Raw genomic sequence first — 57671 nt, 5'->3', positions numbered from 1 at the left:
ACCTTATTACAAACAGCTGTTAATCCTTATGTTGTTCGCCTTGGACCTGAAGAATCAGCTGCAGCACGTATTTCTGTTATGGGCATCTTAAATAAAGGCGCAGGTGTTGTTGCTCCTATTGTTTTTACCGCGCTTATTTTAAGTGGTTTTGGTGATACGGCTAATACTGAATTAACCGCAATAGAAATTGATGGTATGGCTGATGCGCTAGTCACGCCGTATTTGGGCATGGCTTTATTTATTGGTTTATTAGGATTTGCTGTTAAAAAATCGCCATTACCTGAGCTAGAAAGAGAAGTAGATGAAGGTGATAACAAAGGACAGCTAAAAGAAGCGTTGTCTCATCCTAACTTAGCGCTAGGTGTATTAGCATTATTTTTCTATGTGGCTGTTGAGGTCATTGCAGGTGATACCATTGGAACGTTTGCGTTATCGTTAGGTGTTAAAAATTATAGTGTGATGACGTCATATACTATGGGGTGCATGGTTGTTGGTTACATTTTAGGTATTATTTTAATACCTCGTTTTATTTCGCAACAAACAGCATTAACTATTTCTGCGCTACTTGGTGTATTACTGAGCTTAGGTGTTGTTTTTGGTGATAATAATTCATTTGTTATCGCTAATGGGCTTTCATTTATTTTAGGTGAAGCACAATTCCCAGATACACTGATCCTAATAGCATTTCTTGGTCTAGCTAATGCGATTGTTTGGCCAGCAGTATTTCCTTTAGCTTTATCTGGCATGGGTAAGCTAACTAGTATTGGTTCAGCACTATTAGTTATGGGGATTTCAGGTGGCGCATTTGGTCCTTTATTTTGGGGACTGGCAAGCGGCACTTCTATGGGGCAACAAGGCGGGTATATTGTGATGTTACCTTGTTATTTATTTATTCTATTTTATGCCGTAAAAGGCTGCAAAATGAAAAGTTGGAAGTAGTTAGATACATAATTACGACTAACGAAAGAATTACGAATATTGGTACTTCCTTCTAGCCAGTATTTGTAAAAAATCTCTGCGGTCAAAATTAATAATTTCAATTATTTATTTTGAAAGTTGAGGGTGCGTTAAACGGTCATTTGATCGACCCTGGGCCTTTATGGTTCAGGGTTTTTTTATGCGCAAAGTAAATAGCTTTACTAATAAGTTATTCGTGTATAATCTATCACCATATTTATTATTAAAGTTGTCAATACTATGTCGGAGCTTCAACGTAAAGTGACCATTATTTATTATCAAGATAATGGTTTAGAACTGCATCATACGGTGGAAATATTTGATCAGAACTTATCTGGAAGAGTTATTATTCCAAAAGAATTTAAAGATGGTAAATCTATTATTGCTGTTTGTGACGGGGAAGTTGAGATTCTCAACAAGATTGGAGATCGTATACTTTCGGTTAATTACGTTACTTCAAACTAAATTAACTTAAGTGATTTTAAGGACGGTAGTGTATTAATTCAGTGGCTGTGAGGTAAGGAGAACAACAAATAGTGTGTTCTCCTAATCGACTTCGCTACTTGAGAGTGGTTAATTTTTATTCTCTAACTGTTTATTGGTATATTCTAGCTTTTTATAATCTTTACCAGCAGCATCGGCAAGCTCTGTCGGCATATAGTTTTCATCATGCTTAGCTAGCACTTCACTTGCTTCAATATGTAATTCTCCAGAGCTTCCTAATACTAATGTTCCATTGGCAACAATTCCTTGCCCTTCACGGAATAAGTCTGGCAGAATTCCTTCGTAATAAACTGAGATCATTAAATCATTTTCATCAAAGGTAATTGGCATTTTCATATCTGAAAGCTTAAAAGTAACTTTCAGGTTATCTGGATCACGTTTAACTGAACCAGGTACAACCAAACCACCAATACGAATACGCTGACCAATTTCTGGAGTAGCACCAGAGCCGTCTTTACCCAGAGTTATTTCTGATGGTGTATAAAATAAATCAATATTTTGACTTAAAGCATAAAGTACCAGTCCGGCGACAAAGGAAATACCGATTAATATTGAGGCAACTATTGTTAAACGTTTTTTACGGCGGGGGTGCATTATATAACCTCTTTAGGTGTGTTAGTTTGAGTTTTATTACGTTGTGAACGTAATTCGCGTAATTTATTTTCTCTTTGCTGGCGAATAGCAATATTTTTAATAACTTGTTTATGGGCGTAAATGGAGTTAAAAATAAGTGCTAAGATGAGGGCCGTTGAGATACCAAAAGATAACCACACATAAAAGCCATAGCCACCCATATCTAAAAAAGCACTAAAACTGTCAAATTGCATTATTTATTCTCCAAAGCGTTATTGGAAAGGCTCTTTTCTAAAGCTAATGCTTTTACCCAAGGCCTTATACTATTACGAATTAAAATTTCACTACGAAAACGTATACAAACAATTGTCCCAACTAGTAAAGCGAAACCTAGGAAGCAGAATACAAAAGGCCAAAGCATTTCAACAGACATCGATGGTTTGCCCAAATTGCTGACTGTTGAGCCTTGATGTAAAGTATTCCACCATTCTACTGAGTACTTTATGATAGGTAAGTTGATCACACCGACAAGCGTTAAAATACCAGCCGCTTTTCCTGCTAAAGCTTTATCTTCAAAAGCATTATGTAGCGCAATAACACCTAAATATAGAAACAACAAAATAAGTTCAGAGGTCAATCGAGCATCCCATATCCACCAAGTTCCCCACATAGGTTTCCCCCAAGCTGAGCCGGTAATTAACGCAATAGCCGTGAATATAGCACCAACAGGAGCCATGGCCGCAGCCGATGCATCGGCTAATTTAAATTGCCATACTAAAGAGGTGAAAGCTGCTATTGCCATGCCTAAATAAATGCCCATTGACAATGAAGCAGCAGGTACATGTATATAAAAAATACGAAAACTGTCACCTTGTTGATAATCAGCGGGCGCAAAAGCTAATGCCCAAATAAGACCAATAGATAAAAACAAGATTGTTAATGCGCTAAACCAAGGAATAATCCTTCCAGTTAAGTGATAACTCACTTCTGGGTTAGCGTAGGGATGTAACCATTTCCACATAAGTATGCTCTTCTCTTTTTACTAAAACTATTATAGTTATTTACTCTTATGAATAAGCATTCGGTTATTAGGACAAATACCGTTATCCTGAATTTTTATCAGGGACTTAATCAATCGAGCTTTATGTTAATTAGTACTTACTTTTAATGCAGCGCTAACAGCAAAAGGCGCCAGTGTTAGAGAGCCAAAAAATAATGCTGCAATTATAGCAAGTTGTCCGCTGTAAGGTAAGCCAAGCGCTGCGGTATCAATAGCGCTTGTTGCAAATATTAAAACGGGAATATACAAGGGCAGTACGAGTAAACTCAGTAGTACGCCACCTTTTTTAATGCCGACAGTTAAGGCTACGCCTATTGCGCCAAGCAAACTTAATACCGGTGTTCCTAATAATAACGTTAGCATTAACGCGCTATAACTTTGTTCATTTAAATGTAAAAGTATAGCAAGCAAAGGTGCAATTAAAATCAATGGAAGCCCCGTTATTAGCCAGTGAGCTACAATTTTTGCAAGTACTAAAACAAAGATAGGTTGAGGGCTCAATAACATTTGCTCTAGTGAACCATCTTCATAATCCGATTTAAATAATCTATCGAGTGATAATAAAGTTGATAATAGCGCGGCTACCCAAATAATGCCTGGCGCTATACGACTTAAAGTTTGCGCTTCTGGCCCAATCCCTAATGGAAATAAGGTGATGACAATAACAAAAAATAAAAGTGGATTAATAATGTCATCTTTATGGCGCATAGCAATAGTTAGATCACGTTTAAGTACGAGCGAAAAAACAGCACGATATGACAAATTAGCTGCAGCCATGCTGTCCTCTATTTTTATCTTGATTTATTTGGCTTTGAGTGCGGTACATTTATTATTACTCAACTATGTAGTCTAAGGTTATTTTTTTTATTGAGGATGGCTCGAATGTCAGTAAATCCTGATGTGTCGTCAAAACAATACAACCACCTTGATTAATATGAGCTTTAAATAATTGTTCTAAATCGTACACACCTTGCTTATCTATCGCTGTGAAAGGCTCATCTAAAATCCAAATGCGAGCGGTTGATTGATATAAGCGAGCTAATGATATTCTTCTGTGTTGTCCTGCACTTAAATGAGCAGCTAAACTATCTTCAAAACCTGTTAAGTTTACCTTAGCTAATGTTTGCTTTATCGATGTGTCATCACAGTGTAAACCATGCAAGTTAAGGTTGAATGCTAAGTTTTCTTGTGCATTCATTTCACCTTTCACACCTGGCAGATGGCCTAAGTAAAGTAACGCTTGATGAAATTCTTCGTTTGAGTGATTTATTAATTTATTTTTAAAATAAATATCGCCTTCATAAGGTTGGGATAAGCCAGCTAAAATACGGAGTAAGCTGGTTTTTCCTGAGCCATTAGGCCCCTCAACTTGTACTATGTCACCAGCGTTTATTTTAATATTTAGTTGATCAAACAACAAACGATCTTCGCGAATACAAGTTAAACTTATTGCGCTAAGTAAAGAGGTATTGCTGGTGTTAGTTTGATGTTCTGACAAAGTGAGGTTTCTCTATTATTTAATAAATTAATTTAATAACTTAGTTTAGCAATTTACAGTACTACTTCATTTACTTGCAAAGTTTACTTGATGATTGCTGTTTCGTAGTTCATTTTGAATTAGATTATTATTATGTCCATTGGATATATCATACCATAGCAATAGTTAGAATTAGCAAACATAGTTACTTGATAATTTGTAACATTAAGAAACAATTATCAAATCATTTTGGGTAAAGCATTTGATCTTTTCCTTGATAAAAGTGTGCTAGAATTGCGCAACTATTATGAGTTAGTACTTTTTTATTATTTATGCTTGAGCCCAAATAATAATAATTATGTGTATACGGAGAAATAAATGAATCCCCAAATTTTACCTGAGCTGATACCTGAATTAGGTCATATCGCTTTGGTTATAGCCTTTGCTTTTTCATTATGCTTAAGTATTGTTCCATTGATTGGTGTCTACAGTACCCAACATAAGTTAATGAATTATGCTAAACCACTTACCTTTGGTATGTTTATTTTTACCGCAATTAGTATTGTGATTTTAGCTTATAGCTTTGTTGTTGATGACTTTTCTATTAAATATATTGCAAACCACTCAAATACGCATTTGCCCTATTACTTTAAAATAAGTGCAGTGTGGGGCGGACATGAAGGTTCATTACTTCTTTGGGTTTTTTCTTTAACCGCATGGACTATGGCAGTAGCTCAATTTTCAAAAAATGTTGAACAAGAATTTATTGCCCGTGTACTTTCTGTAATGGGCATGGTCTCCGTCGGTTTTATTGCATTCACATTACTAACTTCTAACCCTTTTGAACGTCTTTGGCCAAATGTCCCACTTGAAGGTCGCGATTTAAACCCATTACTACAAGATGTTGGTTTAATTGTTCATCCACCCTTGCTGTATTTAGGTTATGTGGGATTTGCTGTTGCTTTTGCTTTTGCCGTCGCGGCACTAATGTCGGGTAAAATGGATGCCGCTTGGGCTCGGTGGTCGCGTCCTTGGACTATTGGTGCTTGGGTATTCTTAACATTAGGTATTGCATTAGGTAGTTGGTGGGCATATTACGAGCTTGGCTGGGGAGGTTGGTGGTTTTGGGATCCTGTTGAAAATGCTTCTTTCATGCCATGGTTAGTGGGGACGGCGTTGATTCATTCCTTAGCAGTAACTGAAAAACGAGGTACCTTCAGAAATTGGACTATTTTGCTGGCAATTTTTACTTTTAGTTTAAGTTTATTAGGAACGTTTTTAGTACGTTCAGGTGTTATAACTTCGGTACATTCTTTTGCTGCTGATCCATCTCGTGGTGTGTTTATTTTAGTGCTATTAGCTATTGCTGTTGGTGGCTCATTAACTTTATATGCATTCCGTGCAAGCAATGTTGCAAGTTTTAGTCGTTTTGCACTTTACTCACGTGAAACCGCATTATTGTTATGTAATGTTATTTTAGTTGTTTCTGCCACAACGGTATTATTAGGTACATTATACCCTTTGCTAGTTGATGCCTTGGGTTACGGAAAAATTTCGGTAGGGCCTCCGTATTTTAATGCGGTTTTTGTGCCAATTATGAGCTTATTATTTATCATTATGGGAATTGGTCCCCTCATTCGATGGAAGAAGGCTAAAAAAGGAGAATTACGTAAGCAGCTAATTAAACCTTCAGTATTTAGTATTGCATTTGGTTTATTATTCCCTGTTATTTATGGCGGTGAATTTGATGCATTGGTTGCTATGGGCATGACATTAGCTGCATGGGTTTTCCTTGTGGTAGTTAAGGATTTAATCAATCAATATAAACTTAGAGCAAAGTTAAGTTTAGGGCAATGGGGCATGACAGTAGCACATGCAGGAATTGCGGTAACTATTGTTGGTGTTACGTTAGTATCGAGTTATGAAAGTGAAACCAATGTTAAAATGCAATTACATGAAAAAGTAGAGATAGCAGGTTATCATATTGAATTTAATGGTATTAAGCATGTAGAAGGACCAAATTATATTGCTGAGCAAGGTCAAATTAATGTTTATGATGGTGATAACTTTGTTGCTTTATTGAAACCTGAACGTCGAACTTATCGAGTACAAACAATGGGGATGACAGAAGCTGGTATTGATGGTGGTTTATTTAGAGATATTTATGTCGCTTTAGGTGACCCTCTAGATGCTGGAGCATGGGCTATTCGAGTTCATTATAAACCATTTGTTCGCTGGATTTGGCTAGGCGCGATATTTATGGCGATTGGTGGTATTTTAGCCATGATGGATAAACGCTACAGAGTGAAAAGCCAGGTAAGAAAAAATGCTTTGAATAATAGCCGTGATAACCCAAAAAATGCAGCGGCTGATGTAAAGCCAAGTATTAAAGCTGCATCGGAGAATGCTTAAATGAATAAAATTATCCGCTTTCTACCACTTATATTAGTAATTGCATTGGGTGTCGTACTTTATCGAGGCTTATCCTTAAACCCTGCTGAAATGCCATCAGCATTAGTGGGTAATCCCATGCCTAATTTTGCGTTACCGACCTTGGCTAACCCTAATGGCACCGTTACTAAGGCAGACTTAAAAGGTGATATTGTTTTATTAAATGTGTGGGCAACTTGGTGTCCAACCTGTAAATATGAACACCCTTATTTATTTGAGCTGTCTAAAGATCCGCAATTCAAGCTTTATGGCATAAATTATAAAGATGAATTGGTAGCGGCTAATGAGTGGTTAACGCATTACGAAGACCCTTATGTTTTTTCTATTTTTGATAAAGATGGATTACTTGGTGTAAAGCTAGGTGTTTTTGGCGCACCAGAGACCTTTGTGATTGATCATCATGGCATTATTCGAAAACGTTTTGCCGGTGCTTTAGATCTTCGCGTCTGGCGTAAAGAATTTGAGCCATTAATTAATCAAATTATTGCTGAAAAGCAAGCGGGTAAATAATGATGTTAAGTAGATTTTTATTTTTTCTTGCAATGTTAGCTACTAGTACTTTTATGGTTAGTACTGTACATGCTGCACCAGTAGAAACCTTTCAATTTAAAGATGAAGTAACCAAAGTTCGTTTTCAGGCATTGAGTCGAGAATTACGTTGCCCTAAATGTCAAAATCAAAACCTAGCTGATTCTAACTCTACTGTTGCTTCGGCAATGCGATTAGAGCTTTATAATTTACTTGTTGAAGGCAAGGCGGATATTGAAATTGTTAATATTATGGTGAGTAGTTATGGAGAATTTGTATTATATAGACCTCGCGTAACAAGCCTTACTTATATTCTTTGGTTTGGTCCTGCATTATTAATTTTAATAGGTATTATCGTTGTTATTATTATTGTTAGAAAAAAACCAGCGACAAAAGAAAGTTTAGCATTAGATAACAAACAACAAGAAAAGCTAAATCAATTATTACAACGCGACAGTAATGTAGCAGCCTCTAATAAGGCTAGCCCAAACGAAACTAAACAAGAGAAAGAGTAGTCAACCGTTATGGAAATAGTATTAATAGCCTTTATCTTTATTGCCTTACTTTTATTAATTGTTTGGGTGCCATTCTTTAAAAAGGCAAAAGAAAATAATCAAAGCAAGCAAGGTTTACGTGATGAAACTAACGTTGTGCTTTATAAAGAACATAAAACTGAAATTGAAAAAGATTATAGCGATGGTGCTATTGATGAAGAAAGCTACCAATATTTGTTAGCAGAATTAGATAATAGTTTATTGCAAGATGTAACAACGACAGAAAAGGAAAAAAACAAGGTGAAAAACACTAATCATTTTAGTGTTTTATGGCCGATTTTTTTGTCTTTATTTGTTGTTTCTTTTTCTGTTGCTATCTATTTAAAGCAAGGCACGTTGGATACGATTATTGCTACTCCAATGGCATCAACTACTAATCAAGAAGGGCTACAATCTTCAGAAGCACAACAAGAAGAAATGTTGGCTTACATAAAAGGTTTACAGCAAAAAATAGATACTAATTCAGATGATAGCAAGGCTTGGTATGATTTAGGTCAAGCTTTCGTTGGTGTCGGTGAGTTTGATCTTGCTATACATGCATTTGAAGAAGTCATTCGAATTGAAGGTGAGCATGCCGACTTATTTGGCGCAATTGCCCAGGCAACCTATTATCGCAATAACCAGCAAATAGATGGACAAGTACAAACCCTAATTGATAAAGCTTTAGCGTTAGATAATAATGATCCGTCAACCAACATTTTATTAGGTATGCATAATTTTATTTCGCAAGAATATGCTAAAGCGATTGAATACTGGCAACGAATTATTGATGACAATAGACAAAGCGTGAATATTGAAGCTTTAAAAGAAGCGGTAAACGAAGCGAAAAGACGCCTTGGAAGCGAAGTAAATCAAACACCATCAACGGCAGCTATTGATGGTCCACAGCTTAACCTTAGTGTGAGTTTATCTGACGACATTATGGCGCAATTAGCAAACGGTGAAGATAAGGTTGTATTTGTTTATGCGATCCCAACTGATGGCCAACGTATGCCATTAGCGGCAATAAAATTAATGGCCAGTGACCTGCCTAAAAACGTAGTATTAAATAATAGCACTGCAATGTCTCCACAGAGCAATTTAAGTAGTGTGAGCACAGTGAATATATACGCTATCGTTTCTAAAGATGGTGGCGCAGGTATTAAACCAGGCGACTTTAAAGCTGAAGTTCAGAATATACCGGTTGATAAAACGGAGACTATCGATATTGTTATTGATAGCCTTGTTGAATAGCAAAATTAAATAAGATTAAAATGAAATCACGTTTTACAGCTCATAAGAATAACGTTGCTAACAATAATGACAAGAGTGAAAAGGTTTTTAAAACAGGAGTTTTACTAACTAATTTAGGATCACCAGCTGCACCAACTACGGGTGCAGTGCGTAAATATTTACGTGAATTTCTGTCTGATCCCAGAGTTGTTGAAATTCCGCGTCTTATTTGGTTGATAATACTGCATGGTATTATCTTACGTATACGCCCAAAAAAATCTGCAAAGCTCTATCAAACTGTATGGACAGAGCAGGGCGCACCTTTACTTGTTATTAGTAGAGCTCAGCAACAAAAAGTAGCAATACAACTGCAAGAAAAGTACGGACAGGATGTTATTGTCGATATTGCCATGCGTTATGGCGAACCTTCAATACCCAGTGTATTACAAAAATTTCAGCAGGCAGATGTCGATAATATTGTTGTGTTACCGCTTTATCCACAATATGCAGGACCAACGACAGCTTCTACTTTTGATGCGGTTAGTAAAGAGCTAAGAAAATGGCGTTATGTGCCTAACATTAGCTTTATTAATAGTTATCATAATAATAAATTTTATATTAATGCACTAGCCAATACGGTAATAGAGCACTTAAATGAACATGGTACACCCGATAAATTAGTACTTTCCTATCACGGTATGCCTGAGTTATTTTACCAATGGGGCGACCCTTATTATGATTTTTGTAAAATAACAACAGACCTACTAATGAAAGAATTATTAAGTCGCTCAGACAATAACTTATTAAGCGAAAAGTTAAACTTAACAGATGATTCTTTCGTGATGACTTTTCAATCACGTTTTGGTAAAGCACAATGGTTACAGCCATATACCGACGAAACACTCGAAAGTTTAGCTCAAGCAGGTCATAAACATGTTGCTATTATTAGTCCTGCGTTTAGCGCTGATTGTTTAGAAACACTAGAAGAGCTTGAGCATGAAAATCGAGACATTTTTATCGAGGCTGGTGGTGAGGAATACCATTATATAGCAGCGCTAAATGATCGAGATGATCATATTCAAGCTATTGTAAATATTTTAGCACCGAAGCTTAATGCTTCAAAGCTAACTGAATAATTGACACTGTATAAAAACTCAGTAATATATCTGTATGAGAAAAATAATTCATATAGACATGGACTGTTTCTATGCAGCCGTAGAAATGCGAGACTTTCCCAAATACCGTGATATACCATTAGCGGTTGGTGGTGATGGGCCTCGTAGTGTTCTTTGCACTTGTAATTATCAAGCACGAAAATATGGTGTACGTTCTGCTATGCCAGCGAGTAAAGCAAAATTACTCTGTCCTGAATTAACTATTGTGCATGGGCGCATGTCTGTTTATAAAGAAGTTTCTGCTCATATAAGAGAGATTTTTTCTCGTTATACCCATCTGATTGAACCCTTATCACTTGATGAAGCCTTTCTCGATGTAACTGATTCAGTACAATGTCATGGCAGTGCAACGCTTATTGCGGAAAAAATTCGCAGTGATATATATAATGAGCTAAACCTTACAGCTTCAGCAGGTGTCGCGCCTAATAAGTTTATCGCGAAAATAGCGAGCGATGAAAATAAGCCAAATGGTCAGTGCGTTGTTCCACCTGATCAAGTTAGTCAATTTGTTGAGCAATTATCTCTGAAAAAAATTCCAGGGATAGGGCCTAAAACTTTTCAAAAATTACAATCATTTGGTTTTACTACTTGTGCCGACGTTAGAGCTTCTTCTATCAACCATCTCGCGACTATAGTCGGTAAATTTGCAACTAGCTTGTATCAAAAATCGCACGGTATCGATAACAGAGAATTAGAAGTAAGTCGGCAGCGAAAATCGTTAGCAATAGAAACAACCTTAATGACAGATGTTTATAGTGAAGCCGAATGTTTACGGGTGATTGAAAAACTATACCCCAAATTAGTAGAGCGATTAGCAAAAGTTGAAGGCAGACAAATTGTGCGCCAAGGTATTAAGTTAAAGTTCAATGACTTTAATCAAACTACAGTTGAGCAACAAAGCTTAGCTGCAGAAGAAAATACTTTTCATCGTTTATTACTTAAAGCACATGAGCGTTCAAAAGGACGAGGTATACGTCTTGTCGGCTTAACTTTAGGTTTTGCTGAGCCAAGCATTGAAAAGAATACTCAATGTAAACAATTATCTTTGCTTTAACCAATAAAACTAAAAATAATATTAGATTACTGAACTGAGCTTACTTTGCCGAACGCATTTAGTATTTCAATTAAAATAAGTTAAACGAGTGTTATATCCATATTCTATAAAAGGCTATTAAACACGTAAGTGGAAATTGTCGTTATCAATATACGATCTTAAGGGAATACTTAATCTGAACTCGATTTAAAATATTTTAAATCAATTGAAATAATTAATTATATTAATTTTTACTATAGCCTAGCTTGATAACCTTTTACTTTAGTTCGAAAATAAATTTCGTGTTAATAGTTACTCTATTACAATTGAATTTAACGATGAAGTCAGGAAAAATAATGGCTAGAGAAACATTTATTAAATCTTGTCTAGCCTATTTATAGCGCTTTCTGAATAGTGATTATGATTAGCTACATATGGTCAATGAGTTAGAACAAAAAGGTGTTTGTTCAACAATTATTCAACAATTGCAGAATAATTGCGAAATTGATTGGTATCTTCAAGCCGAGCTTGCGTATAATAAACGCTTTGGTGAAAGTAAGAGAGTAGATCTTCTATTAACTTAAGAAGAGCAAACCAAAAAATACGATTTTACAATATCGCAGATTTTCTATTAATGAAATTTTTGCGCTAGTTAACGATAATTGAACACACAGATTGATTAAGGTCCCCATGATTAAAAGTACCGCCGAAGTTCGTCAAGCATTCTTGGATTTTTTTGCCACAAAACAACATCAAATAGTTAAAAGTAGCTCACTAGTGCCAGGTAATGATGCAACATTACTTTTTACAAATGCAGGTATGGTACCTTTTAAAGATGTATTTTTAGGTGCTGAAAAGCGTAGTTACACACGAGCCACTTCAGCACAACGCTGTGTTCGAGCTGGTGGTAAGCATAATGATTTAGAAAATGTCGGCTACACAGCCCGTCATCATACTTTCTTTGAAATGTTAGGTAACTTTAGTTTTGGTGATTACTTTAAAGAAGACGCAATAAGCTATGCTTGGGAATTCTTAACAGGTGTTCTGGGTTTACCAAAAGAAAAGCTACTAGTTACCATTTATGAAACCGATGAAGAAGCTTTCTTATATTGGAAAGATGTTATAGGTATACCTGAAGATAAAATTATTCGTATTGGTGATAAATCTGCTGGTAAAAAGTATGAATCAGATAATTTTTGGTCAATGGGTGATACAGGTCCATGTGGCCCATGTTCAGAAATATTTTATGATCATGGCGCTGATATTTGGGGTGGTCCTCCAGGATCGCCTGAAGAAGACGGTGACCGTTTTATTGAAATTTGGAATATAGTTTTCATGCAGTTTAATCGCCAAGCAAATGGCGATATGGATAAACTACCTAACCCATCAATTGATACTGGCATGGGGCTAGAACGTATTTCTGCGATTATGCAAGATGTACACAGCAACTATGAAATTGATCTTTTTCAAGCTTTAATTAAAGATACTGCTAGTTTATTGTCGTGTAATGATTTAGATAATAAATCATTACGTGTTATTAGCGATCATATCCGCTCATGCTGCTTTTTGATTGTTGATGGTGTTGTACCATCGAATGAAGGTCGTGGTTACGTATTAAGGCGCATTATTCGTCGTGCGATTCGTCACGGACATAAACTTGAAGCAAAAGAGCACTTCTTCCATAAATTAGTAAAATCACTTATTGAACAAATGGGTGACGCTTATCCTGAATTAGTTCAACAACAAGCCATTATTGAAAAATTATTACGTATTGAAGAAGAGCAGTTTGGTCGTACTTTAGATCGTGGTATGGTTTTGCTTGAAGAGATGTTAGACAATTTAGATGGCGACACAATTTCTGGTGATGATGTATTTAAACTTTACGATACATATGGTTTTCCAGCAGACTTAACTGCCGATATCGCTCGTGAACGCCAACTCAATATTGATCATAATGGTTTTGATATAGCGATGGGTTTGCAACGGGAGCGAGCACAACAAGCAAGTCAATTTGGAACTGATTACAACCAACAATTAAAATCAGATCATAAAACTAATTTTAAAGGTTATAGTAGTCATACATCTTCTGCCACTGTAGTCGAACTGTTTAATTCGAGCGAGCAAGAGCCGGTGAATCAATTGAATGCAGGTGAGCAGGGCTTAGTCATCTTAGATCATACCCCGTTTTATGCTGAATCAGGCGGACAAGTTGGTGATAGTGGTTTATTACATCTAGATGATGGTGTTTTTGAAGTAGAAGATACCATAAAGCTAGGTGATGCTTTTGCTCACAAAGGTATTGCTCGTACTGATATTGGTATGAACCGTCGTGTTAAAGCTGAAATCAATAGTGAACGTCGTGCTGCTATTATTAAAAATCATACTGCTACGCATCTGTTACATGCTGCTTTACGCAAAGTGCTAGGTAATCATGTTACCCAAAAAGGTTCATTGTGCGATAGCGAAAAACTTCGCTTTGATTTCTCTCATTTTGAAGGAATGACGACACAAGAATTACAAGCTGTTGAGCTACTGGTTAACGATGAAATACGTCGTAACCACGAAAGAAAAACAGAATTAATGGACATTGAAGAAGCTAAAGAAAAAGGTGCAATGGCACTCTTTGGTGAGAAATATGACGATGAAGTACGTGTAGTTACTTTAGGTGGTTTCTCTACCGAGCTGTGTGGTGGTGTTCATGTAGATCGTACCGGCGATATCGGTTTATTAAAAATAGTGTCAGAATCTGGCATTGCGGCAGGTGTACGACGTATAGAAGCTGTTACCGGCACAGGAGCATTAGAATTTATTAATCAACAAGGCGCTTGTTTAGCTAAAGTAGCAAGTTTAGTAAAAGCTGATGTTGCAAGTGTAGATACTAAGATTGAACAATTAATTAACCGCTCTAAAGCGTTAGAAAAAGAAGTGAGTCAGTTAAAACAAGAGTTAGCAGCGCAAGCAGGCTCAGATTTAGTAAGCAGTGCCATTGATATTAATGGTGTGAAGGTATTAATTGCAGATCTTGATGGCGTTGAAACCAAAGCATTACGCGGTATGGTTGACGAACTAAAAAATAAAATGCAATCGGGTATTATCATGCTGGCAACAGCCAATGACGGTAAGGTTGGGTTAATTGCAGGTGTTACTAAAGATCTTATCGGCCAAGTAAAGGCTGGTGAGTTAGTTAATATGGTTGCTTTACAGGTTGGCGGTAAAGGTGGTGGACGTCCTGATATGGCACAGGCCGGTGGTAGTCAACCTGAGAATATAACCACTGCTTTAGCATCAGTTCAACCTTGGTTGGTTGAAAAGCTTAGCTAAATTAATATATAAATGTATCGTCCTGCAATGTGATTACACACTTCAGGGCGGTCAATTTGTACCAAAGAGCCAATCATGTAATTGAATTGGCTTTTTTTATATCAAAAATTGCCTAATACAAGATATTTATTTCAATAATTAGTTGTGCTAATTATGAAATAAATAATGATGAAGTCAGTAAAATGGCTGCTAGAGGAGTATTTATTAAGTCGAGTTTCAGATTAACGAATATAGTCCCCTTAATAAAGATATTAGAACTACTTAGCTAGCGCCTGTAAGCATATATACAGATAAACCTCTTTCTCTCCTTTTAATTGCTTATTTACTTAATATAGATACATAGCAGCTCATTTAAACACGGGGAATTATTATGTGAAGGTTTATATGATTTCTCAGCCTACAATACTGTTTAAAATTTGTGGATATTGACTGCATCACAACCGATTATGTTATAGAAGTGTTAATATTAGCAAAAAAAAACTGAAATACATTGAAAAATAGCTTTTAGCTATATTCAAAGTAAATATAAGCTTGTTAGAATGACGTACGTTTTAATAAGTGATAAACATAGGAGTTTAATACTTATTAAAAGTGGATTTTTTCATAATATTGTCTATTACTTAATTGTGTTATGAAAAAATATACTATTTACATATATTACTAGCTTATATATTTATTTAGTGATTCTCAATTTTAATGAAAGGAATATATAAATGTTAATTTTAACACGCCGAGTTGGCGAGACGCTTATGATTGGTGACGAAGTCACAGTTACAGTATTAGGCGTAAAAGGTAATCAAGTCAGAATAGGTGTTAATGCGCCAAAAGAAATCTCAGTACACCGTGAAGAAATTTACATGCGTATACAAGCAGAAAAAGATGATGGAGAAAATACCGGCAACGTTTAATTTTATGGACATTATGAACGTTCGAAAAAGCACTATTTTTATAGTGCTTTTTTTGTGGTTATTATTTTTTTATTCTAAAAAATTGACTGAAAAATAGCATTATTGGCTGAATTCTCAGCAAACAGTAAAAAAACATAAATAAATTCACAAAAATGTTTGACTTATTCTTAAGATCCATTAGTATTCGCATCCATTGGAGAGGTGGCCGAGTGGCCGAAGGCGCTCCCCTGCTAAGGGAGTATCTGGTTTATCCCGGATCGAGGGTTCGAATCCCTCCCTCTCCGCCATTATTTACCTTTTGTAATGTATGGTTGTGAATCTTTAAACTAAGATATAAAAGAAAGTTTTATCGGTTAAGTACGATATTAAAAACATCTTAATTGCGGACGCGTAGCTCAGCTGGATAGAGTACCTGGCTACGAACCAGGCGGTCGCAGGTTCGACTCCTGCCGCGTCCGCCACTTTTCTTTTTTGATAAAGTAAAGTGGTATAATGTTAGAAACAGCAACTATTAATGCTGTATAAAAAATTTTTAGATAGTGTAACTATCATTAGTTGAATAATTTATTAATCATACTCTTGTTTTAGTATTCACTTATCGGATAAGCACGATATTAAATACATCTTAATTGCGGACGCGTAGCTCAGCTGGATAGAGTACCTGGCTACGAACCAGGCGGTCGCAGGTTCGACTCCTGCCGCGTCCGCCACATTTCTCTCTTAAAGAGAAACTAAAAAACCAATCTTATGATTGGTTTTTTTTCGTCTAAAATTTAACAAATGAATGAGTGTTGAAAGAAGTGACACGTAGCTCAGCTGGACAGCGTACAAAGGGACTTGGCGACGAACCAAGCGCTGATGTACGTAAAGGGTTCGACTCCTGTAGCAATCGCCACATTTCTCTCTTAAAGAGAAACTAAAAAACCAATCTTATGATTGTTTTTTTTTCGCCTAAAATTTAACAAATGAATGAGTGTTGAAAGAAGTGACACGTAGCTCAGCTGGACAGCGTACAAAGGGACTTGGCGACGAACCAAGCGCTGATGTACGTAAAGGGTTCGACTCCTGCAGTAATCGCCACATTTCTCTCTTAAAGAGAAACTAAAAACCAATCTTATGATTGGTTTTTTTTCGTCTAAAATTTAACAAATGAATGAGTGTTGAAAGAAGTGACACGTAGCTGAGCTGGACAGCGTACAAAGGGACTTGGCGACGAACCAAGCGCTGATGTACGTAAAGGGTTCGACTCCTGCAGCAATCGCCACATTTCTCTCTTAAAGAGAAACTAAAAAACCAATCTTATGATTGTTTTTTTTCGCCTGTAATTTGATAAACAATAAAATATATATCTGCTCAATATGAATATTCTTACCACCCCTCAATTACATTAATGATAGTGACTCTTTATGATTTTTATTTTATACATAGTATTTGTCATGAAATTTTACACTTTTATAAATGTTTTACATTACTAAAACCTAAAAAATAAATATTCACATTAAAAACAATTGTGTACAGCACCACTTTAAAGGTTGGCGTAATAAATGCTTTAATTTTATCCATAATATGAAATGTTGAGTTAATTGCACTGATGGATAGTCGTGTTTTCATTTGTGTTGTTATTAATTGTTAATGAGGATGTCGTATGAAAAATTGTTTATTAAATAGATTTATTTCTATTTTAGCTTTTTGTTTTGTTGCCAACACTTCACAAGCAGCTTTAATAACTGAAATTACTAATAATTATGGTAATATTAGTTCTTTAGTTACACCTGCTGGTGGATTGAATCATTTTGGCGGGACTAACTGTAATTCATTACAGTCGGACTCAATTAAGATAACAGACACAAAAAGTTCTGATGGTTGTAATCGTTTTTATGATTACTTTGATTTAGAAACTGTGAACTATGATTCAATTGATAGCTTTACGCTATCATTAACCTTTTCTGCTACTAATGATGTATTACCCTTCCTCTTCTTCTCCATTCGTGAAGATTGGAAAGTTATGGCTGCTTCCGGCGGTAATAATGCTGATACGGTTAATAAAAGAGATATCGCTTCCGTGGACGGTAAAACATCACAAGACTTTATTTTTAATGCGAGCAACACCTCTGTTTTTAGTGATATTTTAGCTAAGAACGAATTTGGCTTTTGGCTTGGTGACGAAGCTTTTGGCGCTAATAACTTTAATTTGTTTAGTGCTACTTTAAAAATAGAGGGTACTGCAACGGCTGTTCCAGAGCCAAGCATGTTAGCCTTGTTTGGTTTAGCTTTACTGTGTATGACTAGAATAAAACCCCGTAAAAAGTAGCTTTATGATTTTTATTAATTGAAAGGCAGCACAATTAGTGCTGCTTTTTTTTTCTGAACTGGTGATAGTGTTTAGTGCTTGATATGCTCAGGCTATCGTTGAAAATCATGCTCTCTGTTGTGACCTGGTTCTATTCATAATTTCAAAAAATATAAAGAAGAGAATGTGTCTGTGGCGAAGTCTTATTTCTACCTGTTGAAGATTTTAAACTTGTGAGGCTTTTATGAAAAAGTGGTTAGTTATACTTTTCTCATTGGTTAGTGCTATGGTTGCCATAAGCTGTCAGTCAATTTCAAAAAGTGAAAACCTGTGCACCGATTCATGGGAGCGTTTTATTCATGAGAACATTCCAACAGGTGATGGTAAAGGACATGGCCCTGATCTTGGATCTGATGAGTGGAAGTCTGTCATTGAATTTAAACTTGGTATTCGCGGTAATACCAATATTCCCCAACGAAATACTAAGGCTTGGTGTGCTCATATTGATAAATTACTACGTAGTAAGCTAGCAGTTTAAAGCTTAAGTTAAACGATAAACGCTTTCTTTTATACTTACGTTATAAATAATAAGATTAAGTAAAGTTAATTAGCTAGCGCTATCTCAACTATTAATAAAGTTATTGAACGAGTCGCTTACATTTTTAATTGTTTAATATTTTTTCAGAAGCACACTTGAAAAATGAGTGGACTTTCAAAGTAGCTTTTAGGTAACAAGCGAGTTACGTTCTCACTATTTATGTATTCTTATACGATAAAACATCAAAACTAAAGCATTGGCTAAATCTTTATTCATCGCATAAGTGCTCGTTAGACGGCTCAGTGTTGTTATCGTTTTTTATTTGTAAATGTTTTAGCTGATAAATAATTATGTTTTTCATAAATGTAAACGAGCACACTTATTGACATAGGCAGGTCGGGAAGGCTTGAAGCAATGGTTAATCAACACTTAAGTATGAAAATTAATTAAATTGATAAGGACAAGTTAAAAGCTATACAGGTTATGTTTTAACCGGTAAGAATTTTTTTATTAAAAGCCGCTTTTTATGCCATTAGTCGAATGAAAAATACTTTGCTTTTATTAGATTAAATAAATAATAGTCATGGCTTTATATTCACTATGCATATTATGCATTCATTATGAATAATTTTACCACTTATGTATATTGTATATTATAAATTAAAATCACTCTATATCTCAGGTATTTATGTGTTTCATATTGTATACAATATCTTATTATGCAAATTTACCTGAATATTTAGTAAAAAAGACTGAATATCCATCCTTTTGCCTATTGACGAAGTGTTATTTTTCTGAAACTGCAAAATAATGTTTGTTTTTCATAAATGGAGTGATTATTCTAATTTCACTAACTTACGAGTGAGAACAAAAAATGAACAGTATGGAGCATCAATTTATAGAAGCAGGTACACTTATGCTTGCTGGAATGGTATTTGTGTTTGCTTTTTTAAGCTTATTAATTATTTTTATTAATACCGTGTTAGCTAGATTAGCAGTGAAGTTTCCGGATGCTATTACACCTAGCAGAAGTCATTCTAGTACAAAAAATAAAAAGGCAGTAAGCGGTGAAATTTCACCTGCAATAGTTGCTGCAATTAGTGGCTCTATAAGCCAATATCGTCACAAACATTCTACACAGTATAAGTCAAAGAGATAAGGGTACAATCATGAGCAAACCATTAGGTATTACCGAAGTTGTCTTAAGAGATGGTCATCAGTCAATTCTTGCTACCCGTCTGCGTTTAGCAGATATGTTGCCAATAGCGTCAACATTAGATGAAGTTGGCTATTGGTCAATTGAGTCATGGGGTGGTGCAACATTTGATTCTTGTATTCGTTATTTAGGTGAAGATCCTTGGGAACGTATTCGTGCTTTAAAAAAGGCGATGCCAAATACAAAACAGCAAATGTTATTTCGTGGTCAAAATATTTTAGGCTACCGTCATTATGCTGACGATGTTGTAGAAAAGTTTGTTGAACGTGCTCACCTTAACGGTGTTGATGTTTTCCGTATTTTTGATGCGATGAATGATGTTCGTAACCTTAAAACATCTATTAAAGCTGCAGTTAAAGTTGGTGCACATGCTCAAGGTACATTAAGTTATACCGAAAGCCCTGTACATACACTTGAAGGTTGGTTAACTATGGCTAAGCAACTTGAAGATATGGGTGCACACTCTTTATGTATTAAAGATATGTCAGGGTTGTTAAAACCATACAATGCCGCAGAATTAATTACTCGTCTTAAAGAAACGGTTGCTTTACCTATTGCGTTGCACTGTCATGCAACAACAGGGTTAAGTGTAGCAACTCAAATGAAAGCAATTGACAGTGATATTGATGTAATCGATACCTCTATTTCTTCTATGAGTATGACTTACGGCCATTCACCAACAGAAACAATTGCTTCTATTGTTGAGGGTAGCGCACGTGATACTGGTTTAAACATTGAAAAAATGGCTGAAGTTGCAGCTTATTTCCGTGATGTTCGTGAAAAATATGCTGAATTTGAAGGTAGTTTGAAAGGGGTAGATGCAAGAATATTGACGGCGCAAGTACCTGGTGGCATGTTAACTAACATGGAAAACCAACTTAAAGAGCAAGGTGCTGCAGATAAATTCGATGAAGTGTTAACTGAGATTCCTAAAGTACGTAAAGATTTAGGTTATATTCCACTCGTTACTCCAACATCTCAGATTGTTGGTACACAAGCAGTACTTAATATACTTACAGGTGAGCGTTACAAGTCTATTACAAAAGAAACTGCAGGCGTACTTAAAGGTGAGTATGGTGCAACTGCTGCTCCTGTTAATGCGGAATTACAAGCACGTGTGTTAGATGGTGATGAAGTCATTACTTGTCGTCCTGCTGACTTAATTGATCCAGAGTTAGATAAGTTATCAACAGAATTACAGCTGTTAGCTAAAGAGAAGAATATTGATTTAGCTAATGACGTTATTGACGATGTATTAACTTATGCTTTATTTCCACAAATAGGTTTGAAGTTTTTAGAGAACAGAAATAACCCGTCAGCATTTGAACCAATCCCAACAAAAGCAAGTGCTAAGACAGTTGAATCATCTGAGCCAAAAGATACAACAGCACCAGAAAGTTACGATGTTAGCGTTGATGGTAAAGTTTATAATGTTGTTGTCGCTCCAGGTGGCTCTATCGACTCGATTACATTACCAGCGGGTGATGATGCGATTAAACAGTCAACCTCTATTTCTGCTGAAGAAACGCTGAATGCACCACTTTCAGGTAATATATTTAAAGTACTTGTTAATGAAGGTGATTCTGTTGAAGCCGGTGATGTTGTCATCATTATGGAAGCCATGAAAATGGAAACAGAAATTCGTGCAGTTCATGCCGGTGTTATTACTAGTTTGCATACCAAAGAAGGTGACTCTGTTGCTGTTGGTGATGCTTTACTTAGCTTTTCGTAGAGGATCTTATGGATTCATTAACTAAATTATGGCTATCAACAGGCTTAGCTAACTTTGAGCTAGGGCAAGTCATCATGATGTTGGTTGGCTGTGGCTTGTTGTATCTTGCTATTGCAAGAAATTTCGAACCGTTATTACTCCTTCCTATGGGCTTTGGGGCTATATTAACGAATATTCCAGTTGCTGGGTTTTCTGAAGTAGGTGGCTTACTACACTATATTTATTATGCAGGGATAGATACAGGCATATTCCCATTAATAATCTTTATGGGAGTCGGTGCTATGACCGACTTTGGCGCCTTGATTGCGAACCCTAAAACTTTATTGTTAGGAGCGTCAGCGCAATTTGGTATTTTTGCTACGTTATTTGGTGCTATTGCTTTAAATGGTATACCAGGAATTGAGTTTAGTTTAAAAGATGCTTCAGCGATTGCTATTATTGGTGGTGCTGATGGACCTACAGCAATATTTTTGGCTTCAAAATTAGCACCTGAATTACTTGGCGCAATTGCGGTTGCAGCATATTCATACATGGCATTAGTACCTATTATTCAACCGCCTATTATGAAAGCTTTAACAACAGAAGATGAACGTAAAATTGAAATGGCGCAACTTCGTCCAGTAACGAAAGTAGAAAAAATTATTTTCCCACTGGGTGTGTTGTTAATGACTATTTTCTTTTTACCATCAGCAACGCCTTTAGTCGGGATGTTCTGTTTAGGTAACTTGATGCGTGAGTCGGGTGTGGTTGACCGTTTAAGCTCTACTTCGCAAAATGAGTTAATTAACATTACAACTATATTTTTAGGTTTAGGTGTTGGTTCAAAGTTAAGTGCAGAAGCTTTCTTAAATGTTCAAACATTGGGTATTTTAGGCCTTGGCGCAGTAGCCTTTTCTATCGGTACTGCTTCTGGGGTACTAATGGCTAAACTAATGAATAAGTTTTCTAAAGAGAAAGTTAACCCATTAATTGGTGCTGCTGGTGTTTCTGCTGTTCCTATGGCGGCTCGTGTTGCTAATAAAGTTGGTTTAGAGGCTAACCCTCATAACTTCTTGCTTATGCATGCTATGGGTCCAAATGTGGCTGGGGTACTTGGTTCAGCTGTAGCCGCAGGTATATTACTTGCTCTTGTAGGTTAAGCTTCCCTAATGCTATGTCTCCTTATGCAGAGATAAACTTGATTTATATTAAAAAAACCGAGCATGTCTCGGTTTTTTTATGTGCAAATGCTAATATTAGTTTTTATCCAAATGATACCTAACCCATATGAAATATTTTCTTATTATATGTTTTGCACTTGTTAGTTTGTCAGGCTGTTCTACGTCTTCAACTGGCCGTAATCAAGTAGCGCTTTATTCTGATTCTGAGTTAAATAAAATGGGGGTAACTTCATTTGAACAAATGAAGCAAGAAATACCTATTAGTACAGACCGAGCAACTAATGACTTTGTCTTATGTGTTGCTGAAGCTATTATTGGCAATGTGCCAGAATCTGTATTTCCTGGTGAATGGGAAGTGGTTGTATTTGATTCAGCACAAGTAAATGCTTTTGCTTTACCTGGTGGAAAAATAGGTGTTTACACTGGTATTTTGAATGTTACAGAAGATCAAGATCAACTCGCTGCAATTATGGGACACGAAGTAGGGCATGTGCTCGAAAGGCACTCTAATGAGCGCTTATCTGCCAGTCAGCTCTCGAATGTTGGCTTAGCTGTTGCCACTATTGCGCTTGGGGCAAGCGACATTGATAATAAAGGGTTATGGGTTGCAGGTTTAGGGATCGGCGTTCAATATGGTGTTATTATGCCTTATAGCCGCTCCCATGAAAGTGAAGCTGATATTGTTGGCCAAGATTTAATGGCTCGTTCTGGTTTTGCACCCGAGGCTAGTGTTCAGTTATGGAAAAACATGTCGAAGTTGAATAGTGCGGAGTCACCAGAGTTTATGTCGACTCATCCATCAAATGAAACGCGCATTAAACAACTCACTGATCACTTAACCGTTTCTAGGCCTTATTATTTAGCTAAAAAAAGTGCTAATACGCTACCTAAATGTGTAAAACCTAATGTTATTCCAAAGCCCAAGAGTTAAACACTAAGGTTTATTGTATTGTTTATTGTATTGTTTATTGTCTCGGGAAGTTTATATGGAAGCAGGTTCCTTTCCCTAGGTTACTAGAACATGTGATATTTCCATGGAGTGATTGGGTTACTAAATTGTAAACGATATGCATACCTAAACCACTACCTCCTTGACCACGTTTGGTAGTGAAGAATGGTTCAAAGATTTTACCTAGATTTTCCGTTGGTATGCCACACCCAGAATCTTTGAATTGCATGTTTATTTGCTGATCTTTCTGTTCTATATTAATGGTGATTGTGCCACCTTTTTCTTGTTCAAAGGCATGAGTAATCGCGTTTATCACTAAATTGGTAATAATTTGTGCTATCGCGCCTGGAGAGGTTTTGATAACTAAATCATCAGGACTATTCAGATTAACTTGAATACCACTACGTGCTATTTTAGGACGTAAACTTGACAACACATCATTGATATAAGCTTTTAATTTGAACTCTCTAATTTCTTCATTTGATTGATCTATAGCGACTTCTTTAAAACCTTGAATTAAATCAGCGGCTCTATTTAAGTTTGATTGTAATAATTTTGAGCTAGCAGTAGCTGTTTCAACGTAGTTAACGAGCGCTTTTTTGGTAATATTGTCATTTTGATAAAGTTTATAAAAATCATTGGTCGCATCTTCTAAGTGTGATGATGCTGTAATGGTAATTCCTATCGGCGTATTAATTTCATGTGCTACCCCCGCTACTAAGCGACCAAGAGATGCCATTTTTTCTGTTTGAATTAATTGTTCTTGCGTATTTTTGAGGTTATTGATTGATTGTTCTAGTTCTATTGTTCGTTGTTTAACACGGTTTTCTAATTCATTCTTATTGTCTATTAATGCTTGATTAGTCTGTTTTATTTCTACAGCAATAAGCCAAGCAATATAGCTGATAAAGCTTAATATAATGATTAGTAAAATAGCGGAATGTATATCACTTTCTTTAGTCTCATTATGGATGTATCCCATCTCGTTTAGGTAACCGATAGATAAAAGGTTAATAGCAACTAAGATATAGAGAAAAAAAGCTAAACGATGGCTACCTTTTAGTAGAGATATCATTATAAGCGCAGGGAAAGCAAAGAGTATTTCGTCTCTTAAACCGTTATATATCCAAACAAAGGCAAGTAATATAACCGTTAAAAGTAAAAGAAGTATATTTGTGCCTAATTCAAGTTTATTTCTTTGGGCTAAAAAATAAACGGGCATGATGATAATAATAGTGAATATAATGGCATAGATTATTTGCTGGTTATCAGTAAATAAGTATTGTATGGCAATTATTGCGAGAGCAGATTGAACGGCCCAAAATAGTTTAATTAACCTATTTTTAGGTATGTTTAGTGAGTCGATATCTACCGGGGTTACTTTATCCATATAATACTTCTGTGTTTGAAAATCATATTACTAAATACGTTTAGTCAAAAGCTTGTTAAGGGTGTAGTTTAAAATTAACCCATTCATTGTTTTGTTTTTCAAAACACACACGATCATGTAAGCGGTTTGAGCGTCCTTGCCAAAATTCAATATATGTTGGTTTTACTCGCCAACCACCCCAGAATTCTGGATGTGGCACTTCGCCTGTCGCGTACTTATCACTAAAAATAGCCATTCGTTTTTTTAGTTCGTCGTCATCAGTTAATTTCTGGCTCTGCTTTGACGCCCAAGCACCTACTTGACTACCTCGATCTCGGCTATGAAAATAGTCTGCAGACTCTTGTGTTGAAACTTTTTCAACAGTTCCTTCAATGCGTATTTGTCGCTGTAATACATTCCAATGAAATAGTAAGGCGACTTTATCATTTTCATTCAATTCCTGACTTTTTCTACTGCCATAATTGGTGAAAAATACAAAACCTTGCTCGTCGAATTTTTTTAATAGCACCATTCGAGAGCTGGGTTGGCCATTGTGGCCACAAGTACTCACCGACACAGCTTCAGGAAGTAATATTCCTGACTTATTGGCATCTTCAAACCATTGCTTAAATAATGGGAAAGGAGTTGAGTTGGTAGGTATCTCAGGTAAAGGCAAGGCTACACCTTGCCCAAAAGTAAGTAAGCAACGAAGTTTTTCAAATAAAGTCATAAGGCTAATAAGTTATCTTTGAAATAAAATCTATGTTATCAGCATTTACAGTAAAAAAAAGTGATAATTTTCAATTGATAATGCTCATTTTAGTGACATTACCTATATTCATTATAATCAAATACTATATTGGCGGGGGGCCGGGCATTATGCTCTGGATTTATTCGTTGCATTATTGTTATAAAAGCGTCTTTATTTTTTATATAAAGACATGATATTTCTTGTTAATAAACTAAAGTTATTTTGGTGCAATTACCAATCATTTTCATCGTCTAATAATTCTTTTAGTCTTTTTTTCTCCATTAATTCATCGATACGTTTACGAGCGAGCAAGTTTCTTTGTGCTTGTTCTGCTGCTGTTTTTTCGGTGAGTTCAACTGACTCAATATCAATATTTTTATTGAGTGTTTCATCGTCGTCATTTATGTCATCTAAAAAGTCATCTTCTACCATTGTCTTCGCTCTTAAAAAAATCTTGTATTCAATATCAACATAGGGGGCTAATGATACTATTTCAAACTTTTTTTGGAAGAACTTTCTATTTTATTTTATTGGTGTGCTAGCAATTGCTTGATAAACTATTGGGCTATATAGAATTAATGATATGAACTTATCTTATATGCAAAGTCTCGATTTTTCTTCTTGGTTTAATTGTTATCAACAACAAGCGTTGATGTTAAATGAGCGCCGTCTAATTGTATTGGTGGGAGATAATGCTTGGTCGAATTCTATATTAAAAAGTATTGATAGTGCTGATGAGAAAAATAGTAGTGACAGTAAGTGGCTGATTTACGGTGATAGCGATAATATTGAAGCAAATATTGCTAAGCAGCGTTTTCGCGATAAATTAGGTAGCGAAAGCAATTTTGTCATTTTTCAAGATCCAGACTTATCTATTGATGCTTTTGCTTGTTTGTCAGGCACACTAGTGGCAGGCGGTATATTTTTTCTATTAATAAACGATAGATCACAGATAGCAGAGAGCCTTTTTTATCAGCGATTTTTTGACTTATTAAAAAGTTTTCCTGAACATGTGATTATTGAAAAAAACCAATTTGTATTACCTACTTTGCTACCAACGCAAACAACGGATAATACATTTGAACGTAATGACTCTTTATTACCCTATAATTGTGTTACTCAAGAACAAATACTTGCCGTTGATTCAATTATAAAGGTGTTTAAGGGTAAGCGTAATAAACCTTTAGTATTAACGGCTGATAGAGGTAGAGGGAAGTCTACTGCTTTAGCAATTGCGTGCGCCGAGTTGTTGAAATCGGCAACTAAAGAATATCACTTGCGGTTAGTTATTACGTCAGCAGATATAGAATCATTAACCGTTTTCTTCAACCACTTGATTCGTTGCTTGCCTGAAGGCGAGTTTCAAAAGCGTAAGTTTACAATGTTACATGGTTCAGTTGAGTTTATTGCTGTTGACCAATTAATTAAACAACCGGTAAGTGCTAGTTTGTTGCTAGTTGATGAAGCAGCGGCTATTCCTATCTATTTGCTCGAACAGTTATTGTCGAATAATTCGCGCTTGGTGTTTGCTACCACTATTCATGGTTACGAAGGGGCTGGGCGAGGCTTCACCTTAAAATTTCAAGGCACGCTAGCGGCTCAATATCCTCATTGGCAAAGCTTACATATAAATGAGCCTATTCGATGGCGAGTTAATGACCCACTTGAGCAATTAGTTTTTGAAGCCTGTTTGTTGAATGCTGAACTGCCAAGTATAGCGGATGATCCATCAATAAATGGCTTGTCTTCATTAGTCTTTAAGCAATTTAGCGCTATTGAGTTAGCGCATAATGAATCACTGTTTAAGCAAGTTTTTTCGGTGTTAGTTACTGCGCATTATCAAACTAAACCAAGTGATGTAAAAATGATTCTAGATAATGAGCAAGTGCAGCTTGTCTGTTTATTGTCTAAAGAATTAACGAAGCAAAAAGTAGTCGCAGTTGCACTCTTAATTAATGAAGGTAGCTCTAGTTCTAGTTCTAGCTCTAATTCTAGTGCCACCTCAGATTCTACTGTTATCGATAGTGAATTAGTGAGTGCGATTCAGCAATCTAAAAGGCGTTTAAAAAATCATTTTGTTCCGCAATCACTATTAACCCAATGCGGAATTGAATATGCCTTCGATTATCATTACATCAGAGTGATGCGAATTGCAGTACACCCACAACTACAGCAGCAAGGCGTTGGCAGTTATTTTTTAGATAAAATAGAAAATTTTGCCGCATTACAAAATGTTGATTTTTTAGCGTCTAGTTTTGGTGCGACTAAGCCGTTACTTTCTTTTTGGCTAGTAAACTACTTTAAGTTAGCGCGTATAGGTTTCCAAAAAGATAAAGCAAGCGGTGAACAATCAGCCTTAGTACTTAAAGCGTTGTCTTCAAAAGCTACGGTGGCACTTACGGATATAAATTCAACGTTCTACCGCAGTTTTGAATACCTATTAACAGATGAGTATAAGTATTTATCTGCCAAGTTAGTAGCATTAATCATGTGTAACTCACCTAAGTTAACTTGTGTTGAATTGAGCGAGCGTGATCAAGCAAATATTGTTGATTTTGCTAAGGGATATGGTCAGTATTCAAGTTGTGTTTTTAGTTTACATTTATGGCTGAAAATGGTTCTTTCTGATGTGAAATATGCTGAAGATCAAGACTTGCTAGTATTTATCAGTCGCATCTTCCAGAAACATAGCATTAATGATGTTTGTAACACCTATGGTTTTACTGGTAAAAAAGCGCTTGAACAATTTTTGAGAGCAAAAGTTAAACTATTATTAAGTCGTTAGCTGTTAATCAGTAGAATAGTTGATTAGCTTCTTGCCTGCCATTCCCAGAACTTTTTCATACTCAAATACTCACAGCGTTTATCATTACCGCTTTCCCCAGACTTTTGGTCGCAAAGGTGAATATCTTCATGATGCAATAAGCGATCTACGTAATAATTGATTGTTTTAGCTAATCCGTAAGTTGGGTAGTCTTTATAGGTTTCAATTAAAATAGTTAACCAGCGTTCAAGCTGTAAAAATTCTCCAGAGGTTTTTAAGCGCATAGATATTGCTCCACATTTATTCCATCATCTGTACTGGCTGCTAATAAGGCTTGCCACAGAACTTTTTTGGCACTTGCGTTTAAGCATTTACAATCGCCACCGTGTAGTACTCCTGATTTAAGCAATTGATGTAACATATTACTTGATAATTCAACTTGAACCTTCGTGTCATTAATGTCGGCGCTAGAAATTTCAGAAGTCATATTTCATCCTTTAATGTACATTTTCTTAATCCTTAAAATAAACCAACTACAAATTAAATGCAAATGATAATTATTACTATTTGTGAGAAATCTAATGTTTTTTTGAGTAAGTGCAGTACAATAAAGTTAAGAGCAGTATAAGGATCAATAAACTATGAGTGTTGCAATTTGTGTTGAGGCACTAACTAAGAAGTATAAAGATGTTGTTGCGGTCAATAATATCAGCTTCAATGTTAAACAAGGTCATTGTTTTGGGCTTTTAGGGCCTAATGGTGCCGGCAAGACAACGACGATAGAAATTATGGAAGGAATTATTTCGGCTAGTTCAGGCTCAGTTGTTTATAAAAACCATGAGAAACAACCAAAAGAAGTCGATAATTATATTTCCCAGCAAATAGGAATTCAGTTTCAACATACCGCTTTACAAGACTTTTTAACTGTCAAAGAAACATTGAATTTGTTTTCTGCTTTTTATGAACATACATTATCGCAACAAAAAATTATTGAGCTCTGCGATTTAGGTGATTTTTTAGATCGAGATAATCGATTATTATCAGGCGGGCAAAGACAACGTTTATTACTTGCCTTAGCATTAATTAATGACCCTGAAATTATTTTTTTAGATGAACCAACAACGGGGTTAGATCCACAAGCAAGACGAAACTTTTGGCAATTAATAAAAAATGTTAAAGCACAAAACAAAACTATTATTCTGACAACACATTATATGGATGAAGCTGAGCAGCTTTGTGATGATATTGTGATTATGGCTGAAGGGAAAGTTATTGAATCCGGCTCACCACAACAACTCTTAAGTAAACACTTTAAAGAAGTATTTATTTACTTACCAGCACAACAAGTTCCGGCCTCGCTAATTCAAACTTATCAATGGAAAATAGTGTCAGATAGGGTTGAAATTACTACAAGTAATGTCGAGCAAACATTATTAATGCTGATACAAAATCAGGTTTCATTAGAAGGCCTTCATGTAAAGTCTGCTAATTTAGATGATTTATTTTTACATTTAACTGGCCAGTCTTTAAGAGAATAGAGCAATATGAATATAAAGCGTTTTTATGCGGTGTTCAAAGCCCGCAACATTGAATTTTTTCGTGATAGATCATCGCTAGGCTGGAACTTAATATTTCCTGTGTTATTACTTATCGGTTTTTCGGTTATTTTTTCAGGGGATGGGCGTCCAGCATATAAAGTTGGCATTATTAATAGTGTGACCGAAGGCAAGGCTCAAGCAGAAAGTGTACAAGATTCATTTAAAAATATTCGGTTTATTGATTATATTAATTACGACACTGTAGAGCTTGCTAATAAAAAGTTAAGTCATCACACCATAGATTTAGTGATTGATGTTTCAACAAGCCAATATTGGGTTAATAACGAATCATCTAAGAGCTATCTAGTAGAAAAAATACTTAATGTCCCATTAAAAAACTATATCCGTTTAGAAACGGTAGGAAAAGAAATTCGTTATATAGACTGGGTATTACCCGGAATTTTAGGCATGAATATGATGTTTAGTTGTTTATTTGGTGTTGGTTACGTCATTGTACGCTACCGTAAAAATGCCGTATTAAAACGCTTAAAGGCAACACCTCTATCGGCTTTTGAGTTTGTCTCAGCGCAGTTATTATCTCGTTTATTTATCGTGATATTTATATCTACGGTAGTGTATAGCGGCTGTAACTTTTTATTTGATTTTTTAATGCTCGGTAGCTATTTCGATTTAATTATTATTGGCATGTTAGGCGCTTTTTGTTTAATCAGTTTGGGTTTATTAGTTGCTAGTAGAAGTAAAAGTGAAGAGCTTATTGGGGGCTTATTAAATCTAACTTCTTGGCCTATGATGATGCTTTCAGGTGTCTGGTTTAGCTTAGAAGGGGCACCATCAGCGTTAAAAACCGTAGCAGACTTTTTACCTTTAACACACTTAGTGGCTGGTGCTAGGCAAATAATTACTGAAGGCGCTACTTTAGGTGACATTAGTTATCATGTTACGAGTTTATTAGTGATGAGTGCGATATTTTTGTCTCTTGGTGCTTACTTTTTTAGTTGGAATACTGAGCGTTAACACAGTTGTATTATCTCCTTTGCCCAATTAATAATAAATTGGTAACTTGAACGTTTGATTATCATTAAATAATGATAATCAAACGTAATTTATTATAGGTTTTTGAATTTTTAATATTAAATTGCTATAAAAATATATATTCTAGCTTTATGTCCTTTATAGCAAACTTACCCATTAAGAATTTATAATGAAAATATTGAGCTTGGATGATCACCCTATCTTTAGCCAAGGGTTGAAAGCGTCTTTGTCTGCCTATATGCAGGAATGTGATATTACCTCAGCCTTAAATGCACAAGAAGCACTAGCACTTTTAAAAAAAAATACCGACTTTGATTTGTTGATATTAGACTTATCCATGCCAGACATGGATGGTGTTTCTTTTATGAAATCACTTATCTCCAGAAAAATTGATATCCCTGTGGTGATTATGTCTGCAAAAGAAGATTTAGTGACCTTATCAGAGTGTTTAAGTCTTGGCGCATTAGGTTTTCTCCCTAAAACATGGACGGTAAATCAATTAAGTGAAGCATTAACTAAAATCATCAATGGTGAGATTGTTATTCCTGATCATATTGCCAACTCCTTAGCAATAATGTCGAAAAACTCCATAGAAAATACTCAGTCATCACTTAGCGAAAGGCAATTAGAAATATTGAAAATGGTACAGTCTGGGTTAACAAATGCAGGTATTGCTGCTGTTTTGTATATCAGTGAAGCAACGGTAAAGTCACATTTACAGCGAATATTCAAAATATTAGGCGCTAAAAATAGAATGGACTGTATCCGTAAAGCAGAACATTTAAGAGTACTGCCAGCGCTTAGATAAACTTATTGGAATTGGTATAACCAAACTGATACTGAAAATTGAACAAAATAAATATCATTTTGATAAAGGCTATTAACATTGCTTACATTAGATCTTGAACAAAAAATAAATACAGAGTTAATTCAAAAAGAAAGTTTCTCTTTATACATGAAAGAAATGTTGAGGATTTACATAGGCTCTATCATTGTTGGTTTACCGCTTTACTACTTTATTTTTAAAGCGCAAACATCAGAAAATTCTATCAACATATGGTTTACCCTCGATGCCATATTATTGGTAAGTGTGCTCGTTACTTTTTATCTGTTTTATAAATATCCTGCTAAATTTAATCCTTCTGCTTGGGTAAACCTTAGCGATATTCCTCTGCTTATTTTTAGTGCATATATAGCTTCTGCTCCTTGGTTACTATTACATTCAGAAACTGATATTTATTTGTATACCATGTTTATCATGATTATTGCATTAACGGGAACGATAGCGCATGCCCTTGCTTATTATTTTTATCGTGTAGTCGTTTTTTCGATGTTGCCTTTATTATCATTGGCCATTAAGTTGTATATGATGGAAGTAGATCATGGGGTCGATATTTATATCGCATTAATTTTGGTTTGGACAGGTCTAATGGCCTTTTTCCATGGTGTTAATAAATCATTAATAAGCGCAATTGTTCTAAAGTTTGAACATGTACAGGCACGTGCGAATGCTGAGCGACTTAATGCCGAAAAGTCGCAGTTTATTGCGGCGGCAAGTCATGATATTCGCCAACCACTGCAAGCGGTTAATCTTATTGTGAATACGCTTAAGTCAGGAAACATTAACCCTAAAGATGATGTACTATTTGAGCGTTTGGAGGACAGTGTTAATAGCATGTCTGAATTACTTAATAGCTTACTTGATGTTTCCAAATTAGACGCTCAAATTATTGTTCCTAACCCTCAACATTTATGTTTAAAAACCTTACTGCTTAAGTTACAAGGGGAATTTGAACCGCTAGCCAAAAATAAAGGGCTTTATTTCGAAATTGAGGTTGGAAGTTGTACCGCAGTAGCTGATGTTATTTTGCTTAAACAAGTGTTAAATAATTTATTATCAAATGCCATTCGTTATACAAATTCAGGGGGAATTAAAGTCTCTGTAAGTCATGACTTAGGTAAAATTCAGCTAAATATACAAGATACAGGCGTGGGGATAAGCGTAGCAGATCAAGATGTAATATTTAAAGAATTTCAACAACTACATAACCCAGAACGCGATCAAAACAAAGGTTTAGGGTTAGGTTTGTCAATTGTTAAACGATTATGCGAATTACAAGGTTGGTCATTATCACTTAACTCTGAACTGGGCGTTGGTAGCTGTTTTAGTATTAAAGTACCTGAAGGCGATAGCAAGTTGATTGAAGTAGCTAATGTTGTTGATATGAATAAAAGCTTGAGTGCTATTGATATCATCATTATAGATGACCATGAAGGCATTCGCTTTAGTTTAAGTAATATGCTAATTAGTTGGGGATGCAAAGTACGAGCCTTTGAATCAGCCGAGGAGGCTTGTAGAGCAATTAACGTCTTACCTGATTGGGCACCTAATCTACTCATATCAGATTATCGATTACGCAATCACAAGACAGGCATTGCGGCTATAAAGCAGGTTCAATTAACCTTAAATTATCCGATTAAATCAATATTAATTAGTGGTGATACCTCGCCAGAGGTAATAAAAGCGATAGAAGCCGAAGGCGTGAGTTGGTTACATAAACCGATTAAACCGGCAAAATTGAGAGTGGTGATTACACGAAAAATGAAAGATCTATAGTGACTTGATGACATTTCTTTTCTATTAAGCTTTTTCTATCAGTTTTTTCTACGAAGGTTTAGTCGCACTGAGAGGGGATAGTGAATTAACTGTCTCTAGTTGCATGAACGTTGCAACTAGAGACATTAAAAGCATATTAGTTATTTAATCTTAAGTATTCAAAAGCAAATAAACTTTTTCCAGACGTTTGATTATAGTATTGGCAGTATAGTTTTTCACCTTGTTTAGGGGCTAACGAACTTGTGTTAGCGTGAACGCTTAACATTGTTTTTCCTTTAGCCTTAAGTTTTTTATCCCATATACCGCTTCGAGAACTATTACTTCCTTCGGCGCATTCTTCTATCCCTTCAGAGTTACCACAATGAAGTAACATAGCTTTACCTGTGATAAAGTCTACGCTGTATGAATATTCATCTTTTCGTTCAGTTTCGCCTAATGCACCAGCACCAGGGTTAGCTGATCTAATACACTGCATAGACCAATCATTTGAATTACCTAATGCTTCATATTTTTTTGTGTCAACTTCCATATAAGCTACTTGACGTGATTCAAGTGAAGGTAAAATACAACCGTTAGTTAATTCGGCTGGCTTTCTATTTAACAAACCTGTACGTTTCTCTTTAGAAAACCCTTTCTGAAATGTATATGTACCTAGGTTACCTATTATTATATTTTCAGGTTTAAAATCAGTACAAGTCGTCATTGATGTTAAGCTTGCATCTGGTCCGCCTTCTAAACTTGGGCCTGCAACATTGCTAACACTAGCGCTTTCACTGGTTGATTTAGCCGTTTTCTGTACTTCTTTTTTAGCTTCACCGGTTAGCTTGTTTTTTAAACTACCAAAAAGATCAGCATGGGCACTTGAAACGCTTACTGACATTGCTAAACCCATTAAAATAGATACTTTACTTAACTTCATTGTTTTATTCCTTGTTACTACGGGTAATTATTTCGAATAACTATATATAAATAAAAGTAGTATCAGGGAAAATTTCATACTTTAGTATGAACCTGATTATCATTATAGCTTTGTGTTTACGTTAACTTTTATAAGAAATTATACTAATTGAAAAGATTAAGTTAGTGTTGCTAGCCATTGCATAGCATCTTCTTCATTATCAAAATTCTTACTTTGTTGTGATTGTCTAGAAGGGGAGAGCAAGTTAATAATATCAAGAGTCGTAATAGAAGATATTACCATTGCTTTGGCAACTAAATTTTGCGTGTTTAGCCATTGATTATATTTTTCAAGTTCTTCATATGCCTCTGGAGTACCACCTAATACTTCCAGATTATTGATTAAAATAGAAAAAGGTTTTCCTTGAAAGGTATCAATTATTTGTTTTACACCAACAGTATACTTTTTCGCACCAAATTCGTTAAAAGCGCCTTCTAGCTTTACTATAATAATATTTTTATCAACAGTAATTGTTACTTCTCCGTGTTCTATCTCCATTATTATTAGGGCTCCTTGGTGCATTTATTGATGCTATGGTTTATTAACTGTAGTGTTATATTTGCTGTAATTCAAATATAAAAAATTGATAATAAAACTTATCATTAATTCAATAGTCGACTATTCACCGCGTTACGTTATACTGCCGCGATAAAATGAACGTATTAAATACAGAATTAAAATAGCGGAGATATTGTGCACAATTTATATTATAAAGGTCGAATTCACACTAGAGAAAACCATGTAAAAACAGGGTTTAAAAATGAACGCAATGCTAAGCTAGGGACAGAAAAAAATCCATTAACGCTAGTTGTTGGTAGTGAAATAAGAAAAACAGAAGTTGAGGCTATTGTTACGGAAAATAAATTTTATGCTGATATCAGTGTTGATGACTCTGTTGATGAGAATATTAGCGAGCTTGATGCAGTATTAAATACACCAAAGACGACTACCTTTGAGAAAACACCTAACCGTAACGATCCATGTTCGTGTGATAGTGGCAAAAAATATAAAAAGTGTTGTGGTTAAATACTACCCCTTTTATAGAATAAATAGTTTATTCGTTTTTTCGTCGTAGGTGTGTTTTTTAAATTTTTGATTTTTATGGCGCCTTTGAGAAGATTCGAACTTCCGACCTAGCGCTTAGGAGGCGCTTGCTCTATCCAACTGAGCTACAAAGGCGTTTTGAAGCGGTAAATTAATGACCTAACTTTATGGTGCATATTCTATTGCTTTATGAGCATAAAGTTAAGCTTTACCTTTGCTTTATATACTTTTTTTAATATCGTACTGCTACATCATTTATTTGAATATTATCTAGTAAATCATTATTCAACGTTTTTGCTGTTGCACTTTGTGATGTGAGTTTGGTTACTTTAACTTTATGAGGGCTAATATTGTAACCCGTATAGCTTTTTCCTTGTTGACTAACGAAAGTGCTACTATGGAGTAACGTGAACTCATCACCAATTTTCACGCCATGATTTTTACCTAAATTTATTGTAATTTGGTTGCCTTGGACTTGTATTATTTTTCCTTCATTCGGCTCACACATAACATTTTCGTCAATATCATTTATTGTTCGACTAAGTAAAGCATCAATCATATTACCGTAATCGCTCTGCCAAAAGGTGGTGGCGTGTACATCAATACTTCTTCTTTTATTGAAATCCCAAACCGCAGAGTCTTGGTAATTACCTTGCCATATTTGTTCGCCACTAAAACCATTGTATAAATAAAGGGTAAAATCGAAATTCCTAGGGTAGGTCGGTTGTTGCCATACTTTTAATGAATTTGTTCTTTGCTCTTGCAAAGACATATCGTTAATTTCACTAAAAAGAACATATTGGCTGTCGGTATTTTCAGCTAGAGAGATTGTGAGTTGTTTTATTTTTTCTTCATTGAAACTATTATTTAAACGCGAGAATTCTGTTGAGCTTTTAAGTAATAATTTACCCCCGCTATAGCTACTTTGATTTTTAAGTTTTTTATTTAGCTGTTTGATCATGGCGGAATCAATTTGATATATTTTGCCAAGGTTTGCGTGTTCTCTTTGAAGTAAGTGGCTTTTGGTGATCAAAATTGATTTTTTGTAATCTAACGAGAAACACTTTTTTTCTTGAGGAAAAATATCGGCACGTATAGTAACGCTAATCATATCGTTACTATGAAGCTCTTCTATTAATTCAATTGAATTCACACTGCCACTAGCACGTATACTTATTTGATCTTGAGTGAGCAACCCATTCACTACTTGTTGAATACTTGAAACGCTAGCACCAGCGACAAGTAATGCTTTTTTTAACGCATTTTCCATTGCCTTAGTTCGAGCTACTTCAACCGAGTCTTTAGCTGTTGATGCATAGCCTTGAGCCTCATACCATTGTGCATTAGTAATAGCGCTAGTTACCATTAAGCTGATAGATAAAATGATTTTTTTAGATATAGTATACATATACTCTCTCATGAAAATGAAAAGCCTGTTTTAGGCATAGTGCAATTTACAAGGAACTTTACTATAGAGCTTATGCACAATGTGTGCCTGTTTATTTTAACTAACCTTGTACTTGAAGCTTAATTGGCTTGAAATGTGCATTGTTTTATAGCAATAAATAATCGAATAGATAAAAAGTTCATTGCTTAAGCTAGCGAAATATAGCATAAATGTTGAATTATTAAGGGGTTCACTATGATAAAGTGGCTGATACCATTACTGCTGCCGACTCTTTTATCTTGTAGCAATACAGTAAAAGAAGATAACTTTTATAAGATAAAGCAAACAGATAAAAGTGAGATAGATAGTTATAACTTACCTAAGCATGCCATTAATGATTTAGTAAAAGGTTTAGCGTATCAAATGTTAGCAAATAGTAGTTTTGTTAACGCGAAAACGCCGGTGGCTGTTGCTTCGTTTGTTAATTTAGAGGATCTTGAGTCAACTAATTGGCTAGGAAATCAAATAGCAGAAAGCTTTGTGCATGAATTACAGAGTCATGGTTTGGTCATTATTGACTACAAGGCTACAGGTCATATTCGTGTTACAAAAGCAGGCGACTATGTTTTTAGTCGTGATTGGGAAGAGCTTCCTGAACGTCAGATTATTGACTATGTAGTCACAGGAACTATGATGGAGCAAGAAGACGGGATTATCGTTAATGCACGTATGATTGGCATTCAATCTCATGTTGTTGTTGCTACAGCACAATCTTTTATTCCTAAATGGGTTGTAGGTGCAGAAAAAAATCATGGTGAACATGTCATAATGAAAGACGGTATGATGATTCGCAGTAATCATAAATTAATTAAAGAGCAGCGCGCTGTTGCTATTCAACAGTAATTTAAGAGGTGAAATAATGATAAATGCACGCTTTAAAATAATAACTGCTGTTGTAAGTTTACTGTTTATTGCTTCTTGCACAAGCATGTACGATAAGCATGTACAATGGCAAGTAGTTGAACCACAAGTATTTCCTATTATTCACGGTATTGGTTACGCACCAATAAGTTTACAAAAATCTGATAACAAAACTCAACGGATGCTAATGGCCATTAAAGCGTCGAAAATTGCCGCTTATTCAGAGTTAGCAGAGCAAGTTTATGGGCAACAAATTAGTAGTTCAACAACTATGGCTGATATGTTAATTGAAAATCAACAATTAGTTTCATCTATAAAAGGCTTAATTAGAGGCGCTAAAGTCGTAAAAAGTTATCCGGTAGGGGATACTTATACAACAGAATTACAGCTTGATTTCAAAGACGTGTATGAAATATATCAAGCAAATTTACAGCGAAAAGAAATTAAGAAGGTCGAATACTTTTAAACGTAGGGTACACTCGATTCAACCAAGCTTCATTATAGAGGCTTGTTTTGTATTAATGAAATATTGACTTGAGGTTATTTTGAGTCAGTTATTCTAATAGCTAATAATTTGAATAACTGAAGTATATGACTTATCTAAGCTTTCATCTCTATGCTGCTTAATCCACCAGATTTCTTACCTTTACTATCATAAGTCATTGATGATTTATTGTTATTTTCTAATAACGTTGTTTTCATACGCTGAACAGCTAGCTGAGATTGCGCTATTATTTGGCCATTTATTTTGTTTTTTTGTTGGCAAAGGTGTAATAGATCTTCAATTTCAGTGAGTTTTTCATCAAGAACCCCGGCTTTTTTATCTATTGAGAAAGCTTGGTTAAGACTAATTTTTTTATCTAAATCTTGAATAGCAACCAACAATAAGTTTTTTTGCTCACTAATTTCTAGTAATGCGTCAGGTTGATGTTGCTGTAAAATAAGTTTTTCACTACTAATAATTTGCTCTAGTTCTTGTAATTGAGCAAATTGTTGAGAAATTAACTCTATTGATTGAGGGGAAGCTGACATTAAGTACACCTTTATTATAGCAAAGGGTGATTATCACCCAGTCCCACGGTTATATCAAATTATAACGTAAATTCAAACTTAGCCATGCTAGCAGCAAGCTTTTGCGGATCTATTTTATACTCACCAGAGGCAATTGTTTTTTTCAGCTCTTCAATTTTCTCTTGATTAATCACAGGTGCATCAGCTGATTTTTTTTGTAATTCTTTGAACTGTTGCGCTTGTGGCGTCAAGGAAACAGAGTCGCGAGCAACATGTTTAGTTTGTGGGCTATGTGCTGTAGTTTGAGCCACATCTTGTTTAGCATGAGACTGCTTATTTTGGTTGATCTGTGCTTGGTTATTTAAGTTATTGATATTTATAGTCATAATATTACCCTACGGTAAAAAGTTCTTCTAAAGTTTATTCATTAACTTTATATCGGCAAAAAGTAAGATAACTTAAATAAAATACACTAAAAATTTTAGGGTAAAATAATTTCCGACGGTAAAGATTAGATCTTAAAAATTATAGGTTAATAGTAACCTGATTAACAGCACTAATTTGAGGCTTAATTATTCGACCAGAACGTGAGTTTTTAACCTCAATCTGTTCATGTAAATTACCTGAGCTTAGTGCAGTACCTTTTGTTTTAATTAAAAAGTTATCATTTTTTGCAATAATAGTAATAACGTCTCCTTTACAAACTAAACATATGTTTGATTTAGTAATGGTGCGTTCATTGCCGATTCTTTTTTCTGCTTTACTACCCAACACTGAGTTTATATCGGTAATCCTTTCACCACGTATTTTGTTTGTGGCAATGTAATCTATTGCAATATTCTCTTTAGTGAGCACTTCACCTTTCTCAATCGTACTCGTTGTAACAACAACTGCAAAGGTTCTTTCAATTTTAGCAGGTAAGTATAATTGCCAAGGAGTTGCATCATCACAAGTTATATTAACATTAACATTCCTACGATTGGTATTTTCAGGTATATTTGCTTTAATAGGTACTTGGCAAGGTTTTATTATTATTCTTGTATCTATATTGGTAACATTAAAGGATATTCGTCCATCAGCTGGCGCAGGTATATTGGCTTCTAGGTATTTTTTTGCAAATGACTCTATATAAGCTCTATCCCATGTTGTCGCTAAACTGATGGAGGGTAAAAGCATTAATAAGCAGATAAAAGAAAGATAAACGATACTTGTACGCATGATTTTTTGCCATATATTTTTAGGTTAATTCAAATACTCGACTATGCTCTTAACTAGGGTAACATAGTTATTGGCACATTAAGTTTATACTATGAGTATATTAATTATATTCATTACTTATAATATAGTGACATACTAAGCATCAGTTTTTTGTCACTTATTTTGACATACAGTAAATACAATCAAGAATTGTGCCTTTTTGTTCTATTCAATATAGGATTAATGATAGCGCTCTTGATTATAAATGAGGTTTTTATGGCAGGTATATTAGACTCGGTCAATCAGCGAACACAATTGGTTGGTCAAAATAGATTGGAACTACTACTTTTTAAATTGGTAGGTCGCCAACGTTTTGGAATTAACGTTTTTAAAGTAAGGGAAGTATTACAGTGTCCTAAATTAACCATGATTCCTAAACAAGACTCTTTTATTAAAGGGGTTGCTCATATTCGTGGACAAACTATTTCAGTTATTGATATGAGTAAAGCTATTGGTGGGCCAGCGATAACGCAAACTGAAGATTCTTTTATTATTATTGCTGAATATAATCGTAGTATTCAAGGCTTTCTAGTGGCAGGTGTTGAGCGGATTGTTACGTTAAGCTGGAAAGACATGATGCCACCTCCTGAAGGAACAGGGAAGTCTAGCTATTTAACTGCTGTTACTGAAATTGACAATCAAATGGTTTCTATTTTAGATGTAGAAAAAATATTGAATGAAATTAGCCCTGTTTCAACTGATTTAAGTGATGGTGTTGTTGATAAAAGCGTGGGCGAAGATCTCGGTGAACGAATAGTGATGATAGCGGATGATTCAACCGTGGCACGTAATCAAGTAAAAAGAGCATTAGAGCCATTAGGTATTAAAATGGCGTTAGCAAAAAATGGGCAAGAGGCATTAGATCAACTCATTGCTATTGCTGAAACGTGTGAGCATAGCATTACTGAGAAAGTAGCTTTAATGGTTTCTGATATCGAAATGCCAGAAATGGATGGCTATACGCTAACCGCTGAAGTGAAAGGTAATGAACGTATGGCTAAAATGCCAATTATTTTGCATACATCACTGAGCGGTGTGTTTAACAATGCCATGGTTCAAAAAGTTGGTGCTGATGATTTTATTGCTAAATTTCATCCAGATGAACTAGCAACAGCGGTTAAAAAGTGGCTAAACCATCCATTATAAAAATAGTCACCATATAAAATAAATTAGGAAGTAGTACTAGTGTCAGTAAGACAACTTGACGATAAAAGTTATCATCAATTTAGAGTTTTTTTAGAGCAACAGTGTGGCATTGTACTAGGTGAAAGTAAGCAATATCTAGTTAAAAGCCGCTTAGCTCCGTTAATGAGCAAGTTTGGTGTTAATTCGCTTGGAGAATTAGTGACTCGAACGTTGTCACCCGTAGAGCGACAACTACGAGCTGCAGTGATCGATGCCATGACGACTAATGAAACACTATGGTTTCGTGATGATTACCCTTTTAAGCTATTAAAAAGTAAAATATTGCCCGAATTAGCTCAACGTAAAACGCCTGTCAAAATTTGGTCAGCAGCGAGTTCGTCTGGGCAAGAAGCATACTCTATTGCGATGTCAATTTTAGAGTATCAAAAAAGTAATCCTGGCAGCTTCTCAAGAGGTATACAAATTATTGGTACTGATATTTCAAGTACTATGCTGGAACACTGCAAATATGGACATTATGATTCACTTGCGTTAGCACGTGGTTTGTCTGAAGAAAGAAAAAGACAGTTTTTTGAAAATGGTGATAATGGCATGCTGAAGGTAAAAGATGAAGTGAAAAAAATGGTAAGTTTTCGCCCGCTTAATTTACTTAATAGCTATAGTTTGATGGGACGTTTTGATGTTGTTTTCTGTCGAAATGTGCTGATTTATTTTTCAACAGAAATCAAAACTCAAATAATAAGTCAAATTCATGGCACTTTGAATGAAAGAGGGTATTTGTTTTTAGGTGCTTCGGAATCACTTTCTGGATTAAATGCTGATTTTGAGATGCTGCGTTGTAACCCAGGTATTATTTATCAAAAAAAATAAAAAGGGAATAATCTCCTTTTATTATTAATGTGCTGTAACCACTATAGTTGTGAAATTTACAATAAATAGAAGTTAGATAAACTTCACAACTTAGTATTTACTTAATCTACAACCTGCTATTTCACTGGATATTAACTTTACAAACCACATACTCCCCTCTTATTTATCCCTGCAACATACTTTCATTGCTTAATAATTTTTTATTTACTACTAGTAAGGTCGTTGGCAGCATTTTACTTTCTTTTTAATTTGTATCATCTTTATTGGCATAATTATTGAATGACTCAATGTTAAATATAATTAATGGTGAGTTATTATGGCTATTAGCTTTGATAAAGGTTTTGAACTTCACGCAAAGGGAATGCTTTTGCGATCTCAGCGAGCGGAAGTGATCGCTAGCAATATTGCTAATGCTGATACCCCTGGTTATAAAGCAAAGGGCATGGACTTTCAAAAAGCGATGCAACAAGCTGGTCAACAACAAATTGGCATGAGTAAAACTCACGCTAAACACTTTGATGTGCGTACTGAAATAAATAATAACATTGCTTTTCGCAATCCAGATCAGCCCGATACCGGAGACGGTAACACGGTAGATGTACAAGTGGAACGAAACTTGTATCTAGAAAACACATTAGAGTATCAAGCTGGGGTTCAGTTTCTTAACGGAAAAATAAAAGCCCTGAAAAATGTCATCTCAGGAGGTGCTTAATAATGAGCCTTTTTAACGTATTTAACATCACAGGTAGTGGTATGAGTGCGCAGTCAATGCGTTTAAATACCACGGCAAGTAACATTGCTAATGCTGACAGTGTTAGTTCAAGTGTAAGTGAAACATATCGTGCTAGGCATCCAGTTTTTGCCGCTGCTATGCAAAAAGCTGCCGGGGGACAAGAAAGTAGTGTTGGTGTACAAGTATTAGGGATAGTTGAAAGTAACAAACCTCTAAATGTTGAATACGCACCTGAACACCCTATGTCAGACAAAGACGGTTATATTTATAAACCTAATGTTAATGTTATTGAAGAAATGACCAATATGATTTCTGCGTCTCGTTCATATCAAACTAATGTGCAATTAGCAGAGTCAGCAAAAAACATGTTAACTAAAACACTGCAACTTGGTCAGTCATAAGGAGTAGGAAATGGAAACTGTTAGTGGTACAAATGGCCTTGACTCTCTTTATTGGCAAAAAGAAGAATATGAAACTGCTGATAGTGGTGGCAATGGCATGCTCACGCAGGCTGATTTTTTTGCGTTGTTAACACAAGAGTTAGCAAACCAAGATCCAACCGAACCTGCAGATAACAATGAAATGATCTCTCAAATGACCGCATTCTCTACAACAGACGGTGTAAGTCAGTTGAATGAATCTTTTGCTGGTTTTGCTAGCTCGATGACTTCAAGTCAAGCCTTACAAGCCTCATCTTTGGTAGGTCGAAGTGTTTTAGTTGAAGATAATGTTTTTGGCATGAGCGAAGGCGATTCAGTTCAAGGGAAAATAGTTACTACTGAGGCGGCAAGTAATATCACTATTTACGTTGAAAACGTTGCAGGTGAAATTGTTCAAACGGTACCTGTTGGCGATATGGCTGCAGGTGGTGCCGCCTTTACTTGGGATGGCCAAACGTCTGCAGGGGAAGCCGCAACTACTGGGGCTTATCGTTTTAGAGTTGTTGGTCTTGTTGAAGGACAAGCGTCTGAATTGCAAGCAATGACTTATCGTAAGGTAGATAGTGTTACGCTTGCCGGTTCAAACGGTATTGTACTTAATCTTAATGGTGGTAGTGCGATGAAATTAGAAGATGTAGTTGAAGTTGCAGAAGGTTAATTGATTGGGGTAAAACTCAACAAAAAGATAAATTTTACAGGTTAGCATTAGAATGAAATGTAGCCTAATAAAGCAATGAATTTTTAAGAGGATTAAATTATGTCATTTAATATAGCATTAAGTGGGTTAAACGCAGCACAAAAAGATTTAGATGTTACGTCTAACAATATAGCTAACGTTAATACCACGGGCTTTAAAGAATCGCGTGCTGAATTTGTAGATGTATATGCAACATCTTTATTGTCATCAAGTAAAACAAAAGTGGGTGATGGTGTCTTAACATCTGAAGTTGCTCAACAATTCTCACAAGGTAGTATCGCTTTTACGACTAACTCGCTTGATTTAGCAATAACAGGTAGTGGTTTTTTTGCTACGGTACCAAGTATTGATAGTTTAGAAACATCTTATACTCGTGCAGGTGAATACAAGTTAAATGATAGTAACTTTGTTGTTAACTCTGCCGGCGAATATTTATTAGCATTTGATGTCAACTCAGATGGCTCTTCTTCATCGGTTGCCTTAAGTACTGCATCGCCATTACAAATACCTACTTCATCCGGATCGCCAACAAAAACAAATGAAGTAGACATTAAAATGAATTTACCTGCCGGTGATGATGTTCCTTCTTTTGCTTTCGATAAAGATGATTCACTTACTTATAACAATGCCACGTCGGTTAACATTTATGATTCACTAGGTGATAGCCATGTGATGACCTACTATTTTGTTAAAACGGCGGCAAATAATTGGGATATGCATGTGGCTGTAGATGACCAGTTAGTGGATCTCCCTGGTGGTGTCGATTTGGATGGTGATGGTATAAATAATGCTACTTTAGAATTTGATTCAAATGGCGATTTTATTGGTCAAGTGCCAGCTACCATTACCACTGCGGCACTAGGGGCGGCAGTATTAACGAACGGTGCTGATCCAACTCAAGCGGTAGTCATTGATTTTAATTTAGATACAACGGGTCCTAATGTTAATGAACCAACGCAATTTGCTTCTAACTTTGAAGTGACGTCATTAGAGCAAGATGGCTTAGCGGTTGGTCGACTAACCGGTATTGAGATAGGTACTGATGGCTTAGTAGAAGCTACCTATAGTAATGGTACCGCCACGCCTCTAGCGCGTATAGCATTAGTTAATTTTGCGAATGAGCAGGGCTTAACGCAGATAGGCGGCACGTCATGGAAGGAAAGTATCACTTCTGGTGAGCCAGTGGCGGGTGAAGCTGGCGGAGGCACTTTTGGTGAAATTAACTCTTCAGCATTAGAGCAATCTAATGTGAACTTAACCACAGAATTAATTGATTTAATTTCAGCACAGCGAAACTTCCAAGCTAACTCTCGTTCGTTAGAAGTGGATAATGATTTAAATAATACTATTTTACAAATTAGATAGTTAAGCAGTGATTTTATTTTAACTGTTGTATTATTGAACAAAATTATCTTTAAGCTGCTAGCTCTCGATGACTATGTTATTGGGGGCAGCAGCTTTTTCTTTTATTCTCTTATCTATTTCCTCTATATATTTCTTTTCAAAGTGCAGAAAAACATAGCATAAACTTCTTAATACATCTTTGGCATTGTCCTTGCATTTACTAATGTAACAATTTTTATTTTCTGGAAACCATTATGGATAAGATGCTTTATGTCGCCATGAGCGGTGCCAAACAAAATATGCAGGCGCTAGCAATTAATGCTAATAACCTCGCAAATGCCAAAACTACAGGCTTTAAAGCTGATTTAGCACAAGCGCGAACCATGCAAGCGTTTGGCGAAGGTCAACCAACACGTGTTTTTGCCATGACTGAACGCGCAAGCCAAAATTTTGACTCTGGCTCTTTATTAACGACTGGACGCCCGCTTGATATCGCAATCAAAGGCGACGGTTGGTTTGCTGTACAGACGCCGCAAGTAATGAATAGTGCCGCTGATCCTTTTGGACAAAGTGAAGCTTATAGTAGGCAAGGACATTTACGTTTAACAGAAAATGGCACCTTAGAAACGACCAGTGGTGAAGTTGTATTAGGAGACAATGGTCCTATTATCGTTCCTTTACCGGTTAGCAATATTCAAATCTCATCTGATGGAACTATTATGGTTCAGCCTGAAGGGGCGCCAAGTAGTGTACAGGAAGAAATTGGCCGCATTAAATTAGTTGACCCTGATGTTCGTTTATTAGAAAAAGGCGCTGATGGTCTATTTAGACGTAAAGATGGTCAAGCAGAACTGGCTAGTGTCAATGTACAAGTCCAAGGCGGTGCTCTTGAGTCAAGTAATGTTAATCCTTTGTCTGAAATGACAGACATGATCGCATTACAAAGGCAATTTGAAATGCACTTAAAATTAATGAAAACAGCAGAAGAAATTGATTCAAGCAGTTCTTCATTATTACGTGCATTCTAGTCTTAAAGAAATGCATGAAAGCAATAAAATTTTTAGAGGTGATGTATGAACCCAGCATTATGGATAAGTAAAACAGGTTTAGACGCTCAAACCAAAGATATCGCAGTTATTTCTAATAACTTAGCGAATGCCAGCACTGTTGGTTTTAAAAAGAGCAGAGCAGTATTTGAAGATTTGCTTTACCAAAACATAAACCAACCAGGTGGACGAACGGCTAATGATAGTGAAGCACCTTCAGGTTTAATGCTAGGTGCAGGTACTAAAGTTGTTGCTACGCAAAAAATCCATACGCAAGGCGATATGCTAACAACAGATAATTCGTTAGATCTTATGATTCAAGGTGAAGGCTTCTTTGAAATTTTGTTACCTGACGGTTCATCTGCTTACAGCCGTAATGGTCAATTTACCATGGATGAAGAAGGTAATATGGTTACGCCAGGCGCTGGTTATGCGTTACAGCCACAGATTACTATCCCTGAGGACGCAATCAGTATTGTCATCTCACAAGACGGTGAAGTGTCAGTAACACAACAAGGCCAGGCAGAGCCTGCGGTAATTGGACAAATTAACACGGTTAATTTTGTTAACCCAACAGGGCTTGAGCCAATAGGACAAAACTTATTTACTGAAACCGCTGTAAGTGGTGCTCCACAAGAAGGTATTCCAGGTCTAGAGGGCTACGGTATGCTAGTGCAAGGCGCTTTAGAAACCTCTAACGTAAATACTACCGAAGAGCTGGTGAACTTAATCGAGTCTCAACGTGTTTACGAAATGAATTCGAAAGTAATTTCTGCTGTTGATGAAATGTTAAGTTATATCAACCAACAACTGTAATTTATTTTTAGTTTAAACAGGTAGGAAATAAGGTAGGAGGCAATAATGAAAAACAAACTATACAAATGTAGCTTTAATTTAATTGTAATGATGTTAATAGCGCTGTTAAGTGCTTGTAGTAACACTGTGGAATTAAGTAAAGTCTTACCTAATGATCCTGATTTTGCGCCTATTTTACCTGAGGAAGAAGAAGCAGCAATTATTCCGACAGGTTCGTTATTTAAAGCAAATTACGTTAACAATATTTATTCTGATTCTAAAGCACACCGTACTGGCGATATCATTTCGGTGATCTTAAGTGAAAGTACTCAAGCAAATAAAAATGCGAAAACAGAGCTGAAAAAAGAAAACAGCAGTGAGCTTGATACTGTTATGGGCTTAGGTGGCAATCCATTTACACTTAATGGTAATACATTAGAATTTGGCTTGAATCAAAACTCTAACTTTAAAGGCGATTCAAAAGCTGATCAGGGTAATAGCTTAAGTGGTGATATTTCGGTACATGTTTTAAAAGTTCTTCCTAACGGTAACTTAATGATACGTGGAGAAAAATGGCTTACGTTAAATAATGGCGATGAATACATCAGGTTAACAGGTGTTATTCGTCCTAAAGATATCAATTCAAACAACACTATTTTATCAACCAAAGTTGCTAATGCTCGCATTCAATATGCTGGTACTGGTAGTTTTGCCGATGCCAACGAGCAAGGTTGGTTAACTAAATTCTTTAATAGTTCATGGTGGCCATTATAGGTGTGAACTATCCTGCTGAGCTATGAAAAATTTGTCAGTAGATAATCCTATAATTAAAAAAGGTAATATTATGAAAGCAGTATTTACAATTATCATTATGTTGATGGCCTTTTCCAGTCATGCGCAGCGTATTAAAGATTTAACTGATGTTGCAGGCGTACGATCTAATCAACTTGTTGGTTATGGATTAGTGGTGGGGTTACCGGGGACAGGTGAGCAAAGTCCTTTTACCGAGCAAAGCTTCAAAACAATGTTAAGTAATTTCGGAATTACTATGCCTGAAGATCTTAAACCAAAGATTAAAAACGTCGCTGCTGTCGCTGTTCATGCAGAATTAACAGCTTTTGCCAAAGCAGGACAAACTATTGATGTAACTGTTTCCAGTATGGGGAGTGCCGAGAGTTTACGTGGTGGTACATTATTACAAACCATGATGATGGGGCTTGATGGTAATGCTTACGCTGTCGCACAAGGCAGTTTAGTTGTCAGTGGTTTAGGCGCTGGTGGTCTTGATGGTTCAAAAATATTAGTAAATACACCAACTGTAGGGCGTATAGCCAATGGCGCGACAGTTGAACGTGAAATTAAATCACCTTTTTCAATGGGGGATCATATCACTTTTAATTTACATAAATCAGACTTTACCACGGCCAAACGACTGTCTGATACTATTAATGATCTTATTGCGGGCTCAGCAAAAGCAATTGATGCAACGTCGGTACAAGTAACAGCACCAAGAGATATTGCTGACAGAGTTAGTTTCTTGTCGGTATTAGAAAATTTAGAATTTGAACCTGCATCACCTGCCGCTAAAATTATCGTTAATTCTCGTACAGGCACTATTGTTATTGGCTCTGAAGTTCAATTACTTGCTGCGGCTATTACCCATGGTGGTATTACGGTTACGATAAATGAAGTGCAAAATGTCGTACAACCAGGGGCTTTTGCCGAAGGCGAAACTGCAATTGCTAACGAATCTAGTGTTAATGTTACACAAGAAGATGCACGTATGTTTGTCTTTGATCCGGGCGTATCGCTTGATACCTTAGTGAGAGCCATAAATGAAGTTGGTGCGGGGCCAGGCGATGTTATGGCTATTTTAGAAGCGTTAGATCAAGCGGGCGCTATTCGTGGCCAGCTTATCGTTATTTAACGGTAGAAACTTATGGCTGATAATCTAATTAACTCCTCTAACTTTGAGCAATCGAGAAACTTTTTAGAGCTGAATGGCTTGAATGCTATTCGTCAACAGTCTAAAGAAACTGATGGTGACAGTAAAAAAGCAGCTTTACAAGAAGCCGCACAGCAGTTTGAAGCAATTTTTATGCAAATGCTACTGAAAAGCATGCGTAAAGCACAAGATGTGTTGGAGTCTGACAGCCCTTTTAATTCTGAGTCAACTAAGTTTTATCGTGATATGAGCGATCAACAAATGGCGGTTGAATTATCTTCAAATGGCTCATTAGGTTTAACCGATTTAATTGTAAGACAGTTAGGTGGTGGAGATGATAATTTCACCCCAAGGACAGTATTACGTAATGATGCTAATCTTGAAAATATAAATTTAACGCGTGAACCTGCTAGTACTCATTTACCCAATGCTAATCCTTTTGCAATATTCTCTGAAGATAATCAATCTGCTGGAAGTAAATCAACCTCAAATCTAGCGACACAAACATCAAATGATAGTTTGAGCCAAGCGCCATTTAGACCATTAAAAATGACGACAGAGGGACCATCAGGTGACGATAAAAGCGTCAATTTTTCAACGCCATCGTTTGCCGAGCCCAAAGATTTTGTTACTGCTTTAATAGAGCCAGCAAAAAAAGTAGAAGAAAAGATAGGTGTGCCTTTCCAAGTTATTATTGCTCAAGCCGCACTTGAAACTGGTTGGGGACAAAAGATAATTAAAGATCAGCAAGGCAGTAGTTCAAATAATTTATTTAATATAAAGGCTGATAATCGCTGGGATGGCGAGCATATTCAAAAAGATACTTTAGAATTTGAACAAGGCGCCATGGTAAAAAAATCAGCACCATTTAGAGCTTACGAATCGCTTAATGATAGTTTTAATGATTACGCTAATTTTCTGACCAATAACGACAGATATCAAGGTGCATTACAAAATTCTGGCAATGTGGAGCACTTTTTGCAAGGTTTACAGCAGGCAGGCTATGCGACCGATCCACAATACGCCAATAAAATAATGGCAACGCTTCGTACAGTCTCAAATTTAATCACCAAATAAATATAAATCGTAGGCTACTACGGTAAATGTTGAGACTATCATTATGTCAGTAAGTTTATATCAAAGCGGCGTGAGTGGCTTGTCAGCAGCCCAACAACAGTTGGCTACTACAAGTAATAACATTGCTAATGTAAATACTGAGGGCTATAACCGACAGCGTGCTGAACAAAATGCATCAATGGGGTTAGTCACCGGTGGTAATTACATTGGTACTGGTACTTATGTTCAAGACATTACCCGAGTATACGATGAATTCTCGTACAAAGAACAAACGCTTAGTCAAAGTAATTTAAGTAACGCTGATTTATTTGATAGGCGTTTAACACAGCTTGATCAAATTATGAATACCGGCGGTGGCGCTGTTGTTACTTCTTTAGAAAACTTTTATCAAGCAGTTAATAGTATTGCAGATAATCCTGGCGATGCTGGTTTACGTAGCATAGTACTTAATCAAGCCAATATCTTAAGTAACGATTTTAATGAGCTGAGCAATACTTTTGATAAAATGACAGATGCAGTAAATGGTGAGATTGCACAAGTTGCGACTAGAATCTCTGAGATTTCATATGAATTAGCTAAGTTGAATGAAACTATGGCGCATTCACAAGGTGTCTCAGGTCAACCTAATGACTTACTTGATAAACGCGATCAGTTAATTACAGAGCTAAGTAGTTATACAAACGTGAGCACTATTGAAGATCAATATGGTGTTCAAACGGTAATGATTGGCCAGGGTACAACGTTAGTGGCAGGAATTACTCCTTTCACCTTAGAAGTAACCGTAGGTGATCCTGATGTAAAGCAAACACAGATAAATTTGGTGCGAGGTGATAGTAGTGTATCGCTTGATGCTCAAAAGTTAGGTGGCTCATTAGGGGCTAATTTTGAATTTAGAGATGAAGATTTAAGAGAGATAGGAGTAGAAATTGATCGTTTAGCTATGGCCATTTCTTCAACATTGAATGACACGCAAGCCAGTGGTTTAGATTTAAATGGTCTGCAAGGTGCCAACATGTTCACTGACATCAATACTACTCAGCTACAGCAAAGTAGAGTGTTATCGCCTTCTTCTAATACCGGTACAACATCAGCACAAGTTACTATTAATGACGTGTCATTAGTAACAACTGATGAGTTTGAAGTACGTTTTGATGGTACTGATTTTACAATACACAATTTAACTACAGGTGGTAGCGAAAATTTAGGCCCTCCAGGTGGGGGAACCCCTGCAGGCACACATACCCCGACTAATCCAGATTATGGTTTTTCATTTGTGGAAACTGGTACACCGGTTGCTGGAGATGTGTTCATTATCGAGCCAACAAGAAATAGTGCGGCATTAATGCAAACAACACTAACTGATGGTACAGGCATTGCTGCAAGTAGTGCCGTTGCTGTTACAGCAAGTACTAATAACGTTAGTGATGGCACAATAGCAATAACCAATGTGATAGACCCAGAAGTTGCGAGAACTTACGACGTCACCGTTGATGTTTATGAAAGTACACCTGGTACTTTTAGCTATCGTGTTTATGACAGTAGCACACCACCACCTGCACCTACGATTGCTTCAGGTAGTTATGTTGCTGGTGCTAGTGCAACGGTTGATATTCCGTCAGGCTCACCTGTTTTTCAAATTGAAATTACAGGAGACCTTGCTGGTGAAGGTGTTAATGCTCGTGAAACCTTTACGATAGGTGATGCATTTGGTGTTGGTAATGCTACACACGCTCTTGCTATGGCAAAAACACAAGAAGAAGGGGTTACTGACGGAGGCGAAGAAACTTTTAGTCAAAGTTTGGCTACGTCAACTGCTGTTGTTGGGGCGAAAGCGAGTAATGCAGAATTAGTCGCAGATACTGCGCAAGCATTATACACACAAGCTTATAATAGAAACCAAGCAACATCAGGCGTTAACCTTGATGAAGAAGCCGCTAATCTTCTGAAATTTCAACAGGCTTATCAAGCGGCATCACAAATAATTACTACGGCAAATACTATTTTTGACACCATTTTAGCTGCCGTAAGGTAAGGAGTTTTTCATGCGTGTATCTACAGCTCAATTTTACTTTCAAAGCTCTCAGATGATGAGCCAAAAAACATCGGAAGTAAGTGATCAAATGGCACATATATCGAGTGGTTTACGTGTACATACTGCGAAAGATGATGCGGTTTCTTATGGCACATTATCAGGTTTGAAAGATGATTTAGCTAATATTGATAAATATAAACGTAATATTATTATGGCTGAAAGTGACAATAACTTACAAGAAGTTGTTTTTGCTGATGCCGAGCTCGTGTTAAACCGAATAACAGAAGATCTGTTATTGGCTAATAATGGTCGTATGTCTACTGAAGACTTACAAACGTTAGCAAATCAATTAAAAGATAGTTTTGATCAATTACTTGATATCGCTAATACACAAAATGAAAATGGAGACTATATATTTGCAGGTTTCCAGAATAATTTACAACCTTTTAGTCAAAATACTGACGGCTCGGTTGTTTATAGTGGCGACACCGGTATAAATGAATTGCAAATATCTAAAAATATTACCATAGAAACCAATCAAACCGGTGATGCAGCTTTTTTAAACATTGCAAATGCTATTGGTGACTTTACTGCTGATTATACTACGAATACTTCAGGAGTCGCTGTTGAAAGTGCCAAAGTTGCTGATCGCAATCTATATAACGCAGCGGTTACACCACATGATTATACTTTCTCTTTTGATGCCGTTACCAATGATTTAACGGTAACAGATAGTAGTGGCGGCATTGTTTTTCCTGCTGCACCTTATACTGCGGGGCAAACTATTACCTTTGATGGCGTTGACGTAACGTTAAGCGGCAATCCATTGCCGGGTGATAGTTTTGTTATTAGCGAAGAAGAAGAGATTAGTATTTTTGAAACCATTAGCGGTGCCATTGAGTGGATGGAACGTGGTGTGGTATCAGATGATCAAAACCCGGAGCAACATCAAGTAGATTACAGCACATTACTTACTCAAGTTAATTCAGCTACAAGTCATATGACTTCTAGACGGGTAGATGCTGGTGTTCGTTTGCAAGTGCTTGAAACTCAAGAAAACAGGCATCTAGATACTGAGTTGGCCACAACGACAAATTTAGGGCAATTGCAAGATTTAGATTACGCAAAAGCTATCTCAGAATTTGAGCAATCACAAATAGCCTTGCAAGCTTCTCAGCAAACGTTTACCACTGTGCAAGGTCTAAGTTTATTTAACTATATTTAATTAAATATATTAATTTTTTAAAACTGGCATTATTTATGCTTCATTCTTAATCAATAATAGAAAGTACCAGTAAGAGGCTTGCAGTACAAGCTTCTAATAAATAATTGACACATTAGGAGTTTATTATGGCTTTATCAGTAGTCACGAATACAGCATCAATTAATGCACAACGTAACCTAACTAAATCTGGCGATGGACTTGCGACTTCAATGCAGCGTTTATCTTCAGGTATGCGTATTAACAGCGCTAAAGATGATGCTGCGGGGATGCAAATTGCTAATCGTTTAACGTCACAAGTAAATGGTTTAGGTGTAGCACAACGTAATGCTAACGACGGTATTTCAATGGCGCAAACCGCTGAAGGTGCGATGCAAGAGTCGTCAGCTATTTTACAGCGTATGCGTGATTTAGCCTTACAATCAGCAAATGGTTCGAATGGCGCTGAAGATAGAGCAGCCCTGCAAAAAGAAGTAGGTGCGCTACAACAAGAATTAACTCGTATAGCTGAAACGACTAAGTTTGGTGCTACTAGTTTACTTGATGGTAGCTTTGGTACGAAACAATTTCAAGTTGGTGCCAATGCCAATGAAACTATTAATGTTTCTTTAGGAAATATGGCAGCTGATGCGATTGGTGCTTATGAAGTTAATGATTCTGCAACTGTGCTAGGTAATGCGGCTACTGCAACAGGGCTATTATCGGCAACTACAGGCGCTGTTGCTACGGCAGATTTAAACATTAATGGTACTGATATTCCTAATGCTGGTGTAACAGGTAAAGGTGCTGCGGACATAGCGGATACGATTAATGACGCATCTGCAGGCGTAATAGCTACTGCTAAATTAGATGTAACCCTTGCGGGCTTAACTTCAGCTGATGATAGTACCTTAACTTTTCAAAAAGCAGGTAGTGCTGTAGATACCTATGAATTAGCAAGCTTTGGTGGTGATTTAGATCGTCTAGCTGAAGAGATGCTAGCGGATGGGTATGATGCCATTGTTGAAGGTGACACTTTAGTCGTTAAAGCAACAGACGTTGATGGTATTCAAATGTCGGGTACCGCAGGTACAGCAACATTAGCAAATAATGCTACTGGTGGTGCTGCTGTAGCTGGTGGTGCAACTAATAATGATATTAGTATATCATCTACGTTAACGTTATCATCATCTCAAAAAATTGGTATGTCGGGTACTGATGTTGATGACATTATGGCAGAAGGGACAACTATAACGGCTACTGGTGGAACAGGCGTTCTAACAACTGTAGAGGACCTTGATATATCAGGAACGACTTCTGCAGGTGCACAAGATGCAATAACCGTAATTGATGCTGCTTTAGCACAAATTGATAGTTCACGAGCCGCTTTAGGTGCGGTGCAAAACCGTTTTTCTCATACTATCAGTAATTTAGCTAACGTTGCAGAAAACGTATCAGCATCACGGAGTCGTATAGAAGATACTGATTTTGCCGCAGAAACAGCGACCATGACTAAGAATCAAATACTGCAACAAGCGGGTACAACTATGTTGTCACAAGCTAACCAAATACCTCAAGCTGCCTTGACATTACTCGGATAATATTGATGTTATTCCTATACAATTGTGAGTATTTAAAACTATAAATTAGCAGTTTATTTGATTTATTTATTGAAAGGAAACCTTATAAGGTTTCCTTTTTTTGCTTTATTTGATAGCAAAAAATAATCAAAATATACTTAATTATTCATGACTTGCCAATTATTTGACTTTAATAACCGTCAGATAAGAGTATTCCATACATACCAATCTAATATGCTTTTATTTTCTAATAATACCTGCGCATACTGTTGTTTTTTATGTGTTTTATTTTTTGTTTGTCACCTGAGCTAAGGTTGGCTTACTTCTTGAATTACTTAAATAAAGAACAAAAGTAAGTACGTTCAGTAAATAAAAAGGTAAGGAGGCTTTTACTATTAATAAGCTTCTAACGATAATTAGTAGGAGTTTATTATGGCTTTATCAGTAATCACAAATATTTCATCACTTAACGCCCAAAGAAATCTAACTAAATCAGGTGATGGCTTAGCAACATCTATGCAACGTTTATCTTCAGGTATGCGTATTAATAGCGCCAAAGATGATGCGGCTGGTATGCAAATTGCTAACCGATTAACGTCACAAGTAAATGGTTTGGCGGTAGCTCAACGTAATGCTAACGATGGTATTTCAATGGCGCAAACTGCTGAAGGTGCAATGCAAGAATCATCAGCTATTTTACAACGGATGCGTGATTTAGCTTTGCAATCAGCGAATGGTTCAAATTCTTCAGATGATAGAGATTCATTACAAAAAGAAATAGGGGCTCTACAACAAGAGCTGACACGTATCGCTGAGACGACAAAATTTGGTACAACGAGTTTGCTTGATGGTAGCTTTGGCACTAAGCAATTTCAAGTAGGTGCTAATGCGAATGAAACTATCAATGTTACTTTAGGTAATACAGCTGCAGATGCTATTGGTGCTCATCAAATTAACGGGGCTGGTACCTCAGCTACGGCAACAAATAATATCGGTGATGCTGAAGCGTCTTTATTAGCAGCTAATATGGGAACATCAGGAGATACTTGGAATATTAATGGGACAGATGTATCTTTTAATGGTGGTGATGGTGCTTCTACTATCGCTGCAAATATTAATGATGAATCCACAGGTGTGACAGCTCAAGCTGTGTTAACCACTCGCATACAGGGCTTATCCGCTTCCGATTCAGGCACATTTAACATTTATAAGGAAGGTGCTATTGAAGATACATTTGAGCTAGCTTCATACGGTGGTGATATGGAGCGCCTTACTGAAGATCTACAAGCGGCTGGTTACAATGCTGTATTTGATCAAGATTTAAACTCTGGATCTGGTGGTATAGATGTTATCGCAACAGATATCGATGGTTTTGAGATTACCGCTTCTCCTACGGGTACTGTAGAAATGGGGCCGGCAGGTGCTTTACTAGCATCAGGAACTGGCGCTTTATCCCACTCTGCAGAACTGCATTTATCATCAGCAGAAAAAATTGGTATCTCAGGTACTACTGTTAATGAAATTCTTGGGCAGGGTTTTGATGGTAACAATATTGCAGCTAGTGGTGGGGCAAGTGCTTTAAATTCGGTAGAAGATATAGATATTTCAGGTGTTACTGCAGTTAACTCTCAGGCAGCTATTGAAGTTATAGATGCTGCATTAGCACAGATAGACTCGAACCGCGCGGGCTTAGGTGCGGTACAAAATCGCTTCACGCATACTATTAGTAACCTAGCGAATGTTCAAGAAAACGTTTCAGCGTCTAGAAGTCGTATTCAAGATACTGACTTTGCACAGGAAACAGCTGTAATGACCAAAAACCAAATACTACAACAAGCAGGCACCACTATTTTAGCGCAAGCGAATCAGATACCACAAGCGGCGATTAGTTTACTAGGTGGATAAGTTAAATAGGGAGATGCATTAAAATATTGTAGAAGGGCTAGGTTTGACAAACTTAGCCTTTTTAATATTCGTCGTTCCGTAGTTGTAAAGCCTATCATTCCGTAGATTACTTAATACGGAATCCCACGCGTGTGGTCGTATAATCTGTGAAATATTGAACCGAAAAGACTACGTAGTATAACGATTAAGATTCTAAATCGAGTTCAGAATGACAAGTGAGAGTTTAGGCGGAAAAGAACGCCGTCATTCTTAGGTGGCTTAATACAGGATCTGATAATAACAATTAATAAAATAATACATTCCGAATAAAAATTAAATTATTTATCTTTATTTAACAATGTATTAATTCCTTATTTGTTTTTTTATCATTTTTTTCATAAAAAAAAACATCAAGTTAATTTTAGCTCAGCCGTTAACATATTTAGTACAGAGCTGCTTTGGTTAATTTGTTTGTAACTTTCTTATGGGTTAATTAACAGCTTCTGGTTAATACAACTAACTAAATCATTACATTATGTAATCAGGAGTTCATCATGGCTTTATCAGTAATTA

At 36.2% G+C, this 57671-nt stretch carries 55 protein-coding genes and 4 tRNA genes (1 of these 59 running past the window's edge); 42 read left to right on the top strand and 17 right to left on the bottom strand.

The features are described 5' to 3' along the window. Together nagP and KO509_RS01050 are read left to right on the top strand one after the other, a co-directional pair. Positions 1–939, top strand: the 3' portion of a protein-coding gene (gene nagP / locus KO509_RS01055) for an N-acetylglucosamine MFS transporter NagP (RefSeq protein WP_215971433.1). 372 nt of this gene lie to the left of the window's left edge; the window shows 939 of its 1311 coding nt (coding positions 373–1311); its start codon lies off the left edge, out of view; its stop codon occupies positions 937–939. A 258-nt stretch (positions 940–1197) separates the two neighbouring features. Continuing rightward, positions 1198–1422 carry a TIGR02922 family protein gene (locus tag KO509_RS01050; RefSeq protein WP_215971432.1) on the top strand — a complete coding sequence of 75 codons (225 nt, stop codon included), beginning with the start codon at positions 1198–1200 and terminating at the stop codon, positions 1420–1422. A 108-nt stretch (positions 1423–1530) separates the two neighbouring features. Here the strand turns inward: KO509_RS01050 and ccmE are convergent, their stop codons facing one another. The 5 genes from ccmE to ccmA form a co-directional block, all read right to left on the bottom strand. Beyond that, a complete protein-coding gene (gene ccmE / locus KO509_RS01045; RefSeq protein WP_215971431.1) occupies positions 1531–2055 on the bottom strand; it encodes a cytochrome c maturation protein CcmE in 525 nt (174 codons plus the stop codon). Next, positions 2055–2288: a heme exporter protein CcmD gene (ccmD, locus tag KO509_RS01040; RefSeq protein ID WP_215971430.1), complete on the bottom strand. Its 234-nt coding sequence runs from the start codon at positions 2286–2288 to the stop codon at positions 2055–2057. Before ccmD ends, ccmE begins: the two co-directional genes overlap by 1 nt. Then, positions 2288–3055 (bottom strand): heme ABC transporter permease, encoded by a 768-nt coding sequence (locus KO509_RS01035; protein ID WP_215971429.1) that lies wholly within the window; start codon positions 3053–3055, stop codon positions 2288–2290. The genes ccmD and KO509_RS01035 overlap by 1 nt, the downstream gene beginning before the upstream one ends. Before the next feature lie 126 nt (positions 3056–3181). Then, positions 3182–3871, bottom strand: a complete 690-nt coding sequence (ccmB, locus tag KO509_RS01030) for a heme exporter protein CcmB (RefSeq protein ID WP_215971428.1) — start codon at positions 3869–3871, stop codon at positions 3182–3184. A 55-nt stretch (positions 3872–3926) separates the two neighbouring features. Then, positions 3927–4592 (bottom strand): cytochrome c biogenesis heme-transporting ATPase CcmA, encoded by a 666-nt coding sequence (ccmA, locus tag KO509_RS01025; RefSeq protein ID WP_215971427.1) that lies wholly within the window; start codon positions 4590–4592, stop codon positions 3927–3929. A gap of 381 nt (positions 4593–4973) precedes the next feature. On the opposite strand from ccmA, the gene KO509_RS01020 reads away from it, so the two are divergent. The 17 genes from KO509_RS01020 (at position 4974) to KO509_RS00940 (ending at position 23620) form a co-directional block, all read left to right on the top strand. Further along, positions 4974–6983 carry a heme lyase CcmF/NrfE family subunit gene (locus KO509_RS01020; RefSeq protein ID WP_215971476.1) on the top strand — a complete coding sequence of 670 codons (2010 nt, stop codon included), beginning with the start codon at positions 4974–4976 and terminating at the stop codon, positions 6981–6983. After that, positions 6984–7532, top strand: a complete 549-nt coding sequence (locus KO509_RS01015) for a DsbE family thiol:disulfide interchange protein (protein ID WP_215971426.1) — start codon at positions 6984–6986, stop codon at positions 7530–7532. Then, positions 7532–8065 carry a cytochrome c-type biogenesis protein gene (locus KO509_RS01010; RefSeq protein WP_252727322.1) on the top strand — a complete coding sequence of 178 codons (534 nt, stop codon included), beginning with the start codon at positions 7532–7534 and terminating at the stop codon, positions 8063–8065. Before KO509_RS01015 ends, KO509_RS01010 begins: the two co-directional genes overlap by 1 nt. Before the next feature lie 9 nt (positions 8066–8074). After that, on the top strand, positions 8075–9337 hold the full coding sequence (gene ccmI, locus KO509_RS01005; protein WP_215971425.1) for a c-type cytochrome biogenesis protein CcmI: 1263 nt from the start codon (positions 8075–8077) through the stop codon (positions 9335–9337). Between the two features lie 20 nt (positions 9338–9357). Then, positions 9358–10452 carry a ferrochelatase gene (hemH, locus tag KO509_RS01000; protein ID WP_215971424.1) on the top strand — a complete coding sequence of 365 codons (1095 nt, stop codon included), beginning with the start codon at positions 9358–9360 and terminating at the stop codon, positions 10450–10452. A 34-nt stretch (positions 10453–10486) separates the two neighbouring features. After that, positions 10487–11545, top strand: coding sequence for a DNA polymerase IV (dinB, locus tag KO509_RS00995; protein WP_215971423.1), 1059 nt, complete (start codon positions 10487–10489; stop codon positions 11543–11545). 669 nt (positions 11546–12214) lie between these two features. Continuing rightward, positions 12215–14845 carry an alanine--tRNA ligase gene (gene alaS / locus KO509_RS00990; protein WP_215971422.1) on the top strand — a complete coding sequence of 877 codons (2631 nt, stop codon included), beginning with the start codon at positions 12215–12217 and terminating at the stop codon, positions 14843–14845. Between the two features lie 713 nt (positions 14846–15558). Next, on the top strand, positions 15559–15753 hold the full coding sequence (gene csrA / locus KO509_RS00985; RefSeq protein ID WP_215971421.1) for a carbon storage regulator CsrA: 195 nt from the start codon (positions 15559–15561) through the stop codon (positions 15751–15753). A 195-nt stretch (positions 15754–15948) separates the two neighbouring features. After that, positions 15949–16040, top strand: a tRNA-Ser gene (locus KO509_RS00980). 97 nt (positions 16041–16137) lie between these two features. Next, positions 16138–16214: transfer RNA gene (locus KO509_RS00975), tRNA-Arg, on the top strand. 172 nt (positions 16215–16386) lie between these two features. Further along, positions 16387–16463, top strand: a tRNA-Arg gene (locus tag KO509_RS00970). A gap of 935 nt (positions 16464–17398) precedes the next feature. Next, the gene (locus tag KO509_RS00965; protein ID WP_215971420.1) at positions 17399–18064 is read left to right on the top strand and encodes a PEP-CTERM sorting domain-containing protein; all 666 of its coding nucleotides are present in this window, start codon (positions 17399–17401) and stop codon (positions 18062–18064) included. A gap of 223 nt (positions 18065–18287) precedes the next feature. After that, positions 18288–18581, top strand: a complete 294-nt coding sequence (locus KO509_RS00960) for a hypothetical protein (protein ID WP_215971419.1) — start codon at positions 18288–18290, stop codon at positions 18579–18581. A gap of 874 nt (positions 18582–19455) precedes the next feature. Continuing rightward, positions 19456–19740, top strand: a complete 285-nt coding sequence (locus KO509_RS00955; RefSeq protein WP_215971418.1) for an OadG family transporter subunit — start codon at positions 19456–19458, stop codon at positions 19738–19740. A 10-nt stretch (positions 19741–19750) separates the two neighbouring features. Beyond that, a complete protein-coding gene (oadA, locus tag KO509_RS00950) occupies positions 19751–21529 on the top strand; it encodes a sodium-extruding oxaloacetate decarboxylase subunit alpha (protein ID WP_215971417.1) in 1779 nt (592 codons plus the stop codon). Positions 21530–21537: 8 nt separating this feature from the next. After that, positions 21538–22668 carry a sodium ion-translocating decarboxylase subunit beta gene (locus tag KO509_RS00945; protein WP_215971416.1) on the top strand — a complete coding sequence of 377 codons (1131 nt, stop codon included), beginning with the start codon at positions 21538–21540 and terminating at the stop codon, positions 22666–22668. 127 nt (positions 22669–22795) lie between these two features. Continuing rightward, positions 22796–23620, top strand: a complete 825-nt coding sequence (locus KO509_RS00940) for a M48 family metallopeptidase (RefSeq protein WP_215971415.1) — start codon at positions 22796–22798, stop codon at positions 23618–23620. A gap of 34 nt (positions 23621–23654) precedes the next feature. On the opposite strand, the gene KO509_RS00935 is transcribed toward KO509_RS00940, so the two are convergent. The 3 genes from KO509_RS00935 to KO509_RS00925 all read right to left on the bottom strand — a co-directional run bounded on the left by KO509_RS00935 (position 23655) and on the right by KO509_RS00925 (position 26190). Beyond that, positions 23655–25028, bottom strand: a complete 1374-nt coding sequence (locus KO509_RS00935) for a HAMP domain-containing sensor histidine kinase (protein WP_215971414.1) — start codon at positions 25026–25028, stop codon at positions 23655–23657. 55 nt (positions 25029–25083) lie between these two features. Further along, entirely contained in the window at positions 25084–25737 is a 654-nt protein-coding gene (gene pdxH, locus KO509_RS00930; protein ID WP_215971413.1) for a pyridoxamine 5'-phosphate oxidase, read from the bottom strand. Positions 25738–25989: 252 nt separating this feature from the next. Further along, complete coding sequence (locus tag KO509_RS00925; RefSeq protein WP_215971412.1) at positions 25990–26190, bottom strand: PA3496 family putative envelope integrity protein; 201 nt, start codon at positions 26188–26190, stop codon at positions 25990–25992. A gap of 151 nt (positions 26191–26341) precedes the next feature. Between KO509_RS00925 and KO509_RS00920 the strand changes: the two genes are divergently transcribed. Next, on the top strand, positions 26342–28543 hold the full coding sequence (locus tag KO509_RS00920) for a GNAT family N-acetyltransferase (RefSeq protein ID WP_252727321.1): 2202 nt from the start codon (positions 26342–26344) through the stop codon (positions 28541–28543). A gap of 23 nt (positions 28544–28566) precedes the next feature. Here KO509_RS00920 and KO509_RS00915 read toward each other — a convergent pair whose 3' ends face one another. Beyond that, entirely contained in the window at positions 28567–28806 is a 240-nt protein-coding gene (locus KO509_RS00915) for a hypothetical protein (RefSeq protein ID WP_215971411.1), read from the bottom strand. Then, the gene (locus KO509_RS00910; protein ID WP_252727320.1) at positions 28797–29009 is read right to left on the bottom strand and encodes a hypothetical protein; all 213 of its coding nucleotides are present in this window, start codon (positions 29007–29009) and stop codon (positions 28797–28799) included. Before KO509_RS00910 ends, KO509_RS00915 begins: the two co-directional genes overlap by 10 nt. 154 nt (positions 29010–29163) lie before the next feature. Here KO509_RS00910 and KO509_RS00905 point away from each other — a divergent pair, with 154 nt between their 5' ends. The 4 genes from KO509_RS00905 to KO509_RS00890 all read left to right on the top strand — a co-directional run bounded on the left by KO509_RS00905 (position 29164) and on the right by KO509_RS00890 (position 33730). Beyond that, positions 29164–30060 carry an ABC transporter ATP-binding protein gene (locus KO509_RS00905; RefSeq protein ID WP_215971410.1) on the top strand — a complete coding sequence of 299 codons (897 nt, stop codon included), beginning with the start codon at positions 29164–29166 and terminating at the stop codon, positions 30058–30060. 6 nt (positions 30061–30066) lie between these two features. Then, positions 30067–31095 carry an ABC transporter permease gene (locus tag KO509_RS00900; protein ID WP_215971409.1) on the top strand — a complete coding sequence of 343 codons (1029 nt, stop codon included), beginning with the start codon at positions 30067–30069 and terminating at the stop codon, positions 31093–31095. A 187-nt stretch (positions 31096–31282) separates the two neighbouring features. Then, positions 31283–31921 carry a response regulator transcription factor gene (locus tag KO509_RS00895; RefSeq protein ID WP_215971408.1) on the top strand — a complete coding sequence of 213 codons (639 nt, stop codon included), beginning with the start codon at positions 31283–31285 and terminating at the stop codon, positions 31919–31921. 78 nt (positions 31922–31999) lie between these two features. Further along, positions 32000–33730 (top strand): hybrid sensor histidine kinase/response regulator, encoded by a 1731-nt coding sequence (locus KO509_RS00890; RefSeq protein ID WP_215971407.1) that lies wholly within the window; start codon positions 32000–32002, stop codon positions 33728–33730. A 136-nt stretch (positions 33731–33866) separates the two neighbouring features. On the opposite strand, the gene KO509_RS00885 is transcribed toward KO509_RS00890, so the two are convergent. Next, on the bottom strand, positions 33867–34649 hold the full coding sequence (locus KO509_RS00885) for a hypothetical protein (protein ID WP_215971406.1): 783 nt from the start codon (positions 34647–34649) through the stop codon (positions 33867–33869). A 156-nt stretch (positions 34650–34805) separates the two neighbouring features. After that, positions 34806–35186: a hypothetical protein gene (locus tag KO509_RS00880; protein ID WP_215971405.1), complete on the bottom strand. Its 381-nt coding sequence runs from the start codon at positions 35184–35186 to the stop codon at positions 34806–34808. A gap of 195 nt (positions 35187–35381) precedes the next feature. Between KO509_RS00880 and KO509_RS00875 the strand changes: the two genes are divergently transcribed. Next, positions 35382–35714: a PBPRA1643 family SWIM/SEC-C metal-binding motif protein gene (locus KO509_RS00875; protein ID WP_215971404.1), complete on the top strand. Its 333-nt coding sequence runs from the start codon at positions 35382–35384 to the stop codon at positions 35712–35714. 76 nt (positions 35715–35790) lie between these two features. On the opposite strand, the gene KO509_RS00870 is transcribed toward KO509_RS00875, so the two are convergent. Both KO509_RS00870 and KO509_RS00865 read right to left on the bottom strand, forming a co-directional pair. Continuing rightward, positions 35791–35867 (bottom strand) — tRNA-Arg (locus tag KO509_RS00870). Between the two features lie 97 nt (positions 35868–35964). Beyond that, positions 35965–37140 (bottom strand): flagella assembly protein FlgT, encoded by a 1176-nt coding sequence (locus KO509_RS00865; protein ID WP_252727319.1) that lies wholly within the window; start codon positions 37138–37140, stop codon positions 35965–35967. Positions 37141–37374: 234 nt separating this feature from the next. Here KO509_RS00865 and KO509_RS00860 point away from each other — a divergent pair, with 234 nt between their 5' ends. Further along, positions 37375–38022, top strand: a complete 648-nt coding sequence (locus tag KO509_RS00860; RefSeq protein ID WP_215971402.1) for a FlgO family outer membrane protein — start codon at positions 37375–37377, stop codon at positions 38020–38022. Positions 38023–38038: 16 nt separating this feature from the next. Continuing rightward, a complete protein-coding gene (locus KO509_RS00855) occupies positions 38039–38506 on the top strand; it encodes an LPP20 family lipoprotein (protein WP_215971401.1) in 468 nt (155 codons plus the stop codon). Between the two features lie 134 nt (positions 38507–38640). On the opposite strand, the gene flgN is transcribed toward KO509_RS00855, so the two are convergent. The 3 genes from flgN to flgA all read right to left on the bottom strand — a co-directional run bounded on the left by flgN (position 38641) and on the right by flgA (position 40269). Next, positions 38641–39072: a flagellar export chaperone FlgN gene (gene flgN, locus KO509_RS00850; RefSeq protein WP_215971400.1), complete on the bottom strand. Its 432-nt coding sequence runs from the start codon at positions 39070–39072 to the stop codon at positions 38641–38643. Between the two features lie 59 nt (positions 39073–39131). Beyond that, positions 39132–39437 (bottom strand): flagellar biosynthesis anti-sigma factor FlgM, encoded by a 306-nt coding sequence (gene flgM, locus KO509_RS00845; RefSeq protein ID WP_215971399.1) that lies wholly within the window; start codon positions 39435–39437, stop codon positions 39132–39134. Positions 39438–39576: 139 nt separating this feature from the next. Next, positions 39577–40269, bottom strand: coding sequence for a flagellar basal body P-ring formation chaperone FlgA (gene flgA, locus KO509_RS00840; protein WP_215971398.1), 693 nt, complete (start codon positions 40267–40269; stop codon positions 39577–39579). A 255-nt stretch (positions 40270–40524) separates the two neighbouring features. Here flgA and KO509_RS00835 point away from each other — a divergent pair, with 255 nt between their 5' ends. The 15 genes from KO509_RS00835 to KO509_RS00765 all read left to right on the top strand — a co-directional run bounded on the left by KO509_RS00835 (position 40525) and on the right by KO509_RS00765 (position 57119). Continuing rightward, the gene (locus tag KO509_RS00835) at positions 40525–41454 is read left to right on the top strand and encodes a chemotaxis protein (protein WP_215971397.1); all 930 of its coding nucleotides are present in this window, start codon (positions 40525–40527) and stop codon (positions 41452–41454) included. Positions 41455–41493: 39 nt separating this feature from the next. After that, complete coding sequence (locus tag KO509_RS00830; protein WP_215971396.1) at positions 41494–42324, top strand: protein-glutamate O-methyltransferase CheR; 831 nt, start codon at positions 41494–41496, stop codon at positions 42322–42324. A gap of 316 nt (positions 42325–42640) precedes the next feature. Beyond that, complete coding sequence (gene flgB / locus KO509_RS00825) at positions 42641–43036, top strand: flagellar basal body rod protein FlgB (RefSeq protein WP_215971395.1); 396 nt, start codon at positions 42641–42643, stop codon at positions 43034–43036. A gap of 2 nt (positions 43037–43038) precedes the next feature. Further along, positions 43039–43458, top strand: coding sequence for a flagellar basal body rod protein FlgC (gene flgC / locus KO509_RS00820; protein WP_215971394.1), 420 nt, complete (start codon positions 43039–43041; stop codon positions 43456–43458). A gap of 10 nt (positions 43459–43468) precedes the next feature. After that, positions 43469–44155: a flagellar hook assembly protein FlgD gene (locus tag KO509_RS00815; RefSeq protein ID WP_215971393.1), complete on the top strand. Its 687-nt coding sequence runs from the start codon at positions 43469–43471 to the stop codon at positions 44153–44155. A gap of 99 nt (positions 44156–44254) precedes the next feature. Beyond that, positions 44255–45559 (top strand): flagellar hook protein FlgE, encoded by a 1305-nt coding sequence (gene flgE, locus KO509_RS00810; RefSeq protein ID WP_252727318.1) that lies wholly within the window; start codon positions 44255–44257, stop codon positions 45557–45559. Positions 45560–45792: 233 nt separating this feature from the next. Then, positions 45793–46566 carry a flagellar basal body rod protein FlgF gene (locus tag KO509_RS00805; protein WP_215971392.1) on the top strand — a complete coding sequence of 258 codons (774 nt, stop codon included), beginning with the start codon at positions 45793–45795 and terminating at the stop codon, positions 46564–46566. A 45-nt stretch (positions 46567–46611) separates the two neighbouring features. Beyond that, positions 46612–47400 (top strand): flagellar basal-body rod protein FlgG, encoded by a 789-nt coding sequence (gene flgG, locus KO509_RS00800; protein WP_215971391.1) that lies wholly within the window; start codon positions 46612–46614, stop codon positions 47398–47400. Between the two features lie 45 nt (positions 47401–47445). Next, positions 47446–48153: a flagellar basal body L-ring protein FlgH gene (gene flgH, locus KO509_RS00795; RefSeq protein ID WP_215971390.1), complete on the top strand. Its 708-nt coding sequence runs from the start codon at positions 47446–47448 to the stop codon at positions 48151–48153. A 70-nt stretch (positions 48154–48223) separates the two neighbouring features. After that, a complete protein-coding gene (locus tag KO509_RS00790; RefSeq protein ID WP_215971389.1) occupies positions 48224–49306 on the top strand; it encodes a flagellar basal body P-ring protein FlgI in 1083 nt (360 codons plus the stop codon). 12 nt (positions 49307–49318) lie between these two features. Next, positions 49319–50401, top strand: coding sequence for a flagellar assembly peptidoglycan hydrolase FlgJ (gene flgJ / locus KO509_RS00785; RefSeq protein WP_215971388.1), 1083 nt, complete (start codon positions 49319–49321; stop codon positions 50399–50401). A 43-nt stretch (positions 50402–50444) separates the two neighbouring features. Further along, positions 50445–52433 (top strand): flagellar hook-associated protein FlgK, encoded by a 1989-nt coding sequence (gene flgK, locus KO509_RS00780; RefSeq protein WP_215971387.1) that lies wholly within the window; start codon positions 50445–50447, stop codon positions 52431–52433. Positions 52434–52443: 10 nt separating this feature from the next. Further along, positions 52444–53658: a flagellar hook-associated protein FlgL gene (flgL, locus tag KO509_RS00775; protein ID WP_215971386.1), complete on the top strand. Its 1215-nt coding sequence runs from the start codon at positions 52444–52446 to the stop codon at positions 53656–53658. 125 nt (positions 53659–53783) lie between these two features. Further along, positions 53784–55235 carry a flagellin gene (locus tag KO509_RS00770; protein ID WP_215971385.1) on the top strand — a complete coding sequence of 484 codons (1452 nt, stop codon included), beginning with the start codon at positions 53784–53786 and terminating at the stop codon, positions 55233–55235. A gap of 411 nt (positions 55236–55646) precedes the next feature. After that, positions 55647–57119, top strand: a complete 1473-nt coding sequence (locus tag KO509_RS00765) for a flagellin (RefSeq protein ID WP_215971384.1) — start codon at positions 55647–55649, stop codon at positions 57117–57119. The last annotated feature ends 552 nt before the right edge of the window (positions 57120–57671 follow it).

The organism is Colwellia sp. C2M11 (genome assembly GCF_018860915.1).
GTDB lineage: Bacteria > Pseudomonadota > Gammaproteobacteria > Enterobacterales > Alteromonadaceae > Colwellia.
This window is presented reverse-complemented; position numbering and strand designations above follow the sequence as displayed.

What these genes read in the sequence shown, in the direction of transcription:
- KO509_RS01050 (WP_215971432.1), top strand. Translation starts at nt 1,198, where the DNA reads ATGTCGGAGCTTCAACGTAAAGTGACCATTATTTATTATCAAGATAAT.
- KO509_RS00965 (WP_215971420.1), top strand. Translation starts at nt 17,399, where the DNA reads ATGAAAAATTGTTTATTAAATAGATTTATTTCTATTTTAGCTTTTTGT.
- flgJ (WP_215971388.1), top strand. Translation starts at nt 49,319, where the DNA reads ATGGCTGATAATCTAATTAACTCCTCTAACTTTGAGCAATCGAGAAAC.
- KO509_RS00815 (WP_215971393.1), top strand. Translation starts at nt 43,469, where the DNA reads ATGGAAACTGTTAGTGGTACAAATGGCCTTGACTCTCTTTATTGGCAA.
- KO509_RS00960 (WP_215971419.1), top strand. Translation starts at nt 18,288, where the DNA reads ATGAAAAAGTGGTTAGTTATACTTTTCTCATTGGTTAGTGCTATGGTT.
- flgB (WP_215971395.1), top strand. Translation starts at nt 42,641, where the DNA reads ATGGCTATTAGCTTTGATAAAGGTTTTGAACTTCACGCAAAGGGAATG.
- ccmD (WP_215971430.1), bottom strand. Translation starts at nt 2,288, where the DNA reads ATGCAATTTGACAGTTTTAGTGCTTTTTTAGATATGGGTGGCTATGGC.
- KO509_RS01010 (WP_252727322.1), top strand. Translation starts at nt 7,532, where the DNA reads ATGATGTTAAGTAGATTTTTATTTTTTCTTGCAATGTTAGCTACTAGT.
- KO509_RS00805 (WP_215971392.1), top strand. Translation starts at nt 45,793, where the DNA reads ATGGATAAGATGCTTTATGTCGCCATGAGCGGTGCCAAACAAAATATG.
- KO509_RS00885 (WP_215971406.1), bottom strand. Translation starts at nt 34,649, where the DNA reads ATGAAGTTAAGTAAAGTATCTATTTTAATGGGTTTAGCAATGTCAGTA.
- pdxH (WP_215971413.1), bottom strand. Translation starts at nt 25,737, where the DNA reads ATGACTTTATTTGAAAAACTTCGTTGCTTACTTACTTTTGGGCAAGGT.
- alaS (WP_215971422.1), top strand. Translation starts at nt 12,215, where the DNA reads ATGATTAAAAGTACCGCCGAAGTTCGTCAAGCATTCTTGGATTTTTTT.
- KO509_RS00940 (WP_215971415.1), top strand. Translation starts at nt 22,796, where the DNA reads ATGAAATATTTTCTTATTATATGTTTTGCACTTGTTAGTTTGTCAGGC.
- KO509_RS00955 (WP_215971418.1), top strand. Translation starts at nt 19,456, where the DNA reads ATGAACAGTATGGAGCATCAATTTATAGAAGCAGGTACACTTATGCTT.
- flgE (WP_252727318.1), top strand. Translation starts at nt 44,255, where the DNA reads ATGTCATTTAATATAGCATTAAGTGGGTTAAACGCAGCACAAAAAGAT.
- KO509_RS00860 (WP_215971402.1), top strand. Translation starts at nt 37,375, where the DNA reads ATGATAAAGTGGCTGATACCATTACTGCTGCCGACTCTTTTATCTTGT.
- oadA (WP_215971417.1), top strand. Translation starts at nt 19,751, where the DNA reads ATGAGCAAACCATTAGGTATTACCGAAGTTGTCTTAAGAGATGGTCAT.
- KO509_RS01015 (WP_215971426.1), top strand. Translation starts at nt 6,984, where the DNA reads ATGAATAAAATTATCCGCTTTCTACCACTTATATTAGTAATTGCATTG.
- KO509_RS00855 (WP_215971401.1), top strand. Translation starts at nt 38,039, where the DNA reads ATGATAAATGCACGCTTTAAAATAATAACTGCTGTTGTAAGTTTACTG.
- csrA (WP_215971421.1), top strand. Translation starts at nt 15,559, where the DNA reads ATGTTAATTTTAACACGCCGAGTTGGCGAGACGCTTATGATTGGTGAC.
- KO509_RS00925 (WP_215971412.1), bottom strand. Translation starts at nt 26,190, where the DNA reads ATGGTAGAAGATGACTTTTTAGATGACATAAATGACGACGATGAAACA.
- KO509_RS00865 (WP_252727319.1), bottom strand. Translation starts at nt 37,140, where the DNA reads ATGTATACTATATCTAAAAAAATCATTTTATCTATCAGCTTAATGGTA.
- KO509_RS00915 (WP_215971411.1), bottom strand. Translation starts at nt 28,806, where the DNA reads ATGCGCTTAAAAACCTCTGGAGAATTTTTACAGCTTGAACGCTGGTTA.
- KO509_RS00945 (WP_215971416.1), top strand. Translation starts at nt 21,538, where the DNA reads ATGGATTCATTAACTAAATTATGGCTATCAACAGGCTTAGCTAACTTT.
- KO509_RS00765 (WP_215971384.1), top strand. Translation starts at nt 55,647, where the DNA reads ATGGCTTTATCAGTAATCACAAATATTTCATCACTTAACGCCCAAAGA.
- KO509_RS00900 (WP_215971409.1), top strand. Translation starts at nt 30,067, where the DNA reads ATGAATATAAAGCGTTTTTATGCGGTGTTCAAAGCCCGCAACATTGAA.
- flgH (WP_215971390.1), top strand. Translation starts at nt 47,446, where the DNA reads ATGAAAAACAAACTATACAAATGTAGCTTTAATTTAATTGTAATGATG.
- KO509_RS00920 (WP_252727321.1), top strand. Translation starts at nt 26,342, where the DNA reads ATGAACTTATCTTATATGCAAAGTCTCGATTTTTCTTCTTGGTTTAAT.
- ccmB (WP_215971428.1), bottom strand. Translation starts at nt 3,871, where the DNA reads ATGGCTGCAGCTAATTTGTCATATCGTGCTGTTTTTTCGCTCGTACTT.
- hemH (WP_215971424.1), top strand. Translation starts at nt 9,358, where the DNA reads ATGAAATCACGTTTTACAGCTCATAAGAATAACGTTGCTAACAATAAT.
- KO509_RS00835 (WP_215971397.1), top strand. Translation starts at nt 40,525, where the DNA reads ATGGCAGGTATATTAGACTCGGTCAATCAGCGAACACAATTGGTTGGT.
- KO509_RS00905 (WP_215971410.1), top strand. Translation starts at nt 29,164, where the DNA reads ATGAGTGTTGCAATTTGTGTTGAGGCACTAACTAAGAAGTATAAAGAT.
- KO509_RS01035 (WP_215971429.1), bottom strand. Translation starts at nt 3,055, where the DNA reads ATGTGGAAATGGTTACATCCCTACGCTAACCCAGAAGTGAGTTATCAC.
- KO509_RS00910 (WP_252727320.1), bottom strand. Translation starts at nt 29,009, where the DNA reads ATGACTTCTGAAATTTCTAGCGCCGACATTAATGACACGAAGGTTCAA.
- flgG (WP_215971391.1), top strand. Translation starts at nt 46,612, where the DNA reads ATGAACCCAGCATTATGGATAAGTAAAACAGGTTTAGACGCTCAAACC.
- flgL (WP_215971386.1), top strand. Translation starts at nt 52,444, where the DNA reads ATGCGTGTATCTACAGCTCAATTTTACTTTCAAAGCTCTCAGATGATG.
- KO509_RS00880 (WP_215971405.1), bottom strand. Translation starts at nt 35,186, where the DNA reads ATGGAGATAGAACACGGAGAAGTAACAATTACTGTTGATAAAAATATT.
- KO509_RS00770 (WP_215971385.1), top strand. Translation starts at nt 53,784, where the DNA reads ATGGCTTTATCAGTAGTCACGAATACAGCATCAATTAATGCACAACGT.
- flgA (WP_215971398.1), bottom strand. Translation starts at nt 40,269, where the DNA reads ATGCGTACAAGTATCGTTTATCTTTCTTTTATCTGCTTATTAATGCTT.
- flgC (WP_215971394.1), top strand. Translation starts at nt 43,039, where the DNA reads ATGAGCCTTTTTAACGTATTTAACATCACAGGTAGTGGTATGAGTGCG.
- KO509_RS00935 (WP_215971414.1), bottom strand. Translation starts at nt 25,028, where the DNA reads ATGGATAAAGTAACCCCGGTAGATATCGACTCACTAAACATACCTAAA.
- ccmE (WP_215971431.1), bottom strand. Translation starts at nt 2,055, where the DNA reads ATGCACCCCCGCCGTAAAAAACGTTTAACAATAGTTGCCTCAATATTA.
- flgM (WP_215971399.1), bottom strand. Translation starts at nt 39,437, where the DNA reads ATGACTATAAATATCAATAACTTAAATAACCAAGCACAGATCAACCAA.
- KO509_RS00790 (WP_215971389.1), top strand. Translation starts at nt 48,224, where the DNA reads ATGAAAGCAGTATTTACAATTATCATTATGTTGATGGCCTTTTCCAGT.
- flgN (WP_215971400.1), bottom strand. Translation starts at nt 39,072, where the DNA reads ATGTCAGCTTCCCCTCAATCAATAGAGTTAATTTCTCAACAATTTGCT.
- flgK (WP_215971387.1), top strand. Translation starts at nt 50,445, where the DNA reads ATGTCAGTAAGTTTATATCAAAGCGGCGTGAGTGGCTTGTCAGCAGCC.
- ccmI (WP_215971425.1), top strand. Translation starts at nt 8,075, where the DNA reads ATGGAAATAGTATTAATAGCCTTTATCTTTATTGCCTTACTTTTATTA.
- KO509_RS00895 (WP_215971408.1), top strand. Translation starts at nt 31,283, where the DNA reads ATGAAAATATTGAGCTTGGATGATCACCCTATCTTTAGCCAAGGGTTG.
- dinB (WP_215971423.1), top strand. Translation starts at nt 10,487, where the DNA reads ATGAGAAAAATAATTCATATAGACATGGACTGTTTCTATGCAGCCGTA.